The sequence below is a fragment of the Streptomyces sp. CBMA29 genome (assembly GCF_014596445.1).
Taxonomy (GTDB): domain Bacteria; phylum Actinomycetota; class Actinomycetes; order Streptomycetales; family Streptomycetaceae; genus Actinacidiphila.
Genome location: NZ_MECL01000196.1, coordinates 56,682 through 113,964, shown reverse-complemented (window position 1 = coordinate 113,964; position 57,283 = coordinate 56,682). Strand labels below are relative to the sequence as shown.

Below are 57,283 nucleotides of genomic sequence, written 5' to 3'. Positions count from 1 at the left end.
TCCGCTCCACGGCTTGTGCCAGCCTTCCGCTCCCAGCGTGAGAACAGCGTTGTGTATGCGATTCACTGGCCTAGAGCTCCTTGCGAATGGCACCGAGGAATTCTCCGGTGCGTTGTACTGGCAGGGCATGGGCGCACATACGGTCCAGGGCTTCCTGGAAGGTCGTGACATCGTCGTACTCGTCGAGATAGACGGCGCCGACGAGATTCTCGACATAGACGATGTCGGAGATCTCCTCGTGCGGGAATCGGAAGATGTGGAACGACCCGTACATGCCCTCGTGCGCGCAGATGCCGAAAGGCATCACCTGAAGCTTGATGTTCGGCTGTTCGGCCGCTTCGATGAGGCGGTCGATCTGGGCCCGCATGATCTCGGCGGGCACCATGGGACGGCGGAACACGGTCTCGTCCATGACCACCCACAATTCGGGCGGATTCGCGGAGGTGAGCAGGTGCTGCCGCTGCCTGCGGACGGCGACCCGGCGTTCGACCTCCTGGTCGACCTTCTCCTCGGCGTCGTGGACGCCGGCCCGCAGCACGGTCAGCGCGTATTCCTCGGTCTGGAGCAGGCCGGGGATGTAGTGGGGTTCGTAGGCCCGGATGAGGCTGGCCTCTTCCTCCAGGCTGACGTATCCGCTGAACCAGGCGGGCAGGGCGTCCCGGTAGCGGTGCCACCAGCCGGGCTGGTTGGCCTCGCGGACGAGGGCGAGGAAGGTCCTGGCCTCGTCGCCGGGGACGCCGTACTCCTCCAGCAGCGTCTTGACGTAGGGGAGCTTCCACTTGCCCTTGGCCAGCTCCATGCGTCGGATCGTCAGAGGAGCCACGTCGAGGACGACGGCGGCGTCCTCGAACGACTTCCCGGCGGCGACCCGCAGGTCGCGCAATCGTCTGCCGAGCACCATCAGCCGGACGGTCGAGCCGCCCGACGACTGCGCAGCGGTCACGCCCCGGCTCCTCTCACCGAGTCCATGGGAGAAGTGTGCCACCCCCTCGGTGATATCCACACCTCGATTGCCTTCTCGGTGAAATTATCAAGATTAACCTTGCCCACTGAGCGCGCCGGGGCGCATAGTGGCCAGGTGACCACGTTCACGCACACGCGATGGAGAGGAATCTCCGCTGTGGGTTCACCTACCACCGATACCGTGAGTTCCCGGCTGACTACTCCCGGCATTGGCTCCGCTTCCCGTACGCCCCGGCCTCGTGCCGACGGCTGCACTTTCGAACTGCTGGCATGCGGCGCGTCGGTTTCCGAGGCCCGGCGCCGTGCGCGCGCATATCTGACCGCGCGCGGATGCGGCCTGGACGCCTGCGATACGGCGGCTCTGTTGGTGAGTGAACTCGTCACCAATGCCGTGCGTCATACGACGAGCCCGACCGTCATCTGTTCCGTCCGGCGCGACGGCGTACGGGTCCGTATCGAGGTCGAGGACCACGGAAACGTCGGCGAGGGCCCGGTCATGCGCGACAGCGGCACCCACGAGGTCAACGGCCGCGGGCTGCTGCTGGTGGACGCGGTGTGCGACGAGTGGGAAGTGGCCCCGGGCCGCGACGGCGTCGGCCGGATCGTGCGCGCGGTGTTCCGCGACGAGACGGCCTGAGGGCCTGACGGGCTGGCGGCCTGACGACCCGACGGGCTCACGGGCTGGCGGGCTCACGGGCATTCGCGGCCACGAAGGAGCTCTGCCGGGGTCTGCTACGCTGATCCAGCGACGTGCCCCTGTCCCAGCGTGATGATCCGGTCACTTTCCGGTCCCGGATCAGCGGCGGACAAGCGGTACGGAGCACCCGAGATCCTGTGCGAGAATTGTCCCGCACAAGCTTGGTCCTGTGGAGCAGTTTGGAGTGCTCGCCACCCTGTCAAGGTGGAGGCCGCGGGTTCAAATCCCGTCAGGACCGCTGCGGCTGGGTAGCTCAGTTGGTACGAGCGACCGCCTGAAAAGCGGTAGGTCGCCGGTTCGACCCCGGCCCCAGCCACCGCACGACGTAGGCCCCGTCTCCGGACGGGGCCTACGTCGTTCCCGTGCGCCATGCGCCCCACCGTCACCGTGCGTACCGCCGCGGGGAAATGCGTTCGCCGCGCGCCCGCCGCAGATGCGATCCTGGACCGCGTATGTCTACCCAACCCACCTCCGCTGATCTCGCCGCACGGCTGCCGTCGCTGACTTTGCGCGACGAGCAGCGGCTCGGCCGCCGACTCGACGGCGCCCGCCGCATCCGCAAGCCGGAGGCGCGGGCCTCGGTGCTGGCCGAGATCGCCGCCGAGATGGACAAGGGCGAGGCGCGGCTGGCGGCCCGCCGGGCCGCCGTGCCGGGGATCAGCTATCCCGAGGCGCTGCCGGTCAGTCAGAGGAAGGACGACATCCTGGCGGCGATCCGCGACCACCAGGTGGTGATCGTCGCGGGCGAGACGGGCTCGGGCAAGACGACGCAGATCCCGAAGATCTGTCTGGAGCTGGGCCGCGGGGTGCGCGGCCTGATCGGCCACACCCAGCCGCGCCGGATCGCGGCCCGTACCGTCGCCGAGCGCGTGGCGGAGGAGCTGGCGACACCGCTCGGGCAGGCGGTCGGCTGGAAGGTCCGCTTCACCGACCAGGTCGGCGACTCCACGCTGGTCAAGCTGATGACCGACGGCATCATGCTCGCCGAGATCCAGACCGACCGCGAGCTGCGCGCGTACGACACGATCATCATCGACGAGGCGCACGAGCGCAGCCTCAACATCGACTTCATCCTCGGCTACCTGGCCCAACTCCTGCCGCGCCGCCCGGACCTGAAGGTGATCATCACCTCGGCGACGATCGACCCGCAGCGCTTCTCCCGGCATTTCGGCGACGCGCCGGTGGTCGAGGTCAGCGGGCGTACGTATCCGGTGGAGGTCCGCTACCGGCCGTTGCTTGAGGAGGACAGCGAGGAGTCAGACCGCGACCAGATCACCGCGATCTGCGACGCGGTCGACGAACTCCAGGCCGAGGGTCCCGGCGACATCCTGGTCTTCCTCTCCGGCGAGCGCGAGATCCGCGACACCGCGGACGCCCTGACCAAGAAGAACCTCCGCTCGACCGAGGTGCTGCCGCTGTACGCGCGGCTGTCGTCGGCCGAGCAGCACCGCGTCTTCCAGCAGCACAGCGGGCGGCGAGTGGTCCTGGCCACGAACGTCGCCGAGACGTCGCTGACCGTCCCCGGCATCCGCTATGTGATCGACCCCGGCACCGCCAGGATCTCCCGCTACAGCCACCGCACCAAGGTGCAGCGGCTGCCGATCGAGCGGATCAGCCAGGCCAGCGCGAACCAGCGCAAGGGCCGCTGCGGCCGTACCTCGGACGGCGTCTGCATCCGGCTGTACGACGAGGACGACTTCCTGTCCCGGCCGGAGTTCACCGACGCCGAGATCCTGCGGACCAACCTGGCCTCGGTCATCCTCCAGATGACGGCGGCCGGGCTCGGCGACATCGCGCGCTTCCCCTTCATCGACCCGCCGGACAGCCGGAACATCAAGGACGGTGTCCAACTCCTCGAAGAGCTGGGCGCGTTGGACCCCAAGGAGAAGGACCCGCGCAAGCGGCTGACCCCGCTGGGCCGCAAGCTCTCGCAGCTCCCGGTGGACCCCCGGCTCGCCCGTATGGTGCTGGAGGCCGACCGCAACGGGTGCGCGCGCGAGGTCATGGTGATCGCGGCGGCGCTGTCCATCCAGGACCCGCGCGAACGCCCCGCGGACAAGCAGACGCAGGCCGACCAGAGCCACGCCCGCTTCCGCGACGAGACCAGCGACTTCCTGTCCTTCCTCGCCCTGTGGAGCTACGTCCGCGACCGGCAGAAGGACCTGTCCTCGTCTGCCTTCCGCCGCATGTGCCGCAGCGAATACCTCAACTACCTGCGCATCCGCGAGTGGCAGGACATCTACAGCCAGCTCCGTACGGTCGCGAAGTCGATGGGCATCACGGTCACCGAGCCCACGTCCGAGGAGGACGCGGCCGATCCGGTACGGGTCCACCAGTCGCTGCTGGCGGGGCTGTTGTCGCACCTGGGGCTCAAAGACACGGACAAGAACGAGTATCTGGGCGCGCGCAGCGCCAAATTCGCCGTCTTCCCCGGCTCGGCGCTGTTCAAGAAGCCGCCGCGCTGGATCATGTCGGCCGAGTTGGTGGAGACCTCCCGGCTGTGGGCGCGGGTCAACGCGCGGATCGAGCCGGAGTGGGTGGAGCCGCTGGCCCAGCACCTGGTCAAGCGCACCTACAGCGAGCCGCATTGGGAGAAGGACCAGGCGGCGGTGATGGCGTACGAGCGCGTCACCCTCTACGGCGTCCCGCTGGTCGCCCAGCGCAAGGTCACCTACGGCCGGATCGACCCCGAGGTCTCCCGCGAGCTGTTCATCCGCAACGCGCTGGTCGAGGGCGACTGGCGCACCCACCACCAGTTCTTCCACGACAACCGCAAACTGCTGGGCGAGGTCGAGGAGTTGGAGCACCGCGCCCGGCGCCGCGACATCCTCGTGGACGACGAGACGCTGTTCGACTTCTACGACGCACGGCTGCCAGAAGACGTCGTGTCCGGCGCTCACTTCGACTCCTGGTGGAAGCAGAAGCGGCGCGAAGAGCCGGAGTTGCTGAATTTCGAGCACTCCATGCTGATCAACGAGAACGCGGAGGCCGTCACCAAGGACGACTACCCGGACTCCTGGCGGCAGGGCGCGCTCACATTCCGCGTGACGTACCAGTTCGAGCCGGGCGCCGACGCCGACGGCGTCACCGTCCACATCCCGCTCCAGGTCCTCAACCAGGTCTCGGCCGACGGCTTCGACTGGCAGATCCCGGGCCTGCGCGAGGAGGTCGTCACCGAGCTGATCCGCTCGCTGCCCAAGGCGATCCGCCGCCATTACGTACCCGCGCCGAACTACGCCAAGCGCTTCCTGAACACGGCGGTCGCCGGGCCCGACCCCCTGCCGTCCGTGCTGGCGCGGGAGTTGCAGAAGATGGTCGGGGTGCCGGTCACCGGGGAGGACTTCGACCTCGGCAAGGTGCCCGAGCATCTGAAGATCACCTTCCGCGTGGTGGACGAGCGACGCCGCAAGCTCGCCGAGGACAAGGACCTCGACGCGCTGCGGCTGCGGCTGAAGCCGAAGACGCGGGAGGCGATCACCAAGGCATTCGAGTCGGCCTCCGACCCCGCGCTCGCCTCGGTCCAGCAGCGCACCGGGCTCACCGACTGGACGATCGGCGCGCTGCCGCGCACCTTCGAGGCACGGCGCGCGGGCCAGCCCGTCAAGGCGTTCCCCGCGCTCGTCGACGAGGGCGCCACCGTGGCCGTACGGCTCTTCGACACCGAGCCGGAGCAGGCCGCGGCGATGTGGCGGGGCACCCGGCGGCTGATCCTGCTCAACGTGCCGGTGAACCCGGCCAAATTCGCCGCCGACAAGCTGTCCAACCAGCAGAAGCTGGCGCTCTCGCGCAATCCGCACGGCAGCGTGCAGGCGCTCTTCGAGGACTGCGCGACCGCCGCCGCCGACCGGCTGATCGCCGACCACGGCGGGCCCGCGTGGGACGAGGAGTCCTTCCGCAAGCTGTACGACGCGGTCCGCGCCGATCTGGTCGAGCTGACCTCGCGCAGCGTCCAGCGGGTCCAGCAGGTGCTGGCCGCCTGGCAGTCCTGCGAGCGGCGCCTGAAGGACACCACGAGCCTCGCGCTGGTCGCCAACCTCCAGGACGTACGGGAGCAGCTCGCGGGCCTCGTGCACGCCGGTTTCGTGACCGACGCGGGGCTCAAGCGGCTGCCCGACCTGATGCGGTATCTGGTCGGCGTCGACCGCCGCCTCCAGCAGATGCCGACGGGGGTCCAGCGGGACACCACGCGGATGGAGAAGGTCCGGGAGATCCAGGCCGAGTACGGCGAGCTGCTGGCCGCGCAGTCGGCCGGGCGGCCGGTGCCGGCCGCGGTGCGGGACATCCGCTGGATGATCGAGGAGCTGCGCGTCAGCTACTTCGCGCACGCGCTGGGCACGGCGTTCCCGGTGTCCGACAAACGCGTCTTCAAGGCCCTCGACGACGCCTGGGCCTGACCGCCGCCTGCCTCCGGCAACGAGTTCGACCCCACCCCCTGACCTGCTGTACAGTCTGTCTCGCAGCCGAGCCCAACAGGCTGTGACACCAGGTCCTGTGGAGCAGTTTGGAGTGCTCGCCACCCTGTCAAGGTGGAGGCCGCGGGTTCAAATCCCGTCAGGACCGCCGTACCGTCTGCCATAAGACCCGCACCCACTTCAAGGTGCGGGTCTTTTCGCTGTGCCCGAGCCTTCGCCCACTGCGGCTCCTCATGTGGTCGGAGGAGGGCCACTGGCGCCGACGCGGAGAGCGCCCTCGGTCTACTCGCCCCGCGCCGCGGGGAGTTCATTAGCGTACGGGGATCAAGATCCACAAGTGCCCGGAGTGTGACGGGAGTCACGGAAACCTGTTTCGGGAGTGGGGAACTCGACGCCCTCCGGAAGGCTCTCGATTTAATATGTGCAATTGCACCTCCCTGGGGACGACTCCGGCGCTAGCACGCAACCGCCCCCAGGACCCCACAGACCACGCCCCTGGCGCGCACGGAACGCCCACAAACCGCCCGCGCGGCCCCACATGACCCCGCGGCGGCCCGGGGCCGCCCCAGGCCGCCGCGGGCACGAAAAAGACCGCATCGGACCCGGCGGAGTCCGATGCGGTCTTGGTGAAGCTGGGTGGAGCTGGGTGGAGCTGGTAGAGCTCGTAGCTCCCTCCGGCGTCCCTGATGGGGGCAGGTGGCCTTCGGGTCGGGCGACATATGGGGTGGGGGCCCCGTTAGCCGCCCAAAGGGCTGTCAGGCCTCGCTGCGCTGCTGCGGAATGCCCGCCAACAGCGCGCGGACCTCCGCCTCGCGGTAGCGGCGGTGCCCGCCGAGCGTGCGGATGGATGTGAGCTTGCCGGCCTTTGCCCAGCGCGTGACCGTCTTCGGGTCGACGCGGAACATGGTGGCGACCTCAGCAGGGGTGAGCAACGGCTCGGCATCAGGGGTGCGAGCGGTCATGAGCGGCCTCCTCGAGAGAACCGAACCAACGCGGTTCTTTCCTCTAAATTCTGCACCTTGACCCACGTTGCCCGAAATGGCAGACGTGGGCCGAGTCGGTAATAGGACGAACGGCTTGTCCTCGGCACTACAACTACACCATCCGTCCAGCCTCGTCGGCCAAACCGATGGAATTGCCCTCTCAGGTGTTCAAGCTCGGCGGAAGCCGATGGACCGTGTCATAGCGGACAGTCACACCAACGTGACGATCAGTCACAACCTGATCATCTGCCCCATCCCCACCTTCGAAACGCGTCCGAGGAGGACCCGATGTCCCATTTTGACACGAGACATGGTGATGCAGGCAAGAGTCCGCTTACGTGCTCTCCGTCACGCTTGGGCCATTACCGCCGCTCTCGATGCCAAAAGGCAAGCTGAGAGGCGGAAGAGACACAACGAGACAACAGGGGACCCACGAACCCTGCGCCGAAGATCACACCGGGGCGGCGGCCGTGACCCCCGTCACGCCCCGGCTGCCCTCAACTGGAGAACTGAAGCTCCCTGACCGCCCGCCACCGGTCGGTCAGCCGCTCGTACGCCACCCCGGCCGCCGCCGAGTCCCCGGCCCGCAGCGCGGCGAGCCCCTCGGCCACATCGGCCGCCGAGCGGTCCTCCGCGAGCGTGTCCTGGCCCATCACGTGCACCAGGCCGCCGTAGTCCAGCTCGACCAGCGAGCGCGGGTGGAACTCCTCCAGCCAGCGCCCCACATCGATCAGCCCGTCGATCAACGGGCCCTCGTCCAGGGCGTCCTTGAGCACCCGCAGCGCCCGCGCGACCCGCCGCCTGGCCTGGACCATGGGCGTGCGGTACCGCAGCAGCGGCTCCTTCGACTCCCCCGCGCCCGACGGCTCGTACTCCCGCTCGTCGTCCCCGACCAGGGCGAACCAGCGCACCGGCACGTGCCAGGTGGCCGAGCGGATCCACGGCCGGGCGTCCGGATTCCGCTCCCGCCAGCTCTCGTGGTCGGCGGCGGCCTGGAGGCGTACGACCGGCGGCAGCATCGCGTCGAGCACCGGCTCGGGCAGCAGCTCCCCCACGTTCTCCAGGGCGAGCCAGCCGCGCAGCCGGGTGCGCCAGGGGCAGATGTGGGTGACGCCGGAGACCACGGCCACGAAGGCGTCCCCGCTCTCGTGCACCGGCACGGCCACCGGGGGCACCGGCAGGAGGTCGGCCAGCGACTGCCGTAGCTCGTCCTGAGCGGTACGCGTCAGCCCGGCCGACGCATACCGGTACCAGTGGGTGCGTTCGGGCTCTGGAAAGGCCGCCAGGGGCTCGTAGACCCGCAAATAGGCCGCGTAGGGGACCACTACCGGTGAACCGCCCACACCCGCTCCCTCGCCACGGCCTTGATGTTTCGATCGTCCCACGCGACCCCCCGCCCCGGAGGTGATCCCGGCCACTGTGAAGAACCGTCGCGGGATCACCGGAACCCACACATGAACGCGGTCCCATGATCGCCCGCCCAGGGCCTACCCTTCTGCATATCCGGCCTCCCGCCACCCGCACGGGGAGCCGGAGGCCAGCAAGGCCAACCGGGTTCGCCCGGAAAAACTGGACTATGGGAGTCACCACCGTGACCGACGTACGACAGACCGACCACTCCTCGTCAGTCGAGTCGACCGGCTCCACCGCGTCGACCGTCCTCGCCAGACTGTTCCGATCGGAACAGGGCGGGCACGAGCAGGTCGTCCTGTGCCAGGACCGCGCATCCGGCCTCAAGGCCGTCATCGCGCTCCACTCGACCGCCCTGGGCCCGGCCCTCGGCGGCACCCGCTTCCACGCCTACGCCTCCGACGAGGAGGCCGTCGAGGACGCGCTCAACCTCGCCCGCGGCATGTCGTACAAGAACGCGCTCGCCGGGCTCGACCACGGCGGCGGCAAGGCCGTCGTCATCGGCGACCCCGACACGCTCAAGACCGAGGAACTGCTGCTCGCCTACGGCCGGTTCGTGGCCTCGCTCGGCGGCCGGTACGTCACCGCGTGCGACGTCGGCACGTATGTCGCGGACATGGACGTCGTGGCCCGCGAGAACCGCTGGACGACCGGCCGCTCGCCGGAGAACGGCGGCGCCGGCGACTCCTCCGTGCTCACCGCCTTCGGTGTCTTCCAGGGCATGCGCGCCGCCGCGCGGACCCAGTGGGGCGAGCCGACGCTGCGCGGGTGCCGGGTCGGCGTGGCCGGGGTCGGCAAGGTCGGCCACCACCTCGTGGAGCACCTGCTGGAGGACGGCGCCGAGGTCGTGATCACCGATGTCCGCGCGGACGCCGTCGACCGGATCACCGCCCGTCACCCGCGGGTCACCTCGGTGAGCGACGCGCAGGTGCTGGTGCGCACCCCGCTCGACGTGTACGCGCCCTGCGCGCTCGGCGGCGCGCTGGACGACGCGACGGTCGCCGCGCTGACCGCCACGGTGGTCTGCGGCGCGGCCAACAACCAGCTCGCCCACCCCGGCGTCGAGAAGGACCTCGCCGACCGCGGCATCCTCTACGCGCCGGACTACGTGGTGAACGCCGGTGGCGTGATCCAGGTCGCGGACGAACTGCACGGTTTCGACTTCGACCGCGCGAAGACCAAGGCCACGAAGATCTACGACACGACTCTGGCCATTTTCGACCGGGCCAGGACCGACGGCGTCCCCCCGGCCGTGGCCGCGGACCGGCTCGCGGAACAGCGGATCGCGGACCGTACACCGGCATCGGAATGGCTGCGTCCGGAGGGGCCCGCGTGACCGACAGCACGGCCCGATAGCAAGTTCGCGCTAGAAGAAGGTAAAATCGGCCCTGACCAGGCAGAACAGGGCCGTGAACGACCCCTGTTCCGACGCGTGTCGTGCGGGCGACGTACCGTGCGGCGTCGGAAGCAGGTACCGTTGTGGGCCTACGGACCGGTCTCTCTCCGGGGAGGCCGCTCCGAATCATGAACGCGTGTCAAGACTCGGGGCCGCTGAGCCCCGCCGTTAAGGGGGTCGAGCCATGGGGCGCGGCCGGGCCAAGGCCAAGCAGACGAAGGTCGCCCGCCAGCTGAAGTACAACAGCGGCGGCACGGATCTCTCACGTCTGGCCGACGAGCTGGGCGCATCGTCACCGCTTCCGGTCAATCCGGAACCTGTCGAGGACGATGACGACGAGGATGACGACCCGTACGCACAGTACGCGGATCGCTACAACGACGACGGGGACGAGGACGACGGGTCCGAGTCATCCCCCCAGCGCCGTCACGCTTGACTCCTGTCACACGTAGACGCACATCACCGCATGTCACGTCGGCCCGGTCCGGGGTCCCGCCCCGGACCGGGTTTCGTCGTCGGCTCGTCGGCGCTGAGGACCCCACCGTTCTACCGCGCGTAGTCGCCGGTCAGTTCGACGGCCGTCGCGCCGCTTTCGCGTGCCGTGATCTCGCCGCTCACCCAGGCCCCGACGCCCCGGTCGGCGAGGGTCGCGAGCGCGACGTCCACGGACTCCTGCGGCAGGACGGCGATCATGCCGACGCCCATGTTCAGCGTCTTCTCCAGCTCCAGGCGCTCGACCCCGCCCAGCTCCCCGACCAGTCCGAAGACCGGCGCGGGCTCCCACGTCGAGCGGTCGACGGTGGCCCGCAGGTGGTCGGGGACGACACGCGCCAGGTTGTTGGCGAGCCCGCCGCCGGTGATGTGCGAGAAGGCGTGCACCTCGGTGGTACGGGTCAGCGCCAGGCAGTCCAGCGAGTAGATCTTCGTCGGCTCCAGCAGCTCCTCGCCGAGCGTGCGGCCGAACTCCGGCACCTGCCGGTCCAGCGACCAGCCCGCCCGGTCGAACAGCACGTGCCGGACCAGGCTGTAGCCGTTGGAGTGCAGTCCCGACGACTCGATGGCGACGACCGCGTCACCGGGCCGGATCAGGTCCGCGCCCAGCACCTGGTCGGCCTCGACCACTCCGGTGCCCGCGCCCGCCACGTCGAAGTCGTCCGCGGCCAGCAGCCCCGGGTGCTCGGCGGTCTCGCCGCCGACCAGCGCGCAGCCCGCGAGCACACAGCCCTCGGCGATGCCCTTGACGATGGCCGCGACCCGCTCGGGGTGGACCTTGCCGACGCAGATGTAGTCGGTCATGAAGAGCGGTTCCGCGCCGCACACCACGAGGTCGTCCACGACCATGCCGACCAGGTCGTGGCCGATCGTGTCGTAGACGCCCATCCGGCGGGCGATGTCCACCTTGGTGCCGACGCCGTCGGTCGCGGAGGCGAGCAGCGGGCGCTCGTACCGCTTGAGCGCGGAGGCGTCGAAGAGCCCGGCGAAGCCGCCGAGCCCGCCGACCACCTCGGGGCGGGTGGCCTTGCGGACCCACTCCTTCATCAGGTGGACGGCACGGTCGCCGGCCTCGATGTCGACGCCCGCGGAGGCGTAGCTGGCACCGGAGAAGTCAGCGCCGGTGGAGGCGGCGCCGGTTGACTCAGACATAGCTGGGGAACCTTCGTGTCGTTCGTGCGGAGGGCTACGTGGCTGCCGCGGAGCCTACGGGCGGCGGAGCGCGTCCGCGGCGTCCGCGCCACCGGCCAGTTCGGTCTCCAGCAACTGCTTGCCCAGCAGCTCCGGGTCCGGCAGGTCCATCGGGTACACGCCGTCGAAGCAGGCGCGGCAGAGGTTGTCCTTGGGGATGGCGGTCGCCTCGACCATGGCGTCCAGGGAGATGTACGCGAGCGAGTCCGCGCCCAGCGAGGTGCCGATCTCGTCCACGGTCATGCCGTTGGCGATCAGTTCGGCGCGGGTGGCGAAGTCGATGCCGAAGAAGCAGGGCCACTTCACGGGCGGCGACGAGATCCGTACGTGCACCTCGGCGGCGCCCGCCTCGCGGAGCATCCGGACCAGGGCGCGCTGGGTGTTGCCGCGGACGATCGAGTCGTCCACGACCACCAGGCGCTTGCCGCGGATGACTTCCTTGAGCGGATTGAGCTTGAGCCGGATGCCGAGCTGCCTGATGGTCTGCGACGGCTGGATGAACGTACGGCCGACGTAGCTGTTCTTGACCAGCCCGGAGCCGTACGGGATGCCGCTGGCCTCGGCGTACCCGACGGCGGCCGGGGTGCCGGACTCCGGAGTCGGTATCACCAGGTCGGCCTCGACCGGGGCCTCCTTGGCGAGACGGCGGCCCATCTCGACGCGGGAGAGGTAGACGTTGCGCCCGGCGATGTCGGTGTCGGGGCGGGCGAGGTAGACGTACTCGAAGACGCAGCCCTTGGGGGCGGCCTCGGCGAAGCGGGAGGTGCGCAGGCCGTTCTCGTCGATGGCGATCAGCTCGCCGGGCTCGATCTCCCGGACGAAGCTGGCGCCGCAGATGTCGAGGGCGGCGGTCTCGGAGGCGACGACCCAGCCGCGCTCCAGACGGCCGAGGACCAGCGGGCGGATGCCCTGGAGGTCGCGGGCCGCGTACAGGGTGTGCTCGTCCATGAAGACGAGGCTGAAGGCGCCCTTGACCTGCGGCAGCACCTTCGTGGCGGCCTGCTCGACGGAGAGCGGGTTGCCCTCGGCGTCGACCTGGCCCGCGAGCAGCGCGGTGACCAGGTCGGTGTCGTTGGTGGCGGCGACCTTGGTGGCCCGCCCCGGGCCCTGCGGGAGGGAGGCGACCAGTTCGGCCAGCTCGGCCGTGTTGACCAGATTGCCGTTGTGCCCGAGGGCGATGGAGCCCTGGGCGGTGGCGCGGAAGGTGGGCTGCGCGTTCTCCCACACGGAGGCGCCGGTGGTCGAGTAGCGGGCGTGGCCGACGGCGATGTGGCCGGTCAGCGAGCCGAGGGAGGTCTCGTCGAAGACCTGGGAGACCAGGCCCATGTCCTTGAAGACCAGGATCTGGGAGCCGTTGCTCACTGCGATGCCCGCGGACTCCTGTCCGCGGTGTTGCAGGGCATACAGCCCGAAATAGGTGAGTTTGGCGACCTCTTCACCGGGGGCCCAGACACCGAAAACGCCGCAGGCGTCCTGGGGGCCCTTCTCACCGGGGAGCAGGTCGTGGCTGAGTCGTCCATCACCACGAGGCACGTTCACGAGTCTAGGGCAGGATTGCCCATCGTCCGAACGGGCGACCCTTGCATCTCCAGGTTCTATGCGCGTAGTGCCTTGCGGGGCACGGGCATGTGACGTGGACCCCGCCGTTCGGGCGCCGCGGGTCCGGGCGCGGGGCCGTCACCGTCCCGCGAGGTCAGCCCAGGACGGGGAGATACGCGTCCAGGTCGGCGCGCTCGCCGCTGGCGCTCACGGCGGCGGCGTCCACTTCCCGCGCCCAGGTCGTGCGGCCGGTCGCCAGCCGGATCCAGGTCAGCGGGTCGGTCTCCACGACGTTCGGCGGCGTGCCCCGGGTGTGCCGCGGGCCCTCGACGCACTGCACCGCCGCGTACGGCGGGACGCGGACCTCCACGGAATTGCCCGGCGCCTTGGCGGCGAGCGCGTCCGCGAGCAGCCGGACGACCGCCGCGACGGCGTGCCGGTCCAGCGGCACGTCCACGCCGGTCGCCCGCGCCAGGTCGTCGCTGTGCACCACCAGCTCCACGAGCCGCGTCACGGTGAAGTCCAGCGCCCGCATCCCGCCGAACACGTCCGGCACCACCAGATCCGTCCGCAGCGCCCGCTCCCCGCACAGGGCCAGTTCGTCGGCCGCCGCCGCCATCGCCTCGGCCGGGTCCCCCATGGCCGCGGCGGCCTCCCTGGTCGTGGCGTCCAGCCGGTCGGCGATCCCGGCCGTCGAGACGGCCCAGGTGTCCAGATCGGTCAGCGGCCCTTTCCCGGCGGGCACGGCTTCGGCTACGTAACGCGGCAGCACCACGGTCTGGCGTACGACATGCGCGACGAGCGTCCGCACGTCCCAGCCGGGCAGCCCGCTCTCCCGCTGAAGCCGCTCCCCCGTCAAGGCGCTCACGGCCGACCGGAGGTGCTCCGCCTGCGCGGTGAGCGCCCCCCACGTCCGGTCGGGATCGTACGTCCGCGCGCGTCGGCGCCGTTCAACGGGCATGCGCCCGAGGCTATACGGGCCCGCTGACAGCGGCGGTCACCGGCGGTCACTGGCGGTCACCGGCGGGAGGGGTCCGGGAGGACGGGCATGAGGGCGAGGCGGCGGGCGAGGGCGCTGACCTGTTTGGGGCCGAGGGTGAAGGCGTACTGCCCGAGGGCGAAGGTGGCGGCGTCCTTCATGTCCGCCTCGGCGAGACCGGCGACGAGGTCGGCCAGGATGGGCGGGCCGCTCTCGGTGAGGGAGCGGCTGGCGATGACCGCGTTGACGCACTCCGGCAGGGAGTGGGCGTGCAGAGCGACGAGCCAGCTCACCAGGTAGGTGCCTGTCGCCACGTAGTGCTGGCGGAACAGGGCGGTGCGGACCTGCTCGCCGCATCCGGCGGCCCAGAGCGCGGCGGTGGCGTAGACGCGCGCTTCGAGGGCGACGGTCGGGCCGACCAGACGGCTCACCTCGGCGACCGACAGCTCGCTGTCGCCGTCCTGCCCCTTGGCGGCGAGCGCGGCCAGCACCGCCCTCTCGACACCGAACGCCTCCGCGTTGTCGATGAGGAAGAGCAGCCGCCCCGCGGCTCCCATCGGGTCGGCGCGGATCTGGAAGCGGAACAGCGTGACCAGGACGCTCGCGTCGTCGGCGGCGCGCAGCGCCTCCAGGACCTCCAGGAAGTCCCCGTCCGGCAGGAGCGCGACCGACGCGAGGAAGTCGTCGTGGTCGCCGGGCCCGGCGAGCAGGACCCTGAGGAGCCGGAGCCGGTCGGCGACCGGGCGGCTGTTGACGGCCGTGACCAGTTGGGCGCGGTCCCGCTCCCGACCCGGCCCCAACGACGCGAGCAGCGCCGCGATCTCCTCGGGCGAGCGGGTCAGGGCGGTGGCGAGCAGCCGGTTGGCGTCCACCGGCCAGCCCATGTCGCGCAGCGCCTCCACGAAGTAGGGGGTCGTCTCGACCGGATGCGTGAAAGCGGCGGCGCGCATCAGGTGACGTACGCCGTCCGCGTGGCCGCTCTCGCGCAGGGCGTCGGCCAGCTCCACGACGGCAGGGGCGTCGTACGACTCGGCGGCCGTCGCGAGCGCGATCAGCGCGCGGCCCTCCATGCCCGCGCTCCACAGCGCCTCGCACAACTCCGCCAGCCCGGCGGGTGCTTCGGCCTCCGCGACGGCGGTGTCCAGCAGGGTGCTCGCGAATTCCTGGAGCAGGACGATCCGCGCGTCCGCCGTCTCGGGCGGCTGGTCCCGGGTCCGCTCCTCCTCCCGCTCCTCGTCCAACGCCTTGACGACACGGATGAGTTCGCCCGGCGACCGGCGGACGACGACCGCGGCGGCCCGCACGTACAGCTCGAACGCCTTCTGCCGACGGCCCATCGTCAGCAGCGCGTCCGCGAACCGTACGGCCTCTTCGTCCGACTCGGTAGTGGCCTCGGCCAGGACGCGGTCGGCGTCGGCGTCCAGTTCCGCGGACCACAGGGCTCCGAGCAGGCCAAGGACGTACTCGGTGTACGCGTTCTCCGAGACCGTCCTGGACAGCAGCCGGTCGGCCTCCGCCGGGTATCCGGCGGCGCGCAGCGCCCGCACCGTGCCCACGACGGCTTCGGGGATCTGGGTGGTCACTACCTCGATCAGCCCGTGCGGGGCCTCCTCGGCGCCGTCCACGGCGTACAGCGCCTCCAGGCACTCCACGACCGCCTGCGGGCCGCGCGCGGCGACTTCCTGGAAGAGGATGCCCCAACTGTCCCCGTTCAGGAGGGCGACGAGCGCCGCGACTTCCTGTGGCGGCCGCAAGGCGCCCGCGAGGTGCAGCAGTTCCCGGGCATGCGCGCGTCCGCCCTCGGTCGGCCACAACCGCAGGTACTCCCTCGCGATGGCGCGGGGTTTCCCGCGCAGCGCCTCCTTCAGGTCGTCCGGGATCGTGGCGGCGGGCGGGGCGGGCTTCGGGCCCGGCAGCGTCTCGGACGGCGGCGCCGCCGTACGCCCGGCCCCGTACCGGTTGCGGGCGATGGCCAGCGTGCGGCCGGTGTTGCTCAGCCGCTGCTGCGGCAACGGCCGTCTCTTGGCGAGGAGTTCGCCGCGCAGCCGCTCGTAGACGCTGGTGACCTCGATGAGGGAGCCGCCGCCGGGCAGACCCTGGTCGAGGAGGCGGATCAGCTCGCCGGTGAAGGCGGTGTAGGTCTCGCCGGGCGGGGCGAGCGCCTTGCGGGTGGCGGCGCTCGCGGTGAGGAGGTACGACCCGGCGATACGGGTCTGCTCGGCCATCTCGACCGGCGCGTTCGCCGCGCCGCCGCCGCTCATGCCGCCGAGGAGCGCGCTGCCGCTGTAGCAGCAGTCGAGGATCACGATGCGGTTCGCGTCCCGTGGGGCGGTGAGGACTTCGCGGCGTACGGAGTCGAACCCGACCGAGGTGTAGGGGCGTTGGGGGTCGGTGGACGGCAGCGTGAGCAGCAGGCCGTCGGCGTCGCTGAGGCCGTGGCCCGCGTAGTACACGAGGAGCGTGTCCTTGGTCCTGCGGGCCGCGTCGTGGACCGCGTCCAGCACCTCGGCCGGGGACGCGGGTTCCGGGACCCGTACGCAGCGGTCGGGGGGCAGGCCCCAGACGGTGGGGTCTTCGAGCAACTCCCCTAAACGGGCGAGGTTGTTCGCGACGGCCGGCAGGTCGTCGAGGCCGGGGTCGGCGTACGCCGAGGAGCCGATGAGGACGGCGTACGAGCGGAGCGGGTCGGCGAGTTCCACGGCCCTACTCCACCTCGGGCGGCCCCGCGGGCGGCTGCTGCGGCTCCGCGAGGACGGCCAGCAGGCGGCGTACGGCCTCCTCGGAACCGTCCTCCCCCGACACGGTCACGGTCAGCCCGTCGGAGTCACGGGTGAAGGTGAAGCCCGCTCCCGGCCGTCGCGGGGCCCGCGACCTCCACCAACCGGCGTACACCACGGCGAGGTTGGCGAAGGCCACGGCGTGCGTGAGGACGAGGTCGATGACCTCGACGGGGCCCATCTCCCCGGCCGCACCGCCCGACCGCGTCGTCAGCCGGACCTCGTCGGGACCGTCCTCGTCGGTCCGCAGCCACGCGCACAACTCCCGCAGCTCAGCGGCCCCGTCCCCGTCCCCGTCAACTGCCGCAATACTCAACCGCATTACCGCCACCCCCCGGCGTCCGTTCCCGCGCCCACCAGAACACGGTCTCACCGGATCGTGCCACAGCCGGGCGCGCCCCCGGCACCGGTTCGCCACAAGTGGGCCGGGCGGGCGTCATTCGCCCAGGAGGTCCAGGTCGGCCTTGGTGAGCGTGGTGGTGAGGAGAAGGTCGGTGATGAGGTTGTGGTTGAGCGCGTTGCCGACCGGCGGAGGCACCTCGTGTTCGAGCAGGCCGCGGACGTCGGTCTCGCGGCTGAGGCGGCGGCGGAGCTTGGCGACGACGTGGGCCGCGCGTTTGGCGCTCCAGGGGTCGGCGGGGTGGAGGTCGGTGAGTTCGCAGGCGACCTGGGACCAGGTGAGGGGCTGGGGCTGGGGGTCGTTGCGGAGGTAGCGCTGGGCGAGGCAGGTGAGGACCAGCTTCTCCTCGTCGGTGAGGTCGCGGGTCTCGCGGTCGCGGGTCTCGCGCTCGTGGGCGAGGGAGGCCGAGCCCCGGACGGCGGCGCCGGGCGGCCGGGCGGCGGAGGCGATCCGGACCTCCAGCAGGTGTTCCTGGCGCGGGGCGACGATGAAGAGCGGGGTGTAGCCGGTGGTCAACTCGGCCTGGTCGCCGCCGAGTACGAGACGTGAGCCGGGAAAGCGGATCGGCAGCTTGCCCGTGTTGCTGAGGGTCCAACGGGAGTGCGCCCAGGTGATGAGCCCCTGGCGGCGGCTGACGCACGCGTCGCCCATGCCGACGCAGACGTGGACGTCCGGCTCGTTGCGGCCGAACATCACGGGGAAGTCCGCGTCCGGGGCGACACTCATGCCGCCGCTCGGGCCGAGCACGAAGAGCGTGCCGGGCGCGGCGGCGGGAAGTCCTCGGCTGAGGCTGCCGATGTCCTTGGGCAGGAAGCTGACTTTGCTCGCCATGGTGAATGCCTCTCTCCTCGGCCGGGGGCGCACACGCTAACCGTCGAGGCTCGGGAGGGGTCCCGGCAAGGAACTGGACCCGCCCGGCAGGGAGCTGGACCCGCCCCCCGCGATGTCGGTGGGGTACGTCGGGCCGAACGGCGGCTTGATGGGGGCGCGTTGGTCGAACACCGTGGTGCCGTCCAGCAGGATGCGGCAGTGCGCCGTGCCCGAGCCGAGGGTGAGCCTGATCTCCCAGCCGACGGAGCCCGCGGCCCCCGGCACCTCGACCGTCCTGCGCCAGGGCAGCTTCTGCGGCTTCCTGGTCCTGGTCACCCTGCCGTTGACGGCGTACGAGATCGTCGTCAGGGTGCCGGTGCCGGTGACCTCGAAGACCAGGGGGACCGGCTTCGCCGAGGGTGTGGGGGCGGGGGCCGTGGGGGTCGCGGTCACCGTGGGGGTGGCGCTCGCGTGCGAACGCGCGGGCGTCGTACGCGACTTCGCGTCGCCGCCCGGTCCCGTACCGGACGACGAGCCGTCCGAGCGCGCGACCAGCACCGCCGCCGTGCCCCCGGCCACGGCCACGACGGCCGCCGCGGCGCCGCCCAGCAGGACGCGGCGCCGGCCCGGCCCGGGAGACCGGGGCGAGAGGCCGGGCGGGTTGTCGGCGGCGCTCGCGTTCGCGTCGATGGCCGTGACGACCTGCGGCGGGAGCCAGTTGACGGCGGGGGCCGCGCTCTCGTCCGGCGCCGGGGCGAGGCGGCGGACCAGCGCGGCGGCGGTCGGGCGCGCGGCGGCGTCGGGCCGTCGGCAGTCGGCGACGAGGACACGCAGCGCGTCCGTACCGCCGCTGGCCTCCATCACGCCGTCCTCCATCCCGCTGGCCTCCACCCCGCTGGCGGCGCTCTCGTACGCGTACGCCAGCGTCGCGCCCAACGAGTAGACGTCGCTCGGCGGACCGGCCGCGCCCGCGACCTGTTCCGGGGACATGAAGCCCCAAGAGCCCCCGTGGCCTGCCGCGTTGACGGACACGTGGTCAGGGCCGGGCGGCGTCCCGGGCGGGGCGGTCGGGGCCGTCGTCGCCGTCGTCGCGATGCCGAAGTCGATCAGCCGGGGGCCGTCGGCCGTCAGCAGGACGTTCGCCGGCTTGACGTCGAGGTGGACGACGCCGTTGCGGTGGAGGTCGGCGAGGGCTTCGGCGAGACCAGCGGCGAGGCGGCGGACGGAGGCGGCCGGGAGCGGGCCGAAGCGCTCGACGGTGTCGCGCAGGGAGAGCGACGGCAGGAATTCGGTGGCCATCCAGGGCGTGGCGGCGTCGGGTTCCGCGGCGAGGACGGAGGGGCTGTGGACGCCGCTCGCGGCGGAGTTGGCGGCGATCTCGCGCCGGAACCTTTCGCGGTAGGGGAGTTGGCGGGCGAGGTCGGCGTGCATGACCTTGACGGCGACGGACCGGCCGCCACGGGAACGGGCCAGGTAGACGGTGGCCATACCGCCCGTGCCGATGCGCGCCAGGGTCCGGTACGGGCCGACCGTATCGGGGTCGCCGGGCTCAAGCCGCTGCATCCGGGGCTCCGTTCGGTGTGACGCTCGGTGCTCCACTCGCTGTGACGCTCGGTGTGGCGCTCGGTGTGACGCTCGGCGAGGCGCTCGGTGTGACGCCGCCCGCAGCGGACGGCGGCGGGCTGACCGCGTCGAGGTAACCGTCCCGTGTGCCCAGGACGACGAGCCCGCCGACGGCCAGCGCGCCCCACGCCGGATCGGCGGAGGCGCCGGGTTCGTTCATCGCGTCGGCGCCGTAGGTCCACAGGACGCTGCCGTCTGCGGCGTCGAGGGCGTAGACGACGGAGTCGGTCGTGCCGACCCAGAGCGTGCCGCCCGACAGGCCGATGGCCGTCGACTCGCCGTACGGATTCGCCGCGCCCTGGCCCATGCGGCGCGACCAGACCTCCGCGCCGGTACTGGCGCGCAGTGCGCGGATGTGGCCGTCGACGTCGTCCGCGAAGAGCAGGCCGCCGCCGGTGCGGCGGTACGAACTCCGCGTGTCCACCGTCTTGTTCCACGCGGCCTTGCCGGTGGCGGAGTGGAGCGCGAACAGGCCGCCGTACGCGTCGTGGGTGAAGACGAAGCCGTCGCCGCCGATGACGGTGTCCATCGGCTGGTCCGCCAGCTTGTGCGTCCAGCGGACGCGGCCGGTGGTCGCGGACAGGGCGGTGATCACGTTGGCGCCCCGCGCGGTGCTCTCGACCAGGACGAGCCCGGCGCCCGCCGTGGCGTACTGCCCTTCCACGGTCGTACGCCAGATGACCTTGCCGCTCTTGGCGTCGAACCCCGTCACCTCGTCGCCGCCCGTGACGCAGACCGTCGAGCCGGTGGCCGCCGCGCCCCAGACGAAGTTCATGAGCGGCACCCGGTAGGTCCACAGGGTGGCTCCCGACGTCGGGTTGACGGCGCGCAGTGTGGAGGTGTCGTTCGTGCGCTCGTCGATCACGAACACGGCGCCGTCGCCGACGGTGATCTTGGAGGCTTGGGTGGCGAAGTCGATGGGCCGCGACCAGAGTTGCCTCCCGGTGCGCGCGTCGAGGGCGCGGGCCATGGCGGTGCCCGTGTCGTCGGCGGTGAGGACGACGTCGCCGCTGGCGTAGATGTCGGGGTAACCCCGGCCGTTGGCGGGCACCTTGGTCCGCCACCGCGAGGTGGCTTCCGGCGGTGCGGTGGGAGACGGCGGCGAGGCCGGACCGCTCGACGGCTTCGGCCCGCCGGACGTACGGCCCTTGCCGGACGTACGGCCCTTGGCGGACGGCCCGGGGCCCGGGTCCGAGCCGGTGCCCCGTACGGCCAGTACGACCCCTGCCGTGACGGGTACGGCGGCGACGGCGGCCACCGTCAGCAGCAGTGTGCGGCGGCTCGGGTCGCGGAGGGTGCCGGGCGTCTTCGGGGGGCGGGTCGGCGGCGGCGGACCGGCCGTCGGGTCGGCCGTCGGGTCGGCCGTCGTCTGGCCCGGCGCCACGGCCTGCGGTCCCTGCGCTCCCCCGGGCCGCGCCTGCCCCGGCGTCGGGGCGTACGGCGGCGGCTCCGCACCCGTCACCCGCCGGTCCACCGCCTCGGCCATCGGCGGTGGCAGCCACCGCGTGCCCTGCACGGACGCTTCCGGCTCGCCGAGCCGTTCCAACAGGGTTGCGGCAGAAGGGCGTTCACCTGGCTCGCGGCGCAGGCAGGACGCGACGAGGGCCCGCAGCCCCCGATCCGTCACCCCGGTCAGATCCGTCTGCGCGCGCCGTACCCGTTCCAGCGTGGCCGCCCGGTCGCCGTCGCCGAAGGGCTCCCGCCCGGTCGCCGCGAACGCCAGCACCGCGCCGAGCGCGAAGACGTCGCTGTCGGAGCCCGCGAGCCCGCCGGACGCCTGTTCGGGTGACATGAAACCCGGCGTGCCGAGCAGCGCGCCGGGGGCGGTGATCGAGGTCGCGTCGTCGGGGCGGGCGATCCCGAAGTCGATCACGCGGGGACCGCCCGCCGTGAGCATGATGTTCTCCGGCTTGAGGTCCCGGTGCACCAGGCCCGCGCGGTGGATGTCCGCCAGCGCCTCGGCCAGCGCGGCGGCCAACAGGCGTACGGCGGCGGGCGGCAGACCGCCGTACCCGCCGACCGCCTCCCGCAACGACAGGCCCGGCAGGTACTCGGTCACCAGCCACGGCACGGCGGCGTCCGCGTCGGCGTCCAGCAGCGGCGCGGTGAACGCCCCCGTCACCGTACGGGCCGCCGCCACCTCCCTGCGAAAGCGCGCCCGATAGCGCGCGTCCCGCGCGAACCCGGCCTTCACGACCTTGACCGCCACCGCGCGCCCGCCCGGCGAACGCCCCAGGTACACCACGCCCATTCCGCCCGCGCCCAGCCGCGCCAGCAGCCGATGACCCCCGATCTGCTCCGGGTCCTCCGGTTGTAGCGGCTCCACGGCGCTCATTCCTTCTCGGCCGCCGGGGCGGGAGTCACAGGAGCACCAATTGTCGCCTTGGGCGGGGCGGGGACCGCCGGGTCCTCACAAGGACTTCACAGCGTGTTCTAGAGGGGGTGGGCGGGGCGCTTCAACGCGTCCGGTTCTTGGCGGACTTGGCTTGCCAGTGGGCTAGGCGGTCGCGGGTGCGGCGGATGTCGGGGTGTTCGGGGTCGAGGACTTTGAGCATGTCGTCCAGCACCGTCTCGAAAGCGGCTACGGCGGCGGACGCGTCCCCTGCCAGGCCATGCCAGTTGGCGAGCTCACGACGGGCGCGGAACGTCTGCGGGTGAGCGGGTCCCAGGACTCGGACATGGTCCTCGTACAGCTCCTCGCAAGCGGCTGCGGCACCGGCCGGGTCGCCCGTCTTCCCCTTCCATGCGGCGAGATTCACACGGATACCGAGGGTATGGGGATGATCGGGGCCGAGCATGTGCACGGCTTCCGCGAGGAGTTCCGTGTAGATCGTGACGACGGCGGACGGATCACGTGTACCGCCTTCCCAGTCGGCGAGTCCGCTGCGGATGGCGAACAGGACGGGATCGTCGGGCCGCACGACCTGGCGTGAGTCCGCCAGCCACTCCCCGAGTGCGGAGGCTCCCGTGAGGTCCCCCGCCTGACGCTGCCACCACGCAAGTAGCGGGCGCACAAGGCGCGTGTACGGATGGCCGGGGCCCAGCACACGCTCCATGTCGCCGAGCACGTCCGTCATCGCGGCGACGGCACCCGCCGCATCTCCTTTTGTCCCCTGCCAGTTGGCGAGCAGAGCGCGGCTGACGAGGGTGTCCTGGTGGCCGGGGCCCAGAAGCGTCCGCGACAGGCGTACGACGTTCTCGAAGGAGGAGATGGCATCAGTGAGTTGACCCGCCGCTCCCAGCGACATGCCGTTGCGGTACAGCACGGGGTGGAACGCGGGCTCGTACAGAGCCCTCTCCGCGACCCCGATCACGGCGGCCGTGTTCGCCCGCAGTGACTGCGCGAGTTCCGTGTCCCGCTCGACCTCCGGCCAGGCCGCCATCAGCGCGTCGGCGGCCACCCGCGCCAGCGCGTCCTGTTCCGCCTCGCTCAAGGTGTCGCGCACCGCGCGCTGGACGAGGCGGTGGACGCGGACGGCGCGGTGCGGGGTACGGGGGCTGTGGTCGAGAAGGCTGAGGCGGTGGAGGACGCGGAGGGTGCGGACGGCGTCGTCGGAGGAGACGGCGTCCTGCGAAGGGGCGGCGTGGACAAGCCAGTTGCGGGCGGGAGCGCCGGTGAGGACGGCCTCGGGGATGCCGTTGGGGTCGAGCATCGAGACGAGTTGGAGCATGGGGCGGGCGAGGCCGGCCGGGGCGTGGTGGTCGGCGCGGTCGAGCGACAGGGTCCAGGCGGCGGCGACGCCGGTGGTCTGGTCGTCGGGCAGGGCGGTGGGGCGCAGGTCGGCGAGGCGCTGGGCGCGGTCGGCGAGGCGGGCGCGGTAGCTCGCGCAGGTGATTCCGGCGTCCACGACGTACGCCGTGGCCTGGGACATGGCGAGCGGGAGCCAGCCCAATGCGCCTCCCAGCGCCATGAGTTCGCGCAAGGGCTCGCGGTCGTGGGCGGCGAGGGCAGTGGTCAGATAGCTCTCGCTCTCCTCTTCGGTGAACACGCCGACGGTGACCTGTCGACGGCCCCGGCCGGTGAGGGCGGCGTCGCGGCTGCGGGTGGTGACGACCGTACGGCCGGTGGGGCTGTCGGGCGGCCACAGGCCGGTGAGGTCGGCGGGGTCGGTGACGTCGTCCAGGACGACGAGCCAACGCGGCACGTTGGGGGCGGGTTTGGGTTCCAGCCAGGCCAGGAAGGCGCGGGCGGCACGCTCGGGGTCTTCGCGGTCCGCCCCGAGCAGCGTGTGCGCGGCCTCCGCGAGGCCGTCCACCACCGCCTGGCGGCTGGTCGCCGTGACCCACACCAGCAGGTCGAGGCGGCCGGACCGCCACGCGTCCCGGGCGTGGCGCGCGGCGAGTTGGGTCTTGCCGACGCCGCCCATGCCGGTCAGGACCTGGCCGACCACGGCCGTACCGGCGTCGGTGAGCGCCGCGTCCAGGGCGCCGACGGCCTCGCGGTCCTGGAAGCAGTCCGCCTCGCGCGGGACGACGCCGATCTGTACGGGCCAGGCGGCGGGCGGGCGCGGGGGCGCGTGATGGTGCTGGTGAAGTCCGCCGTGGACGGTGTGGGCCGCGACGGAGCCGTCAACAGCCCTTATCGTGAAGGCCGTTGGCGTTCTCGTGGGCTCGTCGGGTGGAGCGCCGGGTGCGCTCAGCCCTGTGGCGGACCCGGCGCCTGAGGGTCCGGGGCCTGAGGGTCCGGGGCCTGCGGGTCCGGGGCCTGCGGGTTTCCGATCGTCACGTCACCCATCCGTACGGCGGCGGCCGAGCCGCCTTCCGCGCGGATCTCGGCGTTCCCCCCGATGGCGACGCCGTCGCCTTCCGCCGATGCCGTGGCGGGCGTCAACGCCCGTACCTCGGCCACGACACGGCGCAGTGCCTCCGCCAACTCCCCGTCCTGCTCGACCGCTTCGTCCAGCGCGTCGGTCAGCCGGCGGCGCGTCCTGGCGGACACCTCCCCGCCGTCCGCCTCCCGCACCGCACGTTCCAACGCCGGGTCCTCCCCCAGCGCTCCGGAGACCAGCGTGTGCAGCCGGTCCATCCCGGCGTCCAGACCCCGGTCCACCTCCGCGTCCGCCCGCCCCGCCACCCGTCGCGCCTTGGCCACCAGCCACGCGCACACGTACCCGATCGCAATCTCCACACCGGTCACTCTTCGACGGTAGCCCCAAAGCCCCGACTCCCGTGCCGCCGCATCGAAAGCGGCGGTGCTTCGGGACCGGTCCCGGGGGCGGTGCGTACTGTCCCTGGGCATGAGGCAAGCAGAGCGCGCCCGAGGCGCGACCGTGGTGACGGCTCTTCTCGTGGCGTCGGCGTCGGCCGCTGTCGTCGGCTGCGACGGCGGAAGCGGTACGTCGCACGCGGCGAACAGCCCGCGCGCCGGTACGTCCGCGTCCGCGACCATGTCCGCGACCGCGTCGGCGACCGCGACCGCCACGCCGTCGCCGTCGCCGTCGCCGTCGCCGACGAGTCCCGCGTACGGAAAGCCGGGCAGCACGCACACCCTCGCCGAACTGGCCCGGCACCCCTGCCTCGCCGTCAACGAGGACGACACCGGCCCGGCCAAGCTCTGGATCGGCATCGACGGCAGCGAGTCCCACGCCAGCGGCGACAGCCCCCTGTCCTGCCAGTGGGGCGCGGTGGGCGGCCTCGTGGACTTCGCCCCCTACACCTCCGCCGACCTCACCAAGGACGCCCGCTTCCGGAACCTCACCCACGAATCCGTCTCCGGGCACACCGCCCGCGTCGGCGCCTCCTCACGCGACGGCTCCGCCCTCATGGTCGTCGCCGTCTCCCCCGGCCGCTCCTTCCGCCTGATCGTCACCTCCTTCGGCGACACCGCCCCCAAGGGCCCCGGCCCGGTCGGCCTCGCCGAGGATTTCGCCCAGGCGATCGTCTCCCACCTCCGCTAGCCCGCACATTCTGTGCGCCGCACTCACCCAGGACGTGCCCGTCGGGGGCGCGGCCCGCCCCACCGGGCTGTGAGTCCAGAACCACCCGCGTCTGCCCCGCTGGGGCCGGTTCTTCAAGGCCCGCCACCGCCGTGGCTGAGCGCGCAGTTCCCCGCGCCCCTAAAAACCTCGCCGGGCCCCCGGCCAAGAGACGGCCAGCCCCCACCGGCCGGTGGCCCGGAGACAACCGAACTGCCCCGCCGCAGGCGGGTGGTGACCTGCGGGAGCGCCGTGGCCGGCACGGCGCCGTCAGGCGCCGACGGTGCCGTCGATGGCCTCGCGGAGCAGATCGGCGTGGCCGTTGTGACGCGCGTACTCGAGGATGACGTGCTGCATGACCAGGCGGAGCGAAACATCCTCGTCGTGGCGGGAGTTGTGGACGACGAGGTCGAGGGTGGGGGCGGCGGCCTCGATGCGGCGGGAGTGGGCGACCTCGGAGTGCCAGGCGGAGAAGGCTTCGTCACGGGTGGAGCCGGAGGCGTCGTACGCCTCCTGGAAGTCGCCGGTGGCGGACCAGACGAGGGGGATGTCCTCGCCGTCGATGATCCGGCGGAACCAGACGCGTTCGACCTCGGCCATGTGCCGGACGAGCCCGAGCAGGCTGAGGGCGGACGGCGGCATGGAGCAGCGGCGCAGTTCGTCGTCGGTGAGGCCGTCGCACTTCATGGCGAGGGTCTCGCGGTGGTAGTCGAGGAAGCCGCGCAGCGTCTCGCGCTCACCGCCCGTGGTCGGCGGGCCGGTGCGCGGGTCGGGGGTCTCGGTCTGCTCTGAGGTCACGGTCCATTGTGACCGGTCCGTTTCGACCGGCCGGGGGCGGGCGGCGACGGGCTGGACCCCGGATCAGCGGCCTCCCCGCGAGAAGAACCGGCCCCCGGCGCCCGCGGCACCGGGGGCGGTCATCCCCGAGCGGCGAACGGTCTCAGCACTCCCGCAGGCCGGGCGCCGGGTCCTGGCCGGTGTAGATGTCGACGGCCGGGACGTTGCCCCAGGCGCCGTTGTCGAGCTGCGTCCAATACCAGATGTCGTTCTGGCCCGCGTGCGGGTCGCCGTGGCCCCAACACACGAACCAGTTGAAGCCGGTGGTCAGGGTGCCGCGGGTCGCCGAGCGGTAGGAGCGGTCCGCGAAGCCCCTGGCCCCGACCTTGTTGCCGCAGTACAGACGGCCGTCGGAGCGCACACCGCACTCGGCGGCCGGCCTGACCTTCTCCTTCGCCGGAGCGGCGGCCGTGGCCGAGGCCCCGCCGGTCATGGCGAGACCGGCCGTCATCACGGCGGCGGACAGCAGCACGGCGATGTTCTTACGTGTGATCACTGCACATTCCCCTCGTTTCGTGCGCCAGCGTGCGAGCGCGCGAAACGATCATGTGTGACGGCGCACAGGCCCGAGCACCGCCATACGGGTGGATCCGGCACATGCCTTCTTACGAAGCCTCCGGCAATTGCCACAACGCGCCATTCCCGTAAAGCCGTTCGTAAGACCGGCCGTAAAACCGCTCGGAAGACCGCCCGGCAGACCGACCCGTCAAACCATCCGTCAGACCGCCCGTCAAACCGTCCGTCAGACCTTTACGACAATCGCCCGTCCACGCCACACCACACAGACGCCCCGGCCGCGTCATCGCGGCCGGGGCACCCGGTGGACTTTCCTGTGGACATTCCCGTCACATCAGCGGAACGCTCAGGCGAGCAGCGCCGGAATCGTCCCCTCGTGCGCGGCGCGCAGCTCGCCCAGCGGAATGCTGAACTCCCCCTGCACGTCGATCTCGTCGCCGTCGATGACGCCGATCCGCGCCGCCGGAAGGCCCCGCGCCCCGCACATGTCGGTGAAGCGCAGTTCCTCGGAGCGCGGCACCGCGACGACGGCGCGGCCCGCGGACTCGGAGAACAGGAACGTGAAGGCGTCCAGACCGTCCGGGACGACCAGCCGCGCACCGTGCCCGCCGCGCAGGCAGGACTCGGTGACCGCCTGGACGAGACCGCCGTCGCTGAGGTCGTGGGCGGCGTCGATCATGCCGTCGCGCGACGCGGAGATCAGGATCTCGCCGAGCAGCCGCTCGCGGTCGAGGTCGACGGCGGGCGGCAGACCGCCGAGGTGGTCGTGGACGACCTGCGACCAGGCCGAGCCGCCGAACTCCTCGCGGGTGTCGCCGAGCAGGTAGATCAGGTGGCCCTCGTCCTTGAAGGCCATCGGCGTACGCCGGTTGACGTCGTCGATCACGCCGAGCACCGCGACCACCGGGGTCGGGTGGATCGCCACGTCGCCGGTCTGGTTGTACAGCGACACATTGCCGCCGGTCACCGGCGTGCCGAGCTGGAGGCAGCCGTCGGCGAGACCGCGGGTGGCCTCGGCGAACTGCCACATCACGGCCGGGTCCTCGGGCGAGCCGAAGTTCAGGCAGTCCGAGATCGCCAGCGGCTTGGCCCCGGAGGCGGCCACATTGCGGTACGCCTCCGCGAGCGCCAACTGCGCGCCGGTGTACGGGTCGAGCTTCGCGAAGCGGCCGTTGCCGTCGGTGGCGATCGCCACGCCGAGGTCGGTCTCCTCGTCGATCCGGATCATGCCGGAGTCCTCGGGCTGCGCCAGCACCGTGTTGCCCTGCACGAAGCGGTCGTACTGGTCGGTGACCCACGCCTTGGACGCCTGGTTCGGCGAGCCGACCAGCTTGAGCACCTGCTCGCGCAGTTCGGCGGAGGTGCCGGGCCGCGGCAGCTTCCCCGCGTCGTCGGCCTGGAGCGCGTCCTGCCACTGCGGCCGGGCGTACGGACGGTGGTACGTCGGCCCGTCGTGCGCGACCGAGCGCGGCGGCACGTCCACGATCTGCTCGCCGTGCCAGAAGATCTCCAGCTGCGAGCCCTCGGTCACCTCACCGATGACGGTGGCGATGACGTCCCACTTCTCGCAGATCGCCAGGAAGCGCTCGACCTTGTCGGGCTCGACGATCGCGCACATCCGCTCCTGCGACTCGCTCATGAGGATTTCCTCGGGCGAGAGCGTCGCGTCGCGCAACGGCACGGTGTCCAGTTCGACGCGCATGCCGCCGGAGCCGGCCGAGGCCAGCTCGCTGGTGGCGCAGGACAGGCCCGCGCCGCCGAGGTCCTGGATACCCGCGACCAGTTGCTCGCGGAAGATCTCCAGGGTGCACTCGATGAGCAGCTTCTCCTGGAAGGGGTCGCCGACCTGGACGGCGGGGCGACGGGACGGACCGGTCGCGTCGAAGGTCTCGCTGGCCAGCACCGAGACGCCGCCGATGCCGTCGCCGCCGGTCCTGGCGCCGTACAGGATCACCTTGTTGCCGGGGCCCGACGCCTGCGCGAGGTGGATGTCCTCGTGCTTCATGACGCCGACGCACAGCGCGTTGACCAGCGGATTGCCCTGGTAGCAGGGGTCGAAGACGACCTCGCCGCCGATGTTGGGCAGACCGAGGCAGTTGCCGTAGCCGCCGACGCCCGAGACGATGCCGGGCAGGACGCGCCGGGTGTCGGGGTGGTCGGCCGCGCCGAACCGCAGCGGGTCCATCACGGCGACCGGCCGCGCGCCCATCGCGAGGATGTCGCGGACGATGCCGCCGACGCCGGTGGCCGCGCCCTGGTAGGGCTCGATGTACGACGGGTGGTTGTGCGACTCGATCTTGAAGGTGACGGCGTAGCCCTGGCCGACGTCCACGACGCCCGCGTTCTCACCGATGCCGACGAGCAGCGCGTCGGTCTGCGGGGCCTTCTCGCCGAACTGCTTCAGGTGCACCTTGCTCGACTTGTACGAGCAGTGCTCCGACCACATGACCGAGTACATCGCCAGTTCCGCGCCGGTCGGGCGGCGGCCCAGGATCTCGCGGATCCGGGCGTACTCGTCCTCCTTGAGGCCGAGTTCCTTCCACGGCTGCCCGGCCTCGGGCGTCTCGGCGGCGTGGGTGACGGTGTCGAGGTGCCTGACGGCGTCGAGAGTCATGCGGAGACCAACTTCTTCAGGACCGAGGTGAAGAATCCGAGGCCGTCTGTGCGGCCGGTGCCGATCAGCGGCTCGACGGCGTGCTCGGGGTGCGGCATGAGGCCGACGACATTGCCCGCGGCATTGCTGATGCCCGCGATGTCGCGGAGCGACCCGTTCGGATTGCCGTCCAGATAACGGAAGACCACCCGGCCCTCGGCTTCCAGTTCGTCCAGCACGCGCTCGGCGGCGGTGTAGCGGCCGTCGATGTTCTTCAGCGGGATGGAGATCTCCTGGCCGTCCGCGTACTGCGACGTCCAGGCGGTGGCGCTGGTCTCGACCCGCAGCTTCTGGTCGCGGCAGACGAAGTGGAGGTGGTCGTTGCGCAGCATCGCGCCTGGCAGCAGATGCGACTCGGTGAGCACCTGGAACCCATTGCAGATGCCGAGAACCGGCATTCCGGCCTTCGCCTGTTCGATGATCGTTTCCATCACCGGCGAGAAACGCGAGATCGCGCCGGCCCGCAGATAGTCGCCGTACGAGAAGCCGCCCGGCAGAACCACCGCGTCGACCTGCTGGAGATCCTTGTCACGGTGCCACAGCGGTACGGCTTCGGCGCCCGCGACCCGGACGGCGCGCTGTGTGTCACGGTCGTCGAGTGTGCCGGGGAATGTGACGACGCCAACGCGCGCAGTCACGACTCCACCTTTACGGCGAAGTCCTCGATCACGGTGTTCGCGAGAAAGGTTTCCGCCATCTCGCGAATGCGGGCGAGGGCGGCGTCGTCGACCGGCCCCTCGACCTCTAGTTCAAAGCGCTTTCCCTGGCGGACGTCGGAGATCCCGTCGAAGCCCAGGCGCGGCAGTGCTCGCTGCACCGCCTGGCCCTGGGGGTCGAGGATCTCCGGCTTGAGCATGACGTCGACTACGACGCGTGCCACTTGCACTCCCGGTGGTGTGGTGCGTGAGGTTCTCTCAGCGTACCCGGTGCGAGAATCTACGCGAGTAGATATGAACACGCCCCCTAGTGCACCCCTAGATCACTGATCACGTTTATGTATCGGCCGCCGAAATGCTTGGGGAAACCCGTAGGTGAAACATAGGGTCCCGATTACGAAGCGGCACCCGGGGGAATTAACAGGTGTCACGATGTATCACGCGGTGCCCATTTCGTGGCATCGTACAAATGAAAACTTGTCGACACTCGACTTGTCGGCCCACCCGTGACACCGCGGCCCGGCGTCCGATCGCGACCGTTCCCGCTCGCGACCGCCACGACACACGGGCCGCGTGCGATCGCCGGGCCCCGGCAAGGCCGATGGCGTACGAAAGGACCACATCCCTATGGCGCAACGCGTACTGGTCACCCTCGCCGACGACCTGGACGGCGGAGAAGCGGCGGAAACCATCGCATTCGGCGTCGACGGTCAGTGGTACGAGATCGACCTCTCGTCCCAGAACGCGGACAAGCTGCGCAATGACCTGGCCCCTTACGTGGAGGCCGGCCGCCGCCGCACCCTTTCGGGCCGCGCCTACAAGCGCACGCCGATCGCCCCGACCCCGGCCACCGTCCGCGCCTGGGCGCAGTCGAACGGGTTCGAGGTCCCGGCCCGCGGGCGGATCCCCAAGAAGGTCTACGAGGCGTTCAACAAGGCCAGTTGACGGTTCCGCGACAACTCACTGACAACCGCCGGGCGAACGGGCGGGGGCGGTGGTGCCGACTGGACAGCCACCCCCACCCTTCCGCTAGTGTGTGGAGCACGCCGAGGGCAGGGCCGAAAAGGCCAGGTCAGCGGAGGTCACGCGGGTGTAGCTCAGTAGCAGAGCGCCCCCCTTCCAGGGGGGAGGGGCAGTGTGCAATTCCTGTCGCCCGCTCTGGTCACTCCGGCCGGTCCTATGGATCGGGTAGAGTGGCCGCAGCAATGCGGACGTGGCTCAGTTGGTAGAGCATCACCTTGCCAAGGTGAGGGTCGCGAGTTCGAATCTCGTCGTCCGCTCCAGCGTTACGAAGGCCCCGGTCACCACGACCGGGGCCTTCGTCGTACCCGGGTGACCGCCCGGCGCGTCACGGGGCGGCGGGATATATCGGTTTCTAATGGCCGCGTCCGATCGGGTACAGTGTCCGCACGACCCGCGGACGTAGCTCAGTTGGTAGAGCATCACCTTGCCAAGGTGAGGGTCGCGAGTTCGAATCTCGTCGTCCGCTCCAGCATTGCGAAGGCCCCGGTCACCACGACCGGGGCCTTCGTCGTACCCAGGCGTCCGCCCGGCCCGTCACGCCCAGGCGGTGCCGGTGAGGCGCTCGTACGCCTCCACGTAGCGGGCGCGGGACTGCTCGACGACCTCGGCGGGCAGGCCGGGCGGCGGCTCCTCGCCGTTGCGGTCCCAGCCCAGCGCCGGGTCGGTCAGGTGGTCCCGGACGAACTGCTTGTCGAAGGACGGCTGCGCGTGGCCCGGCTCCCACAGGTCGGCCGGCCAGAAGCGGGACGAGTCGGGGGTCAGCACCTCGTCGGCGATGACCAGCGTGCCCTGTTCGTCGTAACCGAACTCGAACTTCGTGTCGGCCAGGATGATGCCCCGCTCGCGCGCGATGTCGCGGGCCCTGCCGTAGACGGCCAGCGTGGTCTGCCGGAGCTGCGTCGCGGTCTCCGCGCCGACCTCGCGGGCGACCTCCTCGTACGACACGTTCTCGTCGTGCTCGCCGACCTCGGCCTTGGTGGCGGGGGTGAAGATCGGCGCGGGCAGCTCGGAGCCGTCCACCAGGCCCTCGGGGAGCGCGAGGCCGCACACCGTACGGTCGCGGTTGTACTCGACCAGCCCTGAGCCGGTCAGATAGCCGCGTGCGACGCACTCGACCGGCACCATGCGCAGCGAACGGCACACCATGGTGCGGCCCGCCCACTGCGCGGGGGCGCCCTCGGGCAGCTCGGTGGAGATCACGTGGTGGGGCACGATGTCGGCGAGCAGGTCGAACCACCACAGCGAGAGCTGCGTGAGGATCCGGCCCTTGTCGGGGATCTCGGTGGGCAGCACCCAGTCGTAGACGGAGGTGCGGTCGCTGGCGACCATCACCAGGTCGCCCTGCGCGTTCTGGTACAGATCGCGCACCTTGCCGGTGTGCAGATGTACCAGTCCCGGCACCTGGACAGGCTCGGGTTTCTCGACGAATCCGGACACGGGTCGTCCTCCCCACTCGGCGGTTCAGCTCCCGATTCTCGCTTATCGGGACACGTGGGGTGCGCGGGGGTGGGCCGGAAGGGCCCTTGTCGGGCCCTCAGTCGTGCTTGCAGATCCGGTCGAGGAGGTTGGCGGTGGCGCGCTGGACGCGCGGGTCGACATGGCCGGGGCGGTCGAGCGCCGGGGACCAGGCGAAGGTGCCGGAGGCGAAGACGTACGCGCCGCTGGGGGCCTGGTGGAGCGAGGTCTCCTGGTGGCAGCGGCGGCCGTCGGTCGACTCGTACGGCGAGTGGGCCAGCAGGATGCGCTCGACGCTCTCGGGCAGCGGGGCGCGCGGGTAGTAGCGGTCGGCCTCGCCCGCGACCAGGCCGTCGATCTCGTCGCCCTCGGTGGCGCCGGTGGCCTCCCACAGCCAGTGCTCGGCGTTGCGGACGACGAGCGGCGACGGCTGCGGGACGCGGCCCGCGTACTGCACGCCGAGCACGAGCTGTTCGGGCTCGCCCAGGTCGCGCCAGAGCGCGGTGCGGCCCTTGTTGTCGCCGCGGCGCTTGCGGCAGCTCAGCAGCCGGTCCGCGTCTCCGGCGGGCGAGGCGGCCAACTCGACCTGCCAGTACATGGTGTTGGCCGACAGGAAGACCAGCGAGGTGCCCGCGTCACGCGCGGTCTCGGCGGCCCGGCGCATCGGCTTGGACCAGTACTCGTCGTGGCCGGGGAAGACCAGGCCGCGGTAGCGGGTGGGGTCGATACGGCCCGCGTGCAGGTCGCGGGCGTCGGCGTACGCGAGGTCGTAGCCGTAGCGCTCGGCGAAGCGTACGAAGTCGTAGGCGTGGCCGATGTGCAGCGGGAGGCCGGCGCCCGCGTAGGGGCGGTCGAAGGAGACGGTGGCGGCGGCCTGTTCCTCGCCGAGGAGCCGCCCCTTCTCGTCCCACGCGTGGTACAGGCTGGCGCCGGTCCTGCCGTCCTCGGGGTAGAGGTTGTACGCCTGCCATGTCACGTCGGGCATCAGCAGGAGCAGGTCCGCCTCGTGGGTGGCGCGGACGGTGAAGGGGACGTGGCTGCGGTAGCCGTCGGCGGTGGTGAGGACGGCCACATACGCGCCGGTGTTCCAGTACGTGGGGATCTGCAACCGCCAGGACTGCCACCAGTGGTGGCAGGAAACCGTCCTTCCGGCGGCCAGCGGCGCGGGCTGGACGATGCCGGACAGCCGGGGGCTCGCGGACATCTTCGCGGCGCCGTCGCCGCCGTAGTGGCCGATCCGGTAGACGTCGACCGTGAACTCCTGCGGCGGGTCCACGGTGATCCGGAAGTCGATGGCCTCGCCGGGCACGACGGACCCCGCGGAGGCGAAGCCCTTGATCTGACGGCGTACGTCGTCGGCGGTACGCGGTCCGGGGAAGCGCGGGCGGTGCGCGGCGTCGCCGCTGCTCACGGCCAGGTCGACGTACCAGGGGACGACCTGGCCGTCGTCGTCCAGGTACTGGGAGGCGCCGCGCAGCCAGGGCAGCGGGCCCTGGCCGAAGGGGTCGGAGACCCCGTGGGCATGCGCTCCGGACTCCCACCGCCGGATCTGGTCCGTACTCATCGAAGCCCCTCCCTCACCGATCCCCGGCCGCGCTCTCTCCCGCGGTTCCCCGCTCCACCCGTGGTTCACCCGTGCGGTGCAATAGTGCGGCGCACTCACCCAGCACATCACAGAAAGCACCGCACCGGTTACCGTTCGTGGTGAATTATCGGAACGGATCGGGCGACGAGTGAAGCAGATTCGGTCAACCGGCGTGTGGTGAACGTCACATGACCGAGGTCAAGCAGTCGCGTCGCGCGCTCCGAGCGGTCGGAAGCGGGCGGTACGGGCCAGAAGCCGGGCGGGTTCCGCGCCGTGTGGCGTGCTGTGCGGCGGTGTGCGAAGTGGTGCCGGGCGCTGTGCGGTCATGGCCGAAACGCACCGCCCCCGCGCGGCGCTCGCGCGGGGCCGACGTGGCGCTTGTCACACCGGTTGACCATGACGGCGCGTCACGCCGGTGGATCATGACGGTGGATCATGACGGCGCGTCAGTCGGTTCATCACACCAGCCGGATCGGCTTGTCGGGGCGGACGCCGACGGCCCTGAGCCAGGAGCGCAGCGGTGCCGCGTCGCCGTTCTCGACCAGACGGAGCACCGGCCAGGTCAGATCGGCCCGGCGGGCGCCGCCGACGAGCAGCGTGGGGCCGTCCAGCCAGTCCAGTCCCGCGTCGGCGCCCGCGGTGTCCACGGCGGCGCAGCAGACGACGGCGGTGACGTGGTCGGTCAGCAGCTCACGGCCGGTGCGGGGCGGCAGCAGCGGGGAGACGGGCACGGGGGTTTCCTCCGTACCGCCGCCGATTCCGCCCCCGTTTCCGCCGCCGTTTCCACCCCTGTTTCCGCCGCCCGTGTCCTTGGCGTTCTTGGCCGTCGCGGCGTGCCGGGCCGCCTCGTCGCGGGCGGCGAGCGCGCCGATCCTGGCGGCCAGCTCCTCGCTGCCGCCGCGGGAGAGCCGGTCGATGACGCGGGTGAGGGTGGCGCGGCCCGGTTCGTCGGCGAGCGCGGCGGCGGCCCGTTCCGCCGCCGAGGTGCGGGCTGCGGCGGTCGGCCCGGTCATGGCTCGGTCGCCGAGGAGCAGGCCGCTGCGGCGCCCGCCGCCGATCGCGGCAGGTCCCTCGTCCTCTTCCTCGGCCGCGGCGGCGATGCCGGGCTCCGGCGGCGGCACCTCGTCCAGGACGCGTATCAACCGGGCGGCCTCGGTGCGCCAGATGCGGTCGACGACCTCGTCCGGATAGCCGTTCCAGCTCACCGGCGCCCAGTCGGGGCCGGGCCGCTGCGGTCCCGCGTGGAAGAGCCGGGCGGCCAGCAGCGAGACGGCCTCGTCCATCGCGCCGGGCTCCTCCAGGAGATCGCAGGCCGGGCGTTCGCCCAGCCGGGTCTCGAAGCCGTCGGCGAGCCGGTCGCGCCGGGACAGCTCGGTGAGCGCGGCGACCACCCCGGCGTCCAGCCGGGACGGCCAGCGGCCCATCCGCCAGGCGGGCAGCGCAACACGGGTGAGCAGCCGGTCCCAGCCCGCGTAGGCCAGGCCCACCTGTTCCTGGGCAACGATCCGCAGCCCGTAGTCGACGGCCTGCGCGCGCTCGGAGGCGGAGGCGGCGACGCCCCGCTCCATCTCGGCGACATGGACGCCACAGCCGTTCAGCAGCAGCCGGACCGTCCAGCCGAGGACGCCGAACACCGGTCGCAGCAGCACATTGCCCTCGCGGCCGTGCGCGGCGACTGCGGCCGCCGCGTCAAGACCGCGCACGAAGCGCCGGGCGGCCGCTATCTCCGGATCGGCGGCGGGTCCTGTGCCCGCCACCACGGGCGCGAGCAGCGCGCGCAGCTCCGCGATCCGCATCCACCACATGAAGGGCGAGCCGATCACCAGCACGGGCGCGGTCCGCCCGCCCTCTTCCCCGGCGGCCTTCATGGCTTTCCTGGCTTTCCTGGCCTTGCGGCCCGCGGGCCGGTCGGCCCTGCGCTCCTCCAGCCAGCTGTCGCAGTCCGGCGTCAGCTCTATCGCCGACGGCGCGGGCACCTCCATCCGCTCCGCCAGGTCGCGGACCATCCGGTAGAGGTCGGGCGCGGCGCTCTCGGCCACCGGCACCGCGGGACTGACCGCGGGCCTGGCCCGGACGATCACCGCCGCGACGGCCGCCGCGACCAGCAGCACCACCAGCGCGCCACCGGTCATCCCCCAGCGCACACCGTCCCAGCGCGAGCCGATCCGGCCGGTCGCGCCGCCCGCGTGCAGGACGACGGCGACGGCGGCGGGCAGCAGGGCCGCGCCGAGCGCGGCGCCCCGGACCCGCAGCACCGCCAGGGCACGGGAGCGCGCGACCGCCTCACCTGCTTCTCCGGCCATCGGCGACTCACCCCCTGCGCTGTGGTGACCGCCCCGATGGCGGCCTCCCCCCACTGTCGCACCGCCCACGGACATCGCAATGGCCGTACGGCTGATTGCCGCAATGTCCCGCAGTGCGCTTTCGGGGCACCATAGTTCGGCGCCGGGAAGGAGTCAGCCTTATGGCCGAGTCATCACTCCTTGGAGTGGCTTTGGTCAGAGACCGGCCGCTTTCGCGGCGATGTCCGTACGGTGGTGTCCACCGTCGAGACCGATCCGGTCGACCGCGCGATAGGCCCGGTCACGGGCCTTGGCGAGGTCGGAACCGGTCGCGGTGACCGACAGCACCCGGCCGCCTGCGCTGACGATCCGCCCGTCGTCCTCCCGGGTGCCCGCGTGCAGTACGTACGCGTGCTCGTCCTTCTCCGCGACGTCCGCGAGCCCGGAGATCGGGTCGCCGGTGCGCGGGGTGTCGGGGTAGTTGTACGAGGCGATGACCACGGTCACCGCGGCGCCGTCGCTCCAGCGCAGCCGCGGGAAGGCGGCGAGCTGCCCGGTGGCCGCGGCCCGCAGCAGTCCGGCCAGCGGCGTCTTGAGCCGGGCGAGTACGACCTGTGTCTCGGGGTCGCCGAAGCGCGCGTTGAACTCGATGACCCGCACACCGCGCGAGGTGATGGCGAGACCGGCGTAGAGCAGGCCGGCGAAGGGCGTGCCGCGGCGGCGCAATTCGTCCACGGTCGGCTGGAGCACGGTCCGCTCGACCTCGTCGACCAGCTTGGGGTCGGCCCACGGCAGCGGCGAATAGGCGCCCATACCGCCGGTGTTGGGGCCCTCGTCGTCGTCCAGCGCCCGCTTGAAGTCCTGCGCGGGCTGGAGCGGTACGACCGTCTCGCCGTCGGTGACCGCGAACAGCGACACCTCGGGGCCGTCGAGGAACTCCTCGATGACCACCCGGTCGCAGCTCAGCGCGTGCGCGCGGGCGGTGGCCAGGTCGCCGGTGACGACCACGCCCTTGCCCGCCGCGAGCCCGTCGTCCTTGACGACATAGGGCGCGCCGAAGGCGTCGAGCGCCACGTCGACCTCGTCGGCCGTCGTACAGACGTAACTGCGCGCGGTCGGCACCCCGGCCGCCGCCATCACATCCTTGGCGAACGCCTTGGAGCCCTCCAGCTCCGCGGCGCGCGCCGTCGGGCCGAAGCAGTCGATGCCCCTGGCCCGTACCGCGTCGGCGACCCCGGCGACCAGCGGGGCCTCGGGCCCCACGATCACGAAGTCGGCGCCGAGGGAGACGGCGAGTTCTGCGACGGCCGCGCCGTCGAGGGCGTCGACCTGGTGCAGCTCGGCGACCCCGCCGATTCCGGCGTTGCCGGGCGCGCAGTGCAGCGAGGTGACGTCGGGGTCGAGCGAGAGGGAGCGGCACAGGGCGTGTTCGCGGGCGCCGCCGCCGATGACAAGGACCTTCACGCGCACCAGGGTAGTGGGCCGCGGGGCGGCGGGCCGCCCTCACTCTTTCGAGCGACCGCATTCATCGGCCTATACCTGATCACGCTGCCCGTATGGGCGGATATCCGGAGATCGCTACCCCGCGCTCAGCCGTTCGGCGGTAAGAAGAGAGCTTCACCACCGGGCCGGACATCCGGCGCCGAAAGCCGCATATGAGGTCCACGAGGGGCCCTTGGGGCCATACGAGGGAGCGTGCAGTGAGCCAGCCGGACATGTTTCCCGAGGAAGCGCCTCGGGACGAGCCTCAGCGGCGGGCGCTGCACCATCAGCACGAGGACCTGCGGGCGCTGCCGTTCCCGCTCGGCGACTGGGGCGAGCCCGCGGAGCGCCTGGCGGAGCTGTACCGCTGGGCCGAGACGGGCGCCCTGCGCACCGCCGACTGGTACCTCGACGACCGGATCCGCAAGCGCCGCGGCGCCCGCGCCCTGCGTCTGGGCGCCGTGCTCTTCGGCACCGCCGGCGCGGCCCTGCCGCTCGTCGAGCTGACCGGCACCGCGGACACCAGCGCGAGCTGGGGCTATCTCGCGCTGCTCCTGGCGGGTGTCTGCCTCGGCACCGACCGCCTCTTCGGCCTCACCTCGGGGTGGATGCGCGACGTCGCCACCGCCCAGGCCGTCCAGCGCCGCCTGGAGTCCCTGCGCTTCGACTGGGCCTCCGAGAGCGTCCGCGAGGTTCTCGGCCCCACCGAGGGCACCGCCGCCGAGGCCGCCGAGCGCTGTCTGTCCATCCTGCGCCGCTTCTGCGACGACCTCGCCGATCTCGTCCGGATGGAGACGTCCGACTGGATCGTCGAATTCGGCGCCCACACCTCCGGCGCTCCGCTGCGCACCCAGTCCGCCGCCTGGTGGCCGAGCCGCCAGGAGCCGTCGCCGGGTCCGCGCCTGGCGCACCCGAGCACGCGTCCCAATATGCCGCGCCAACGGCCGCCGGAGGGCCCGAGGTAGCCGGGGGCGGCTCGTGGCGTAACCCGGCGCGGCTCCCGAGGCAGCCCGGTGCGATTAGCTGAAGACGATCATCGAGCCCTGGCCCAGGCTCCGCGTCGCCGCCGCGTGCAGGCCGAGCCACACATGGTGTTCCCGCGCGAACGGCCCGTTGCCCACGACCGGCGAGACGGCCGGCTCCTCAAGGGTGGTGTGGTGTTCGGGCGGCGCGGGCGGCAGCGGCGGGTTGGCGGGGTCGATGCCGATGACGGGGGCGACGAATTCGAGTTCGCGCAGCAGCCCGTGACTGGAGCCGAGGGGGCCGCCGCCTTCGAGCAGTTCGTCGTTGACGACGGGCTGGGGGAAGTCGAGGGGGACGTACGCGCCCGCGTGGTCGTAGTGCCAGACCAGGTGCGACCGCTGGGCGGTGGCCTCGAACATCTCCAGGAGCTGTTCGTAGTCGCCGCCGAGCGCGTCGACCGGAGTGACCTCGAGCCCCTGGAGGCTGAGCAGATAGGCGCGGCGCAGGAAGTGCAGGGCGTCGTAGTCGAAGCACGCGATCGGGCCGACGTCGCCCGACAGACCCGGCATGTAGTTGTAGACGGGGACGGGCGGCTGTCCTGCGTCGTTCAATGCCTTGTCGTATCGGGCGAGTTCCTCGGAGAAGGGGTTTTCCGGGCTGTGGCAGAGCACGTCCACGAGGGGCACCAGCCACAAGTCGCAGGCCACGAACACTCCATCCGGTCGGGGGCGTACAGCCTAAAACGCCCGCGCCGGTCACGTCATGGCCGGGCGGGGACGAGCTTTTCGATGAGGGCGCCGGTGTGGTCGCTGTGCTCCAGGGTGAGCTGCCGGGCGGTCGCGGTGTCTCGGGCGGCGACGGCGTCCACGAGCGCGACGTGGTCGGACCAGCAGACCCCGGCGGTGTCGTGCAGGGCGCGCAGGTGGGGGACGGCGTAGATCCAGGTCTGGGTGCGCATGCGGTCGAGGAATTCGCAGATGTGCGGGTTGCCGCCGAGGGCGGTCAGCTCGCGCCAGAAGCGCAGGTCGCAGCCGATGAGGATGTCGAGGACACCGGAGCGGGCGGCGCGGGCGGCGGCTTCGGCGCGGCGCCGTACGGACGCGATGGCGTCGGGCGGCACGTCACCCATACCGACCTCGGCCATCCGCCGGAAGGACGCCTCGACGACGAAGAGCCGCGCTTCGGTGAGGGTGTGGAAGTCCTGCGCGGTGAATCGGCGGACCTGGAAGCCGCGGTGCTGCTCGACTTCGAGCAGTCCCTGCGCGGCGAGGTCGACCAGGGCCTCGCGGACGGGGGTCGCGGAGACGCCGTACAGCTCGGCGATCTCCTTGACGGTGAAGTGGCGGCCGGCCTGGAGCCGTCCGGTCAGCACCTCGTCGCGCAGGGCGTCGGCGATCTGCTGGCGCAGACTGCTGCGCCGCACAGGCGATACGCCGCCGCCGTCCGGCATGCCGTCTCCTTTGTCGTCCTTGTGCGTCGCGCGCGCCCACGTACTCCGGTGATTCGTACGTTCGTACGCGCGGGTGACTGCCGCACACGATATGCGAAGCCCGTACGCGTATGCGCGGCGAGCGGAACGGGGGACACCTCTGACCCCCTGGCGTTCATACGCTTATTCTTCGCCGTACGGGTGGGCGGCGGCGCGGTGCCGGGACGGAGCCGCACAGTGCGGAGCGGGACGGGGAAGAGCGACGATGGACGAGCTGAGGTCCGGCGATCCGCGGTGGATCGGCGCGTACCGCCTCCTGGGCAGGCTGGGGGTCGGCGGGATGGGCATTGTCTACCTGGCGCGTTCCGAGCGCGGCCGTACGGTGGCGGTGAAGCTGGTCCGCGACGAACTGGCGTCCCAGGAGGAGTTCCGCACCCGTTTCCGCCGTGAGGTGCAGGCCGCGCGCCGGGTGGGCGGCAAGTGGACCGCGCCGGTGCTGGACGCCGACACCGAGGCCGAGGTCCCGTGGGTGGCGACCGGTTATGTGGCGGGGCCGTCGCTCAGCCAGGTGATCAAGGAGTACGGTCCGCTGCCGGAGCGTTCGGTGCGGGTGCTCGCCTCCGGGCTCGCGCACGCGCTGCGCGACATCCACGCCGCCGGTCTGGTGCACCGCGATCTCAAACCCTCGAACGTGATGATCACCATCGACGGCCCCCGGGTGATCGACTTCGGGATCGCGCGCGCCCTGGAGACGGTCGTCGACGGCGGCTCGCTCACCTATACCGGCGCCATGGTGGGCTCCCCCGGTTTCATGTCGCCCGAGCAGGTGCGCGGCGACCGGGTGACGCCCGCCTGCGACATCTTCTGCCTGGGCTCGGTGCTGGCCTACGCGTCGACCGGTCTCCAGCCGTTCGGCGCGGCGGCCAGCGGTGTGCACGCCCAGATGTTCCGCATCGTGCAGGAGCCGCCCGACCTGGTCAAAGTGCCCGACGGGCTGCGCGAGTTGGTGGCCGCCTGCCTGGTGAAGGAGCCTGAGGAGCGGCCCACGCTGACGCAGGTGCTGGAGCGGCTGGGCGAGGCGGACGGCGGGAGCGACGACAGCGCGGCGCAGGACTCGAGCGCCGAGCCGTGGCTGTCCGGCGCGATCGTGGCGCAGCTCGGACGGCGCGCGGTGCGGCTGCTGGAGGTGGAGGCGGCGGCGGAGTCCCCCACGCCGACAGAGCTGGACGTGGGGGTCGTGGCCGCGGGCGGACCGGGCGCCCCCACGCCGACACGGGCGGACCCCGGCCACCTCTCGGGCACCGGCGCGAGCACCGACGGAGCGACCCCGGTCAGGCAACCGCCGCCGACCGCGTACTCACCGACCTACGGCTCGTACGCGCCGCAGACCGGTCCTACGCAGACCGGTCCGATGCCGTCCGGTCCGACGCCGCCCCCGCCGACGTACACGCGACCGCAGCCGCAGCCGGCGGGGTCGGACGCGGGCGGGCCGCGCAAGACGCGGCGCGGGCCGCTGATCGCGGCGATCGTCGCCCTGGTGGTCGTCGCGGGCGGCGTGACGGCGTACATCGCGAGCCAGGGGGACACGAAGAACAAGGCGAATCCGGACCCCGGAGTGAGCACACCCACCGGTCCGACGTCCCCGCCGACATCGGGTCCCGCGCAGACGTCGCCGGGTCAGGCGGACCCCGCGAACGCGGCGGTGCCCAGCGGCATGGTCGGCACCTGGCGGACCTCCTTCACCAGTGCCGACGCGGGCGACAACACCCGGACGCTGACGGTGAAGGCGGACGGCTCCGTGGAGCTGTCGGGCGACAGCGCCTCCTACGCCTGCTTCTGGTCCATGCACGTCGTGTCGGTCGGCCCCCCGGTCGAGTTGAGCCCGTCGCAGGTGGTGACGGGGACGCCCGCGTCCTCGTGCAGCCCCGGCGACGGCACCACGCTCACCCTGGTGGACGACACACATCTGCGCCGCGACAACCTCGACACGAGCAAGGCGCCGCTGACGTACGCCAAGGTCGACAACTGACCGCGTCCGGACCCAGGTAAGCCCCGCTCACCTGGGTGAGCGGGGCTTACCTATGGAGCCGGAGCCGGGGCCTGCGGTCTGGGGCCGTTCTAGAGGAACGAGTTGATCTCGATCGTCTCGGTACGGCCGGGGCCGACGCCGATCGCGGAGATCGGAGCGCCCGACATCTCCTCCAGCGCCTTCACATATGCCTGCGCGTTCTTCGGCAGGTCGGAGAGCGACTTGGCCTTGCTGATGTCCTCCGTCCAGCCGGGCAGGTACTCGTAGACCGGCTTGGCGTGGTGGAAGTCGGACTGGCTGTAGGGCAGTTCCTCGACCCGGCGGCCGTCGATCTCGTAGGCGACGCAGACCGGGATCTGCTCCCAGCCGGTGAGGATGTCCAGCTTGGTGAGGAAGAAGTCGGTGAGGCCGTTGACCCGGGTCGCGTAACGGGCGATGACCGCGTCGAACCAGCCGCAGCGCCGGTTGCGCCCGGTGGTGACGCCGAACTCGTGGCCGACCGTGCGCAGTCGCTCGCCGTCCGCGTCGAACAGCTCGGTGGGGAACGGTCCTGAGCCCACACGCGTTGTGTAGGCCTTGAGGATGCCGATCACCCGGCTGATCTTCGTCGGGCCGATACCGCTGCCGGTGCAGGCGCCGCCGGACGTCGGGTTGGACGAGGTGACGAAGGGGTATGTGCCGTGGTCGACGTCGAGGAGCGTGCCCTGGCCGCCCTCCATCAGGACGACCTTGCCCTCGTCGAGCGCGTTGTTGAGGATCAGGGTCGTGTCGGCGACGTAGCTCCTGATCTGCTCCGCGTAGCCGAGGTACTCCTCGACGACCTGGTCGGTGCTGATCGCGCGCCGGTTGAAGAGCTTGACCAGGACCTGGTTCTTCTCGCTGAGCGCCGCGTCGACCTTCTGGTGGAGGATCGATTCGTCGAACAGGTCCTGGATGCGGATGCCCACCCGGTTGATCTTGTCGGCGTAGGCCGGGCCGATGCCGCGCCCTGTGGTGCCGATCTTGCGGTTGCCGAGGAACCGCTCCGTCACCTTGTCGATGGTCTGGTGATACGGCGTGATCAGGTGCGCGTTACCGCTGATCAGGAGCTTGGACGTGTCGACACCGCGCTCGTTCAGCCCGCTCAGCTCGGAGAGCAGGACCGCCGGGTCGACGACGACGCCGTTCCCGATGACCGGGGTGCACCCCGGTGACAGGATTCCGGAGGGGAGGAGATGCAGTGCGTACTTCTGGTCGCCGACGACGACCGTGTGGCCGGCGTTGTTGCCGCCCTGGTATCGCACCACATAGTCCACGGAGCCACCGAGCAGGTCGGTGGCCTTCCCCTTGCCCTCGTCACCCCACTGAGCACCGAGCAGCACAAGTGCGGGCACAGGCGTACACCCCTTCCGGGCGGGGCATGTCCAACGTGCAGAGAGCCGTCGAACCTGCCCCGGAATAGACGAAGCCCCTGACGCAAAGGCGCAAGGGGCTCTTGCACCGAGATTTTACCTGAGGAAGGACCAAGGTGTCGGCCGTGTCTCCTGGGCATCCTCCCCCGGACTCCGACCGGGGGCACCCCCTGCTCCTGGTCATCGACCCCGCGGCACGCGCGGTCGACGGCGAATCCGTGCGGATCGCCAAAGATGTCCTGTGCGGGGGCGCGTCCTCCGTAAAAGTTTGCGTCCCGGATTCCGCGGAGGAGGCGGAGCGCGCGCTGGCGCACCGCGGTCGCCGTCACCCTGTGGTGCTCGGCGACGACGCGGCGCTGCTGCGGATGGTGCGCGCGCTGCACCGCGACCGCACGCTCGGGGAGGCGCCGGTCGCGCTGGTGCCGATCGGGCCGCGGTCCGCGCTGGCCCGCGGCCTCGGTGTGCCTGGCCAGGTGCTCGCGGCGGCGCGGGCGGTGCTCGACGGCGTCGAGCGGGAGCTCGACCTGCTGGTCGACGAGAGCGGCGGGATCGTGCTGGGCACGCTGAGCATCCCGTGCGGCACCCCGGTCTCGCAGACCGCCGCGCACTGGTGGACGCCGGTCGAGAAGACCGCCCGCTCCCTGGTCCGCACCCTCACCGCGCCGATCCCGGTCAACGGCCAGCAGCCGCGGCAACGGCTGCGCGTGGAGGCCGACGGCGTACTGCTGGCCGATCTGGACCAGCCGGTGCAGGAGATCTCGGTCCGCACCTCGCCGTCGGGCGTGGCGGAGGTGTTCGTCCGCCGTACGGAGGGCGCGGAGCACGTACGCGCGCAGGCGCGGACCATCACCGTCTCGGGCCGGGACTTCCGCTACCGCGCGGATTCCGCCGTCACCGGGCCGGTGCGCAGCCGTACGTGGACGGTGGAGCGGTCGGCGTGGCGGCTGACGGTGCCGCGCTGAGGGCGGCAGGAGCGTTTCAGCGGGCCGCGCGTCACATCGTGGCCTTGTGCTCCCGCCAGCGGTCCATCATCCCGCCGAGCTCCCCTTGCAGGAACTCGAAGAAGGCGGCGGTCTCGGCGAGCCGCTGACCGGCGTCCGTCTCCTCGCCGACGGTGTCTATTCCGGTGCGCAAGGTGTTCTCCCAGCGGGCGAGCACGCCGCTGCGGCTGGTGAACGTCTCGTACCACTGGTCGTGGTGCACCCGGTACAGCTCGCGGCGCGAGCCGGGGTCGCGCTCGCGGTGCACCATGCCGACCTGGGCGAGGTAGCGCACGGCGCCGGAGACCGCGGCCGGGCTGACCTGGAGCCTTTCGCTCAGCTCGGCGGAGCTGAGCGCGCCGTTCTCGGACACGAGCAGCGCGGAGAAGACCCGGGCGGCCATCCGCTGCATTCCGGCCTCGACCATCTCGGCGGCGAAGCGCTCGATGAAGGTCAGCACCTGCGCGGGCTCCTCCGCAGGTGCTTCGGCGAAGCCTTCCGCCGGGCCTTCCGCCGGGCCTTCCGCAGATTCCTCGTCGTCCCGCGGGTCCGCCATGGCCGCCGCCTCCCTCGTCCGATCCGACCGGGTCACGCTGAGTGAAGTTTATCCTCTTCGTCATCTTCACAAATTTCTGAATGTACTGTAGCTTCAGAAACATGACGGACGCAATCACGGTGGCCGGGCTCCGCAAGACCTTCGGCCGCACACACGCACTCGACGGACTCGACCTGTCCGTCCGCACCGGCGAGGTGCACGGCTTCCTGGGTCCCAACGGGGCGGGGAAGTCCACCACGATCCGCGTCCTGCTCGGCCTGATCAGAGCCGACGGCGGCGAGGCCCGGCTGCTCGGCGGCGACCCGTGGCGGGACGCGGTGGCCCTGCACCGGCGGATCGCCTACGTGCCCGGCGACGTCACGCTGTGGCCCAATCTCAGCGGCGGCGAGATCATCGACCTCTTCGGCAGACTGCGCGGCGGGGGCGGGGGCGGCGCTGTCCGTGGCGGGCGACGCGGGCGCGGCGGGCTGCGCCGGCGCGGGGAGACCGGCGACGGCGGTGCCGCGAGCCGGAAACAGGAACTGCTCGACCGGTTCGAGCTGGATCCGACGAAGAAGGGCGGCGCGTACTCCAAGGGCAACCGGCAGAAGGTCGCCTTGGTCGCCGCCTTCGCCTCGGACGCCGACCTGCTGATCCTGGACGAGCCGACCTCGGGACTCGACCCGCTGATGGAAGAGGTCTTCCAGGGCTGCGTGGAGCAGGCCAGGGACCGCGGGGCGACCGTGCTGCTGTCCAGCCACATCCTCAGCGAGGTCGAGGCGCTCTGCGACCGGGTCAGCATCATCCGCCAGGGCCGCACCGTGGAGACCGGCGCCCTCGGCGAGCTGCGCCATCTGACCCGCACCAGCGTCACCGCGGAGCTGGCCGCCCCACCGCGCGGCCTCGACGAACTGCCCGGCGTGCACGACGTGGACGTCAGCGGGCACCACGTCACCCTCCAGGCCGACACCGGCAAGCTCGACGCCCTGCTGCGCGCCCTCGCCGACACCGGCGTCCGCAGCCTCACCAGCCGCCCGCCCACCCTGGAGGAGCTGTTCCGCAGGCACTACGAGGACCCGGACGCCGACGGTCGCACAGCGGCGGCGGAGGGCCCGGCCGATACGCCGTCGGAACCCGACAGGCCGTCCGCGACCGGTACGCCGTCCGCACCCGGTACGCCGTCCGCACCCGGTACGGCGCCCGCACTCGGTACCCGCAAGGCGACGCCCCGATGAGCGGCTTCGCGGGCACCGGCGCCCTCACCCAACTGGCCCTGCGCCGCGACCGGCTGATGATCCCGGCCTGGCTGTACGTGCTGGCCGCGTCCGTCGTCGGCACCGCCGCCTCCTTCCGCACGCTCTACGGCGGCCAGGCCGACCGCGCGGACCTCGCGCGCAGCACCAACGCCAGCGCGCCGCTGCGCGCGCTCTTCGGACCCCTCTACGACTGGGACACGATCGGCGCGCTCACCGGCTGGCGGATGGGCGTGCTCGGCGCGTCCCTCACCGGGCTGATGAGCATGCTGATCGTCGTCCGGCACACCCGTGAGGAAGAGGAGACCGGCCGCCAGGAAATGCTCGGCGCGACCATGGTCGACCGCCGGGCTCCGCTCACCGCCGCCCTCTCGGCCGCCGCGACCGCCGACGTCGCCATCGCCCTGGTCGTCCTGTGCGGCATGACCGTGCTCGGCCAGAGCCTGACGGGCTCGGCCGCGCTCGCCCTCGCCCTCGCGATCGGCGGCATGATGTTCGCCGGGGTCGCCGCAGTGACCGCCCAGCTCACCGAGACCGCGCGGCTCGCCAAGGGCCTGGCGGGAGCCGTGCTCGGCGCCGCCTTCCTGCTGCGCGCCGCCGGGGACGCCGCGACCAGCGACTCCTCCTCGCCCTTGGTGTGGATCTCGCCGCTGGGCTGGCTCGAACACCTCCATCCGTACGCCGACGAGGCGTGGTGGGTCCTGCTGCCCGCCGCCGCCTTCGCCGTACTGACCTGCGGCGCCGCATACGCGCTGGTCGCCCGGCGGGACACCGGGGCCGGTCTGCTGCCCGCCCGTCCGGGCCCCGCGCGGGCGGCCCCCTCGCTGAACGGCCCCCTCGCCCTGGCCTGGCGGTTGCAGCGCGGCACCCTGTACGCGTGGGCCGCGGGCCTGGCGGTCGCGGGCGGGGTCTACGGCTCGGTCACCGACTCCGTCGGGGACCTGATCGGCGGCAACGGCCAGGTGGACGACATCTTCCAGCGGATGGGCGGCCACCAGGGCCTGACCGACGCGTTCCTGTCCACCTCGATGGGCCTGCTCGGCATCATGGCCGCCGTCTTCGCCGTGCAGAGCGTGCTGCGGCTGCGCACCGAGGAGACCGGGCAGGGCGCGGAGGCCGTGCTCGCCCAGTCGGTCGGCAGGGTGCGCTGGGCCGCGAGCCACCTCGTCCACGCGCTGCTCGGCACCGTCGTCCTGCTGGCCACCGGCGGCCTGCTGATGGGCCTGGCCTACGGCGGCGCCGTGGACGACATCGGCGGACAGGTCCCCCGGCTGATCGGGGCGGCCGTCGCGCAGGCGCCCGCCGTGTGGGTGCTGGTCGGGCTCGGCACCCTGCTGTTCGGCCTGCTGCCGAGGGCGTCCACGGCCGCCTGGGGCCTGCTCGGACTCTTCGTGATGATGGGTCAGCTCGGCCCGGTGCTGCGGCTGCCGCAGCCGCTGCTCGACCTGTCGCCGTTCACCCACGTGCCGAAGCTGCCCGGCGGCGAGATCACCGCGACGCCGTACGCCTGGCTGATACTCGTGGCCGCCGGGACCCTCGCGGCCGGCCTGGCCGGGCTGCGCCGCCGCGACCTCGTCACCGGCTGACCCCGCGGCGATCCCGGCGGGGCCGTGCAGCGGGCCCGCCGTACGGTCCTGCGCGCGTCCGCCCCACGGTGCCAGGCACCGTTCTGCGCCGTCACCAGGTGACCAGCAGCTCCTCCGGTCCGCGGATCACATAGCCGGGGCTCCAGGCGGGCTCGGCGACCAGCCGCAGGCCGGGTGCCTGGCGCAGGAAGGTGCCGAAGGACGCGCCGAGTTCGAGGCGGGCCAGCGGGGCGCCGAGGCAGTAGTGGATGCCCGCGCCGAAGCTGACGTGCCGGTTGTCGGCGGCGGGGCGGGTGACGTCGAAGCGGTCGGGGTCGGTGAAGCGGGCCGGGTCGCGGTTGGCGGAGCCGAAGAGCAGGGCGACCTCGGAGCCGCGCGGGATGACCGTGCCGCCGACCTCGATGTCGTCCAGCACCCAGCGTTCGAACAACTGCAAGGGGGTGTCGTAGCGCAGCATCTCGTCCACGCCGTCCCGCAGCCGGTCGGGGGCGTCGTAGAGGAGCCGGAGCTGCTCGGGGTGCCGGAAGAGGGTGAGCCAGCCGATGGTGGTGGTGTTGACCGTGGCCTCGTGGCCCGCGTTCAGCAGCAGCACGATGGTGGAGATCATCTCCTGCTCGCTGAGCACGTCCCCGTCCTCGCGGGCCGCGATCAGCGCGCTGATGAGGTCCTCACCGGGGTCGGTGCGCCGGGCGGCGATGAGTTCGTGCAGATACGCGGAGAACTCCTCGCTGGCGGCGACCGCGCGGCGGGCGCTCTCCTCGGTGGGGTTCAGCTCGTACATCCCGGTGATCGCCGCCGACCAGGGCCGCAGCAGACCGCGGTCCGCGGCCGGTATGCCCAGCATCTCGGCGATGACCGCGACCGGCAGGGGCTCGGCGACCCGGGAGAGCAGGTCGCCGCCGCCGTCGGCGTGCAGGGAGGTGATGAGTTCGGCGGCCAGGCGCTCGACGGTGGGGGCCAGATTCTCCACCGTGCGCGGGGTGAACGCCTTGGCGACCAAGCGGCGGATACGGGAGTGCACGGGGGCTTCGAGGTCCAGCATCCCGTTGCCGTTGAGCGTGGTGAACGGCTCGTGCTCGGCGGGCGGTGCCTGGCGGCCGAACTCCTCGTGGGTGAAGCGGTGCAGGTAGGTGCGGCCCAGACGGCGGTCGCGCAGCAGGGCGTTGACGTCGTCGTAGTGCGGGATGAGCCACTGCCTGGTCGGCTCGAACCAGTGCGCGCGGCCGGCCGCGCGCAGGGCCTCGTACGCCGGGTAGGGGTCAGCGACGAAGGAGGGCGACCAGGGCTCGAAGGCGGGTCCGGGCGAAGGGGAGGCGGGTGACGCGGGAGAGGTGGGTGTCATGGCAGATCGATGAGTCCGTGTTCGCGTAGGTAGGCCAGTTGGGCCCGGACGGAGAGTTCGGCGGCGGGCCACAGGGAGCGGTCGACGTCGGCGTAGACGTGGGCGACGACGTCGGCGGCGCCGCGCAGCCCCGACTCGACGGCGGTCTCGACCTGGGCGAGCCGGTGCGCGCGGTGGGCGAGGTAGTACTCGACGGCGCCGCGGGCGTCGGTGAGCACCGGGCCGTGTCCGGGCAGCACCGTGTCCACCCCGCCGTCGACCGTCAGGGCCTGGAGCCGCCGCAGCGAGTCCAGGTAGTCGCCGAGCCGCCCGTCGGGGTGCGCGACCACGGTGGTGCCGCGGCCCAGCACGGTGTCGCCGGTGAGGACGGCGCCGTCGGCCGGGAGGTGGAAGGAGAGCGAGTCGGCGGTGTGGCCGGGTGTGGAGACGACCTGGAGTTCCAGGCCGCCGGTGGTGACGGTGTCGCCCGCGGCCAGCCCCTCGTCGCCGAGCCGCAGCGCCGGGTCCAGGGCCCGTACGCGGGTGCCGGTCAGCTCGGCGAAGCGGGCCGCGCCCTCCGCGTGGTCGGGGTGGCCGTGGGTGAGCAGGGTGAGGGCGACGCGCTTGCCCGCCCGCTCGGCGACCTCCACCACATGGGCGAGGTGGCCCTCGTCCAGCGGGCCGGGGTCGATGACGACGGCCAGCGGTGAGTCGGGTTCGGCCACGATCCAGGTGTTGGTGCCGTCCAGGGTCATCGCGGAGGGGTTGGGCGCCAGCACGCACAAGGCGCGGGCGGTGGCCCGGCCGCCGATGGTGGCCTGCGGGTCGCCGGGCAGCTTCGCGGCGGTCATCGGCCCGCTCCGTCCGCGCCGGGATCGGGGTCGGGGTCGGGATCGGGGGCAGGGTCGGGGGCGGCGGACCCGTCCGGCAGCGGGCCCGCCGTGCCCGGGATGAAGCGGGTGAACTCGTCGTGGCCCGGCCAGGTCAGGACGACGTCGCCGTGCTCGTCGAGGGCGGCGCGGGCCAGGACCGGGGTGAGGTCCCGGCCACCCGCGGCGGTGAGCGCGTCCGCGGCGGAGGCGTACGGCAGCAGGTCGCGCAGCGTGGTGACGGTCGGCGGCAGCATGCTCAGCTCGCCGCGGTCGTAGCCCGCCACGGCCTCGGCGGGCGGCAGCCACACGGTGTGGTCCGCCTCGCCCGACACGTCCCGGGTGCGCTGCCCGGCCGGGAGGGTGGCGAGGAAGAACCAGGTGTCGTAGCGGCGCTCCTCGAACTCCGGGGTGATCCAGCGCGCCCAGGGGCCGAGCAGGTCGGAGCGCAGGACGAGTTCGCGGCGGGCCAGGAAGTCGGCGAAGGACAGGTGGTGACCGGCCAGTCCGGCCCGGTCCGCCTCCCAGTCCGCGCCGGTGATGTCGGCGACGACGGTCTCGGGGTCGGGCCCGGCGAGCAGCACCCCCGACTCCTCGAAGGTCTCCCGCACCGCCGCGCACACCACGGCCTGCGCGACCGCCTCGGTCGCCCCCAGCGCCGCCGCCCACGCCTCCAGCGACGGCCCCGCCCACCCCACGGGACGCTCGTCGCGCGGGTCCACGCCGCCGCCCGGATACGCGTACGCGCCCCCGGCGAAAGCCATGGAGGCGCGTCTGCGCAGCATGTGGACGGCGGGTCCGCCGCCGTCGGTGTCCCGCAGCAGCAGTACGGTCGCCGCCCGCCGCGGCGTGACGGGGACCAGTTCCCCGCTCGTCAGCGCCCGGATGCGGTCCGGCCACGAGGCGGGGAACATCTGTCCGTCGGTCCTGGTCATGGGCGGGATGCTACGTCCATCCGGCGCGATGTTCGAGAGCCGCCGCCCGCGGGGACGTCCCCCGCAGGCGCCGGACCGGCGGACCGGCGGACCGGCGGACCGGCGGACTCAGTCCGTCAGCTCGACCTGGACCTCGACCTCGACCGGGGCGTCCAGCGGGAGGACGGCCACGCCGACGGCGCTGCGCGCGTGCACGCCCTTGTCACCGAGGACCTCGCCGAGCAGTTCGCTGGCGCCGTTGATCACACCGGGCTGGCCGGTGAAGTCGGGGGCGGAGGCGACGAAGCCGACGACCTTGACCACGCGGGCGATCCGGTCGAGGTCACCGATGACCGAACGGACGGCGGCCAGCGCGTTGAGCGCGCAGGTACGGGCCAGGTCCTTCGCCTCGTCGGCGGTGACCTCGGCGCCGACCTTGCCGGTCAGCGCGAGCTTGCCCCCGACCATGGGGAGCTGACCCGAGGTGAAGACGTACCGCCCGGAGATCACCGCGGGCTGGTAGGCCGCCAGCGGCGGGACCACGTCCGGCAGCGTCAGCCCCAGCTCCGCGAGCCGCGCGTCGACGGCGCCGCTCACGCCGCCTTCTCCCGCTTGAAGTACGCCACGAGCTGCTCGGGGCTCATCCCCGGCACGACCTGCACCAGTTCCCAGCCGTCCTCGCCCCACGTGTCGAGGATCTGCTTCGTCGCGTGCACGAGCAGCGGCACGGTCGCGTATTCCCACTTCTTCGCCATACGGCGACTGTAGTGCCTCCCCGGCGGCCGTCCGGCACAGCGCTCCCCGACCGGCGGGGAGCGTACGCGGACCGCCCCCGGACCGCCCGCGGACCGCCGCCGGACAACTGCCGCGACGCCCTTTCGACGCCGTTTCGGCTCCGCGCCGCCGCCCCGGACCGACACCCGGCGGCCATCGCGCGGTCACCCCAACCGGACGGCCGCCCGAGTACGTGGTGCCTTCAGTGGTTAGGCTCGCAAGGTGAGCCCTCAACAGTCTTCCGCCGTCAGGCTCCACATCGTGACGGGCAAGGGCGGCACGGGAAAGACCACGGTCGCCGCCGCGCTGTCCCTCGCGCTCGCGTCCGAGGGACGGCGTGTGCTGCTGGTCGAGGTGGAGGAGCGGCAGGGCATCGCCCAGCTCTTCGAGACCGAGGCGCTGCCGTACCAGGAGCGGAAAATCGCTTCCGCACCCGGCGGCGGCGAGGTGCACGCGCTGGCCATCGACGCCGAGCTGGCGATGCTGGACTACCTGGACATGTTCTACAAGCTCGGCCGCGCCGGGCGCGCGCTCAAGAAGCTCGGCGCGATCGACTTCGCCACCACCGTCGCCCCCGGGCTGCGGGACGTGCTGCTGACCGGCAAGGTGTGCGAGGCCGTCCGCCGCAAGGACAAGGCGGGCTGGCCGGTGTACGACGCGGTGGTGCTCGACGCCCCGCCCACCGGACGGATCACCCGCTTCCTCAACGTCAACGACGAGGTCGCCGGGCTGGCCAGGATGGGCCCCATACACAACCAGGCGCAGACCGTGATGCGCGTGATGAAGTCCCCGCAGACCGCCGTCCACCTGGTGACGCTCCTGGAGGAGATGCCGGTCCAGGAGACGATGGACGGCGTCGCGGAACTGCGCTCCGCCGGGCTGCCGGTGGGCGCCGTCATCGTCAACATGGTGCGCCCCGTGCTCCTGGAGGACGCGGCCCTCGCCCAGGTCACCGACCTCCCGGCGGGCGGCAGCGGCGGCGGCGTCGGCAAACGGCGTACGGCCGTCGCCAAGGCCCTGTCCCAGGCCGGGCTCGGCGGAGCCCGGCGCGGCGGAGTCGCCGAGCGGCTGGTCGACCCGCTGCTCACCCAGGCGTACGAGCACGCCGAGCGGGTGGTCCTGGAGCGCGAGCAGCGCGCCGAGATCGGCGGACTCGGCCTTCCCGTACGGGAGTTGGAGCTGATCGGCGAGGGCGTCGACCTCGGCGGGCTCTACCGGCTGGCCGACAGCCTGCGCAAGCAGGCCGTGCCGGGCTTCGGCGGCGCCTTCGCCAAGGACGGCGCCCGCGGGAAATCCGCCGCTCACCCGGACGAAGACACCGATGACGCCGACGTTGACGGCCCGGACGCCGGTGGCACCGCGGCGGACGCCGAGGGCGACGGCCCGGACGCCGATCGTGCCGCGGCGGACGCCGACGCTCACCCGGACGAAGACGCCGACACCGGAGACGAGGTCTGACCCATGAGCCTGGAGAGCCCCGTGCTGGAGATCGACCCGCTGCTCGACGACCCCAAGACGCGGATCATCGTGTGCTGCGGTTCCGGCGGTGTCGGCAAGACGACGACCGCCGCGTCCCTGGGCGTACGCGCCGCCGAGCGCGGCCGTACGGCCGTCGTACTCACGATCGACCCGGCGCGGCGGCTGGCCCAGTCCATGGGCCTGACCGAACTGGACAACACCCCGCGCGAGGTGGCCGGAATTGATCGGTCCGCCGGCGGTTCGCTGCACGCGATGATGCTGGACATGAAGCGGACCTTCGACGAGGTCGTGGTCCAGCACTCCGATCAGGAGCGGGCCCGCGCGATCCTGGAGAACCCCTTCTACCAGTCCCTGTCGGCCGGTTTCGCGGGCACGCAGGAGTACATGGCGATGGAGAAGCTGGGCCAGCTCAGGGCCCAGGACGCCTGGGACCTGATCATCGTCGACACCCCGCCGAGCCGCAGCGCGCTGGACTTCCTGGACGCGCCCAAGCGGCTCGGCTCCTTCCTCGACGGCAAGTTCATCAAGCTGCTGATGGCGCCTGCCAAGGTCGGCGGCCGGGCCGGAGTGAAATTCCTCAACATCGGGATGTCGATGATGACCGGCACCCTCAGCAAGGTGATGGGCGCCGGGCTGCTGCGCGACGTGCAGACCTTCGTGGCCGCCATGGACACCATGTTCGGCGGCTTCAGGACCCGCGCCGACGCCACGTACCGGCTGCTCCAGGCGCCGGGCACGGCCTTCCTGGTGGTCGCCGCCCCGGAGCGGGACGCCCTTCGGGAGGCGGCCTACTTCGTGGAGCGCCTGGCGGCCGAGGACATGCCGCTCGCCGGTCTCGTACTCAACCGCGTCCACGGCAGCGGCGCCGCGCACCTCACCGCGGAGCGGGCACTGGCCGCCGCCGAGGCCCTGGAGGAGGCGCTGGAAGAAAATCTTGCGGACGGCGGCATTGTGGATCATCCGGCCGGGAAGGCTGACTCCCAGCGGGCCTCCGCATCCAGTTCAGCAAGCACCGCTGGCAGTTCAAGCGCCGGCAGTTCGAGCGCCAGCGGCTCAGGGACGTCGAGCACTGCGAGCACGTCCAGCACAGCGACCGCGGCCGGTACCGAACGGCTGGCCGCCGGATTGCTACGCCTCCATGCCGAACGCATGCAGGTGGTCGCGCGTGAACGACGCACGCGCGACCGCTTTGTGTCCGTCCACCCGGAGGTCCCCATGGTGGACGTGACAGCGCTGCCCGGTGACGTACACGATCTGACCGGGTTGCGGGCGATCGGCGAGCAGTTGGCGGACGGTCGGCCCGCGGCCGCGTAGTGGTGCGAGGTCGGACCGCGCGGTGACGCGGGGCCGGGCCACGTACGTCAGGGTGCGGTTCCGACCGGTCGTCAGCCCGCGGCGGCGTAGTCGTCCTCGTCGTCGAGCGGGATGAGGCCGGTGCTGCGCTCGTACTCGGTGCGTGCCGTCTCCAGCAGTCTGCGCCACGAGGTCACCATGGGGCGGCGTCGCAGCAGCGCACGGCGTTCACGCTCGGTCATACCCCCCCACACGCCGAACTCCACCCGGTTGTCGAGCGCGTCCGCCAGGCACTCGGTCCGCACCGGGCAGCCGGTGCACACCGCCTTGGCCCTGTTCTGAGCCGCGCCCTGGACGAACAGCTCGTCCGGATCTGTGGTCCTGCACGCCGCTTGCGTGCTCCAGTCGGTTACCCAGCTACTCATGCTGGCGCCGTCCTCTCCCGAATCGAGGCTCCCCCACGGCGGCAAACGGCATATTCACCGTCGCCAGTTGAGGACGTTACGGAAGGTAGGCGCGGCGCAACAGCCCTTTCCGGCCCAATCTTGCATGGCCCGAACGGACTATGCGTGCGCGGGAGATCACCCAACGGAGTGAGGCGGGCTTATGCGGCACCAATATCGGACTTAAGAGGCGAAGTAGCACACATCGTCTCGCCATAAGGGACAAGTCCCTCGGCATATGCCGAAATTCGGGCAGTTCTCATCACTCACAAGAGTGACGAAGGAAGGCAGGAACGCGCCCGACGATCGCGCCCTGTCCGTTACAGAGTAGGCGAACAGTTGGGCGCACGTCCGGGGAATCGCAACGTAGGCTGCCTCCATGGCACACAAGCGATCGGGCGGGGGGCTGAGCACAGCCCAGCAGGCCGCCAAGTTCCTCGGCGTCAGCGTGCTCTCCGGCGTGGTCCTCGCGGGCATCGCGCTGCCCGCCGTGGGCGCGCTCGGCCTGTCGGCCAAGGGCACCGCGGCCGGCTTCGACGACCTGCCGGGCGAGCTGAAGACCCCGCCGCTCAGCCAGGCGTCGAAGATCCTGGACGCGCACGGCGGCCTGATCGCCACGGTCTACTCGCGCGACCGCACCGTCGTCCCGATCGAGGACATGAACCCCAACGTCCTCAGCGCCATCGTCGCCATCGAGGACTCGCGCTTCTTCGAGCACGGCGCGCTCGACCCCAAGGGCATCCTGCGCGCGCTCAGCAACAACGCGTCGGAGGGCGGCACCCAGGGCGCCTCGACCCTGACGCAGCAGTACGTGAAGAACGTCTTCGTGGAGGAGGCGGGCGACGACCCCAACAAGGTCGCCCTCGCCACCCAGCAGACGATCGGCCGCAAGATCAAGGAAATGAAGTACGCGATCCAGGTCGAGAAGGAACTGGGCAAGAAGAAGATCCTGGAGAACTACCTCAACATCACCTTCTTCGGCGAGCAGGCGTACGGCGTCGAGGCCGCCTCGCAGCGGTACTTCAGCAAGCACGCCAAGAACCTGTCGCTCACCGAGGCCGCGCTGCTGGCGGGCCTGGTCCAGTCGCCGAGCCGCTACGACCCGATCAACGACGAGCAGGAAGCCCTCAAGCGTCGCAATACGGTGCTGGCGCGCATGGCGCAGCTCAAGGACATCACCCCCGAGCAGTCCGCCACCGCGCAGAAGGCGCCGCTCGGCCTGAAGGTCAGCTCGCCGAAGAACGGCTGCATCACCGCCGTCAACGGCGCGGGCTTCTTCTGCGACTACGTGCGCAACACCTTCCTCACCAACGCCGCCTTCGGCAAGACGAAGGAGGAGCGCGCCAAGACCTGGGACACCGGCGGTCTGACCATCAAGACCACGCTCGACCCCAAGGCGCAGGCGGGTGTGCTGGACGGCATCAGCAAGCACGTCTACAAGAGCGACGCCATCGCCGCCGCCGTCACCCTGGTGGAGCCCGGCACCGGCAAGATCGTCGCGATGGGCCAGAGCAAGCCGTACGGCTTCGGCAAGAACGAGACGCAGATCAACTTCTCGGTCAATGCCAACATGGGCGGCGGCCAGGGCTTCCAGAACGGCTCGACGTTCAAGCCGATCACGGCCGCCGCCGCGCTCGAAGCGGGCTACAAGCCGGACCAGTCGGAGGCGTCGCCGAACAAGATGACGTACCCCGACGTCACGACCTGCGACAACAGCACCATCCACGGCACCGACGAGACGGGCAACGAGGACCCGTCCGAGGTCGGCCCGTACCAGATGCCCGAGGCGCTGAAGAAGTCGATCAACACCTACTTCCTCCAGCTCGAGAGCCAGATCGGGCTCTGCCCGATCGTCAACATGGCGACCAAGCTCGGCCTCAACCGCGCCGACGGCAAGCCGCTGAACCAGATCGCCTCGCTCACCCTCGGCACCAACGAGGTGTCGCCG

General features: G+C 71.7%; 47 protein-coding genes and 6 tRNA genes (2 of these 53 only partly in view). 20 read left to right on the top strand and 33 right to left on the bottom strand.

Annotation, left to right across the window (positions count from 1 at the left end; translation table 11 throughout):
• Both BGM09_RS26340 and BGM09_RS26335 read right to left on the bottom strand, forming a co-directional pair.
• Positions 1 to 66: the 5' end (the start) of a DUF397 domain-containing protein gene (locus BGM09_RS26340; protein WP_317452901.1), read on the bottom strand. The gene continues 165 nt to the left of window position 1, outside the view; 66 of the gene's 231 nt are visible here — the first part of the coding sequence; its start codon is at positions 64 to 66; the stop codon falls past the left edge of the window.
• 4 nt (positions 67 to 70) lie between these two features.
• The gene (locus BGM09_RS26335; protein WP_188284182.1) at positions 71 to 943 is read right to left on the bottom strand and encodes a helix-turn-helix domain-containing protein; all 873 of its coding nucleotides are present in this window, start codon (positions 941 to 943) and stop codon (positions 71 to 73) included.
• A 24-nt stretch (positions 944 to 967) separates the two neighbouring features.
• On the opposite strand from BGM09_RS26335, the gene BGM09_RS26330 reads away from it, so the two are divergent.
• The 5 genes from BGM09_RS26330 to BGM09_RS26310 all read left to right on the top strand — a co-directional run bounded on the left by BGM09_RS26330 (position 968) and on the right by BGM09_RS26310 (position 6,220).
• Positions 968 to 1,600 carry an ATP-binding protein gene (locus BGM09_RS26330; RefSeq protein ID WP_223187609.1) on the top strand — a complete coding sequence of 211 codons (633 nt, stop codon included), beginning with the start codon at positions 968 to 970 and terminating at the stop codon, positions 1,598 to 1,600.
• A gap of 223 nt (positions 1,601 to 1,823) precedes the next feature.
• Positions 1,824 to 1,898, top strand: a tRNA-Asp gene (locus BGM09_RS26325).
• A gap of 4 nt (positions 1,899 to 1,902) precedes the next feature.
• Positions 1,903 to 1,976, top strand: a tRNA-Phe gene (locus tag BGM09_RS26320).
• Positions 1,977 to 2,112: 136 nt separating this feature from the next.
• The gene (gene hrpA / locus BGM09_RS26315; RefSeq protein WP_188284180.1) at positions 2,113 to 6,054 is read left to right on the top strand and encodes an ATP-dependent RNA helicase HrpA; all 3,942 of its coding nucleotides are present in this window, start codon (positions 2,113 to 2,115) and stop codon (positions 6,052 to 6,054) included.
• A 91-nt stretch (positions 6,055 to 6,145) separates the two neighbouring features.
• Positions 6,146 to 6,220, top strand: a tRNA-Asp gene (locus tag BGM09_RS26310).
• A gap of 607 nt (positions 6,221 to 6,827) precedes the next feature.
• On the opposite strand, the gene bldC is transcribed toward BGM09_RS26310, so the two are convergent.
• Together bldC and BGM09_RS26300 are read right to left on the bottom strand one after the other, a co-directional pair.
• On the bottom strand, positions 6,828 to 7,034 hold the full coding sequence (gene bldC, locus BGM09_RS26305; RefSeq protein WP_003949541.1) for a developmental transcriptional regulator BldC: 207 nt from the start codon (positions 7,032 to 7,034) through the stop codon (positions 6,828 to 6,830).
• Between the two features lie 518 nt (positions 7,035 to 7,552).
• Positions 7,553 to 8,398: a hypothetical protein gene (locus BGM09_RS26300; RefSeq protein ID WP_188284179.1), complete on the bottom strand. Its 846-nt coding sequence runs from the start codon at positions 8,396 to 8,398 to the stop codon at positions 7,553 to 7,555.
• A gap of 248 nt (positions 8,399 to 8,646) precedes the next feature.
• Here BGM09_RS26300 and BGM09_RS26295 point away from each other — a divergent pair, with 248 nt between their 5' ends.
• Entirely contained in the window at positions 8,647 to 9,801 is a 1,155-nt protein-coding gene (locus BGM09_RS26295; protein ID WP_411158372.1) for a Leu/Phe/Val dehydrogenase, read from the top strand.
• 244 nt (positions 9,802 to 10,045) lie between these two features.
• On the top strand, positions 10,046 to 10,297 hold the full coding sequence (locus BGM09_RS26290; RefSeq protein ID WP_188284177.1) for a DUF3073 domain-containing protein: 252 nt from the start codon (positions 10,046 to 10,048) through the stop codon (positions 10,295 to 10,297).
• Between the two features lie 110 nt (positions 10,298 to 10,407).
• On the opposite strand, the gene purM is transcribed toward BGM09_RS26290, so the two are convergent.
• The 10 genes from purM to BGM09_RS26240 form a co-directional block, all read right to left on the bottom strand.
• Complete coding sequence (purM, locus tag BGM09_RS26285; protein ID WP_188284176.1) at positions 10,408 to 11,505, bottom strand: phosphoribosylformylglycinamidine cyclo-ligase; 1,098 nt, start codon at positions 11,503 to 11,505, stop codon at positions 10,408 to 10,410.
• A 54-nt stretch (positions 11,506 to 11,559) separates the two neighbouring features.
• The gene (purF, locus tag BGM09_RS26280; RefSeq protein WP_188284175.1) at positions 11,560 to 13,077 is read right to left on the bottom strand and encodes an amidophosphoribosyltransferase; all 1,518 of its coding nucleotides are present in this window, start codon (positions 13,075 to 13,077) and stop codon (positions 11,560 to 11,562) included.
• Between the two features lie 160 nt (positions 13,078 to 13,237).
• Complete coding sequence (locus BGM09_RS26275; RefSeq protein WP_188284174.1) at positions 13,238 to 14,044, bottom strand: maleylpyruvate isomerase family mycothiol-dependent enzyme; 807 nt, start codon at positions 14,042 to 14,044, stop codon at positions 13,238 to 13,240.
• A 56-nt stretch (positions 14,045 to 14,100) separates the two neighbouring features.
• A complete protein-coding gene (locus BGM09_RS26270) occupies positions 14,101 to 16,761 on the bottom strand; it encodes a caspase, EACC1-associated type (RefSeq protein WP_188284173.1) in 2,661 nt (886 codons plus the stop codon).
• Positions 16,762 to 16,765: 4 nt separating this feature from the next.
• Complete coding sequence (locus BGM09_RS26265) at positions 16,766 to 17,161, bottom strand: effector-associated constant component EACC1 (RefSeq protein WP_188284172.1); 396 nt, start codon at positions 17,159 to 17,161, stop codon at positions 16,766 to 16,768.
• 114 nt (positions 17,162 to 17,275) lie between these two features.
• Positions 17,276 to 18,070, bottom strand: a complete 795-nt coding sequence (locus BGM09_RS26260) for a hypothetical protein (RefSeq protein ID WP_188284171.1) — start codon at positions 18,068 to 18,070, stop codon at positions 17,276 to 17,278.
• 36 nt (positions 18,071 to 18,106) lie between these two features.
• A complete protein-coding gene (locus BGM09_RS26255; RefSeq protein WP_188284170.1) occupies positions 18,107 to 19,612 on the bottom strand; it encodes a protein kinase domain-containing protein in 1,506 nt (501 codons plus the stop codon).
• Positions 19,599 to 21,998, bottom strand: a complete 2,400-nt coding sequence (locus BGM09_RS26250; RefSeq protein WP_188284169.1) for a serine/threonine-protein kinase — start codon at positions 21,996 to 21,998, stop codon at positions 19,599 to 19,601. Before BGM09_RS26250 ends, BGM09_RS26255 begins: the two co-directional genes overlap by 14 nt.
• 130 nt (positions 21,999 to 22,128) lie before the next feature.
• Positions 22,129 to 24,063 (bottom strand): tetratricopeptide repeat protein, encoded by a 1,935-nt coding sequence (locus BGM09_RS38590; protein ID WP_188284168.1) that lies wholly within the window; start codon positions 24,061 to 24,063, stop codon positions 22,129 to 22,131.
• A 245-nt stretch (positions 24,064 to 24,308) separates the two neighbouring features.
• A complete protein-coding gene (locus BGM09_RS26240) occupies positions 24,309 to 24,800 on the bottom strand; it encodes a chromosome partitioning protein (protein WP_188284167.1) in 492 nt (163 codons plus the stop codon).
• A 109-nt stretch (positions 24,801 to 24,909) separates the two neighbouring features.
• Between BGM09_RS26240 and BGM09_RS26235 the strand changes: the two genes are divergently transcribed.
• Positions 24,910 to 25,569: a hypothetical protein gene (locus tag BGM09_RS26235; protein ID WP_188284166.1), complete on the top strand. Its 660-nt coding sequence runs from the start codon at positions 24,910 to 24,912 to the stop codon at positions 25,567 to 25,569.
• A 288-nt stretch (positions 25,570 to 25,857) separates the two neighbouring features.
• Here the strand turns inward: BGM09_RS26235 and BGM09_RS26230 are convergent, their stop codons facing one another.
• The 5 genes from BGM09_RS26230 to purS all read right to left on the bottom strand — a co-directional run bounded on the left by BGM09_RS26230 (position 25,858) and on the right by purS (position 30,473).
• The gene (locus BGM09_RS26230) at positions 25,858 to 26,385 is read right to left on the bottom strand and encodes a DinB family protein (RefSeq protein WP_188284165.1); all 528 of its coding nucleotides are present in this window, start codon (positions 26,383 to 26,385) and stop codon (positions 25,858 to 25,860) included.
• Between the two features lie 142 nt (positions 26,386 to 26,527).
• Positions 26,528 to 26,920, bottom strand: a complete 393-nt coding sequence (locus tag BGM09_RS26225) for a hypothetical protein (protein WP_188284164.1) — start codon at positions 26,918 to 26,920, stop codon at positions 26,528 to 26,530.
• 366 nt (positions 26,921 to 27,286) lie between these two features.
• A complete protein-coding gene (gene purL, locus BGM09_RS26220; RefSeq protein ID WP_188284163.1) occupies positions 27,287 to 29,554 on the bottom strand; it encodes a phosphoribosylformylglycinamidine synthase subunit PurL in 2,268 nt (755 codons plus the stop codon).
• On the bottom strand, positions 29,551 to 30,231 hold the full coding sequence (gene purQ, locus BGM09_RS26215) for a phosphoribosylformylglycinamidine synthase subunit PurQ (RefSeq protein WP_188284162.1): 681 nt from the start codon (positions 30,229 to 30,231) through the stop codon (positions 29,551 to 29,553). The genes purL and purQ overlap by 4 nt, the downstream gene beginning before the upstream one ends.
• Positions 30,228 to 30,473, bottom strand: coding sequence for a phosphoribosylformylglycinamidine synthase subunit PurS (gene purS, locus BGM09_RS26210; RefSeq protein WP_093716007.1), 246 nt, complete (start codon positions 30,471 to 30,473; stop codon positions 30,228 to 30,230). Before purS ends, purQ begins: the two co-directional genes overlap by 4 nt.
• 403 nt (positions 30,474 to 30,876) lie before the next feature.
• On the opposite strand from purS, the gene BGM09_RS26205 reads away from it, so the two are divergent.
• The 4 genes from BGM09_RS26205 (at position 30,877) to BGM09_RS26190 (ending at position 31,741) form a co-directional block, all read left to right on the top strand.
• On the top strand, positions 30,877 to 31,194 hold the full coding sequence (locus tag BGM09_RS26205) for a histone-like nucleoid-structuring protein Lsr2 (RefSeq protein ID WP_188284161.1): 318 nt from the start codon (positions 30,877 to 30,879) through the stop codon (positions 31,192 to 31,194).
• Positions 31,195 to 31,335: 141 nt separating this feature from the next.
• A tRNA-Gly gene (locus tag BGM09_RS26200) sits at positions 31,336 to 31,407 on the top strand.
• A gap of 49 nt (positions 31,408 to 31,456) precedes the next feature.
• Positions 31,457 to 31,532 (top strand) — tRNA-Gly (locus tag BGM09_RS26195).
• A gap of 133 nt (positions 31,533 to 31,665) precedes the next feature.
• Positions 31,666 to 31,741, top strand: a tRNA-Gly gene (locus BGM09_RS26190).
• 65 nt (positions 31,742 to 31,806) lie between these two features.
• Here the strand turns inward: BGM09_RS26190 and BGM09_RS26185 are convergent.
• The 4 genes from BGM09_RS26185 to purD all read right to left on the bottom strand — a co-directional run bounded on the left by BGM09_RS26185 (position 31,807) and on the right by purD (position 38,058).
• Positions 31,807 to 32,709: a phosphoribosylaminoimidazolesuccinocarboxamide synthase gene (locus BGM09_RS26185; RefSeq protein ID WP_188284160.1), complete on the bottom strand. Its 903-nt coding sequence runs from the start codon at positions 32,707 to 32,709 to the stop codon at positions 31,807 to 31,809.
• 97 nt (positions 32,710 to 32,806) lie between these two features.
• Positions 32,807 to 34,291 (bottom strand): N,N-dimethylformamidase beta subunit family domain-containing protein, encoded by a 1,485-nt coding sequence (locus tag BGM09_RS26180; RefSeq protein ID WP_188284159.1) that lies wholly within the window; start codon positions 34,289 to 34,291, stop codon positions 32,807 to 32,809.
• 479 nt (positions 34,292 to 34,770) lie between these two features.
• A complete protein-coding gene (locus tag BGM09_RS26175; RefSeq protein WP_188284158.1) occupies positions 34,771 to 36,615 on the bottom strand; it encodes a hypothetical protein in 1,845 nt (614 codons plus the stop codon).
• Positions 36,616 to 36,810: 195 nt separating this feature from the next.
• Positions 36,811 to 38,058: a phosphoribosylamine--glycine ligase gene (gene purD / locus BGM09_RS26170; RefSeq protein ID WP_188284157.1), complete on the bottom strand. Its 1,248-nt coding sequence runs from the start codon at positions 38,056 to 38,058 to the stop codon at positions 36,811 to 36,813.
• 236 nt (positions 38,059 to 38,294) lie between these two features.
• On the opposite strand from purD, the gene BGM09_RS26165 reads away from it, so the two are divergent.
• Complete coding sequence (locus BGM09_RS26165; RefSeq protein ID WP_317452900.1) at positions 38,295 to 39,041, top strand: SLATT domain-containing protein; 747 nt, start codon at positions 38,295 to 38,297, stop codon at positions 39,039 to 39,041.
• 54 nt (positions 39,042 to 39,095) lie between these two features.
• On the opposite strand, the gene BGM09_RS26160 is transcribed toward BGM09_RS26165, so the two are convergent.
• On the bottom strand, positions 39,096 to 39,746 hold the full coding sequence (locus BGM09_RS26160) for a hypothetical protein (RefSeq protein WP_188284155.1): 651 nt from the start codon (positions 39,744 to 39,746) through the stop codon (positions 39,096 to 39,098).
• Positions 39,747 to 39,799: 53 nt separating this feature from the next.
• Positions 39,800 to 40,489 (bottom strand): GntR family transcriptional regulator, encoded by a 690-nt coding sequence (locus BGM09_RS26155; protein ID WP_188284154.1) that lies wholly within the window; start codon positions 40,487 to 40,489, stop codon positions 39,800 to 39,802.
• Positions 40,490 to 40,733: 244 nt separating this feature from the next.
• Between BGM09_RS26155 and BGM09_RS26150 the strand changes: the two genes are divergently transcribed.
• Positions 40,734 to 42,497 carry a serine/threonine-protein kinase gene (locus tag BGM09_RS26150; RefSeq protein ID WP_188284153.1) on the top strand — a complete coding sequence of 588 codons (1,764 nt, stop codon included), beginning with the start codon at positions 40,734 to 40,736 and terminating at the stop codon, positions 42,495 to 42,497.
• Positions 42,498 to 42,586: 89 nt separating this feature from the next.
• Here the strand turns inward: BGM09_RS26150 and BGM09_RS26145 are convergent, their stop codons facing one another.
• On the bottom strand, positions 42,587 to 43,870 hold the full coding sequence (locus tag BGM09_RS26145) for an adenylosuccinate synthase (RefSeq protein ID WP_188284152.1): 1,284 nt from the start codon (positions 43,868 to 43,870) through the stop codon (positions 42,587 to 42,589).
• A 143-nt stretch (positions 43,871 to 44,013) separates the two neighbouring features.
• Between BGM09_RS26145 and BGM09_RS26140 the strand changes: the two genes are divergently transcribed.
• Positions 44,014 to 44,850: a diacylglycerol kinase gene (locus BGM09_RS26140; RefSeq protein WP_411158371.1), complete on the top strand. Its 837-nt coding sequence runs from the start codon at positions 44,014 to 44,016 to the stop codon at positions 44,848 to 44,850.
• Positions 44,851 to 44,881: 31 nt separating this feature from the next.
• Here BGM09_RS26140 and BGM09_RS26135 read toward each other — a convergent pair whose 3' ends face one another.
• Positions 44,882 to 45,424: a MarR family transcriptional regulator gene (locus tag BGM09_RS26135; RefSeq protein ID WP_188284151.1), complete on the bottom strand. Its 543-nt coding sequence runs from the start codon at positions 45,422 to 45,424 to the stop codon at positions 44,882 to 44,884.
• Between the two features lie 101 nt (positions 45,425 to 45,525).
• Between BGM09_RS26135 and BGM09_RS26130 the strand changes: the two genes are divergently transcribed.
• Both BGM09_RS26130 and BGM09_RS26125 read left to right on the top strand, forming a co-directional pair.
• Positions 45,526 to 46,638 (top strand): ABC transporter ATP-binding protein, encoded by a 1,113-nt coding sequence (locus BGM09_RS26130; protein ID WP_188284150.1) that lies wholly within the window; start codon positions 45,526 to 45,528, stop codon positions 46,636 to 46,638.
• Positions 46,635 to 48,242 (top strand): ABC transporter permease, encoded by a 1,608-nt coding sequence (locus BGM09_RS26125; protein ID WP_188284149.1) that lies wholly within the window; start codon positions 46,635 to 46,637, stop codon positions 48,240 to 48,242. Before BGM09_RS26130 ends, BGM09_RS26125 begins: the two co-directional genes overlap by 4 nt.
• A gap of 91 nt (positions 48,243 to 48,333) precedes the next feature.
• Here the strand turns inward: BGM09_RS26125 and BGM09_RS26120 are convergent, their stop codons facing one another.
• From BGM09_RS26120 to BGM09_RS26100, 5 genes are all read right to left on the bottom strand, one after another.
• The gene (locus tag BGM09_RS26120; protein WP_188284148.1) at positions 48,334 to 49,584 is read right to left on the bottom strand and encodes a cytochrome P450; all 1,251 of its coding nucleotides are present in this window, start codon (positions 49,582 to 49,584) and stop codon (positions 48,334 to 48,336) included.
• Complete coding sequence (locus BGM09_RS26115; RefSeq protein ID WP_188284147.1) at positions 49,581 to 50,414, bottom strand: MBL fold metallo-hydrolase; 834 nt, start codon at positions 50,412 to 50,414, stop codon at positions 49,581 to 49,583. The genes BGM09_RS26120 and BGM09_RS26115 overlap by 4 nt, the downstream gene beginning before the upstream one ends.
• Positions 50,411 to 51,367, bottom strand: a complete 957-nt coding sequence (locus tag BGM09_RS26110) for an NUDIX hydrolase (RefSeq protein ID WP_188284146.1) — start codon at positions 51,365 to 51,367, stop codon at positions 50,411 to 50,413. Before BGM09_RS26110 ends, BGM09_RS26115 begins: the two co-directional genes overlap by 4 nt.
• A gap of 108 nt (positions 51,368 to 51,475) precedes the next feature.
• On the bottom strand, positions 51,476 to 51,943 hold the full coding sequence (locus BGM09_RS26105) for a RidA family protein (RefSeq protein ID WP_188284145.1): 468 nt from the start codon (positions 51,941 to 51,943) through the stop codon (positions 51,476 to 51,478).
• Complete coding sequence (locus BGM09_RS26100) at positions 51,940 to 52,101, bottom strand: DUF4177 domain-containing protein (protein ID WP_188284144.1); 162 nt, start codon at positions 52,099 to 52,101, stop codon at positions 51,940 to 51,942. Before BGM09_RS26100 ends, BGM09_RS26105 begins: the two co-directional genes overlap by 4 nt.
• Before the next feature lie 241 nt (positions 52,102 to 52,342).
• Here BGM09_RS26100 and BGM09_RS26095 point away from each other — a divergent pair, with 241 nt between their 5' ends.
• Both BGM09_RS26095 and BGM09_RS26090 read left to right on the top strand, forming a co-directional pair.
• The gene (locus BGM09_RS26095; protein WP_411158370.1) at positions 52,343 to 53,578 is read left to right on the top strand and encodes an ArsA-related P-loop ATPase; all 1,236 of its coding nucleotides are present in this window, start codon (positions 52,343 to 52,345) and stop codon (positions 53,576 to 53,578) included.
• 3 nt (positions 53,579 to 53,581) lie between these two features.
• A complete protein-coding gene (locus BGM09_RS26090) occupies positions 53,582 to 54,913 on the top strand; it encodes an ArsA family ATPase (protein WP_188284143.1) in 1,332 nt (443 codons plus the stop codon).
• A 71-nt stretch (positions 54,914 to 54,984) separates the two neighbouring features.
• Here BGM09_RS26090 and BGM09_RS26085 read toward each other — a convergent pair whose 3' ends face one another.
• Positions 54,985 to 55,317 (bottom strand): WhiB family transcriptional regulator, encoded by a 333-nt coding sequence (locus tag BGM09_RS26085; protein ID WP_093716024.1) that lies wholly within the window; start codon positions 55,315 to 55,317, stop codon positions 54,985 to 54,987.
• Between the two features lie 397 nt (positions 55,318 to 55,714).
• On the opposite strand from BGM09_RS26085, the gene BGM09_RS26080 reads away from it, so the two are divergent.
• Positions 55,715 to 57,283 carry the 5' portion of a transglycosylase domain-containing protein gene (locus BGM09_RS26080; RefSeq protein WP_188284142.1) on the top strand. 807 nt of this gene lie beyond the right edge of the window, so 1,569 of the gene's 2,376 nt are visible here — the first part of the coding sequence; its start codon is at positions 55,715 to 55,717; its stop codon lies off the right edge, out of view.

What these genes read in the sequence shown, in the direction of transcription:
- BGM09_RS26115 (WP_188284147.1), bottom strand. Translation starts at nt 50,414, where the DNA reads ATGACCGCCGCGAAGCTGCCCGGCGACCCGCAGGCCACCATCGGCGGC.
- hrpA (WP_188284180.1), top strand. Translation starts at nt 2,113, where the DNA reads ATGTCTACCCAACCCACCTCCGCTGATCTCGCCGCACGGCTGCCGTCG.
- BGM09_RS26085 (WP_093716024.1), bottom strand. Translation starts at nt 55,317, where the DNA reads ATGAGTAGCTGGGTAACCGACTGGAGCACGCAAGCGGCGTGCAGGACC.
- BGM09_RS26180 (WP_188284159.1), bottom strand. Translation starts at nt 34,291, where the DNA reads ATGAGTACGGACCAGATCCGGCGGTGGGAGTCCGGAGCGCATGCCCAC.
- BGM09_RS26260 (WP_188284171.1), bottom strand. Translation starts at nt 18,070, where the DNA reads ATGGCGAGCAAAGTCAGCTTCCTGCCCAAGGACATCGGCAGCCTCAGC.
- BGM09_RS26090 (WP_188284143.1), top strand. Translation starts at nt 53,582, where the DNA reads ATGAGCCTGGAGAGCCCCGTGCTGGAGATCGACCCGCTGCTCGACGAC.
- BGM09_RS26175 (WP_188284158.1), bottom strand. Translation starts at nt 36,615, where the DNA reads ATGGCCGGAGAAGCAGGTGAGGCGGTCGCGCGCTCCCGTGCCCTGGCG.
- BGM09_RS26120 (WP_188284148.1), bottom strand. Translation starts at nt 49,584, where the DNA reads ATGACACCCACCTCTCCCGCGTCACCCGCCTCCCCTTCGCCCGGACCC.
- purL (WP_188284163.1), bottom strand. Translation starts at nt 29,554, where the DNA reads ATGACTCTCGACGCCGTCAGGCACCTCGACACCGTCACCCACGCCGCC.
- BGM09_RS26255 (WP_188284170.1), bottom strand. Translation starts at nt 19,612, where the DNA reads ATGCAGCGGCTTGAGCCCGGCGACCCCGATACGGTCGGCCCGTACCGG.
- BGM09_RS26290 (WP_188284177.1), top strand. Translation starts at nt 10,046, where the DNA reads ATGGGGCGCGGCCGGGCCAAGGCCAAGCAGACGAAGGTCGCCCGCCAG.
- purM (WP_188284176.1), bottom strand. Translation starts at nt 11,505, where the DNA reads ATGTCTGAGTCAACCGGCGCCGCCTCCACCGGCGCTGACTTCTCCGGT.
- BGM09_RS26330 (WP_223187609.1), top strand. Translation starts at nt 968, where the DNA reads ATGGGAGAAGTGTGCCACCCCCTCGGTGATATCCACACCTCGATTGCC.
- BGM09_RS26275 (WP_188284174.1), bottom strand. Translation starts at nt 14,044, where the DNA reads ATGCCCGTTGAACGGCGCCGACGCGCGCGGACGTACGATCCCGACCGG.
- BGM09_RS26135 (WP_188284151.1), bottom strand. Translation starts at nt 45,424, where the DNA reads ATGGCGGACCCGCGGGACGACGAGGAATCTGCGGAAGGCCCGGCGGAA.
- BGM09_RS26110 (WP_188284146.1), bottom strand. Translation starts at nt 51,367, where the DNA reads ATGACCAGGACCGACGGACAGATGTTCCCCGCCTCGTGGCCGGACCGC.
- BGM09_RS26150 (WP_188284153.1), top strand. Translation starts at nt 40,734, where the DNA reads ATGGACGAGCTGAGGTCCGGCGATCCGCGGTGGATCGGCGCGTACCGC.
- BGM09_RS26205 (WP_188284161.1), top strand. Translation starts at nt 30,877, where the DNA reads ATGGCGCAACGCGTACTGGTCACCCTCGCCGACGACCTGGACGGCGGA.
- bldC (WP_003949541.1), bottom strand. Translation starts at nt 7,034, where the DNA reads ATGACCGCTCGCACCCCTGATGCCGAGCCGTTGCTCACCCCTGCTGAG.
- BGM09_RS26265 (WP_188284172.1), bottom strand. Translation starts at nt 17,161, where the DNA reads ATGCGGTTGAGTATTGCGGCAGTTGACGGGGACGGGGACGGGGCCGCT.
- BGM09_RS26100 (WP_188284144.1), bottom strand. Translation starts at nt 52,101, where the DNA reads ATGGCGAAGAAGTGGGAATACGCGACCGTGCCGCTGCTCGTGCACGCG.
- BGM09_RS26125 (WP_188284149.1), top strand. Translation starts at nt 46,635, where the DNA reads ATGAGCGGCTTCGCGGGCACCGGCGCCCTCACCCAACTGGCCCTGCGC.
- BGM09_RS26155 (WP_188284154.1), bottom strand. Translation starts at nt 40,489, where the DNA reads ATGCCGGACGGCGGCGGCGTATCGCCTGTGCGGCGCAGCAGTCTGCGC.
- BGM09_RS26130 (WP_188284150.1), top strand. Translation starts at nt 45,526, where the DNA reads ATGACGGACGCAATCACGGTGGCCGGGCTCCGCAAGACCTTCGGCCGC.
- BGM09_RS26235 (WP_188284166.1), top strand. Translation starts at nt 24,910, where the DNA reads ATGAGGCAAGCAGAGCGCGCCCGAGGCGCGACCGTGGTGACGGCTCTT.